The sequence below is a fragment of the Chelatococcus reniformis genome, from assembly GCF_014640075.1.
Lineage (GTDB): Bacteria > Pseudomonadota > Alphaproteobacteria > Rhizobiales > Beijerinckiaceae > Camelimonas > Camelimonas reniformis.
This window is the reverse complement of sequence record NZ_BMGG01000004.1, coordinates 538,492-595,291: the sequence shown is the minus strand read 5'-3', so window position 1 is coordinate 595,291 and position 56,800 is coordinate 538,492. Positions and strand designations below refer to the sequence as shown.

49 protein-coding genes (2 of these 49 running past the window's edge) are annotated in these 56,800 nt (G+C 69.8%); 11 read left to right on the top strand and 38 right to left on the bottom strand.

Going from position 1 to position 56,800, the window contains the following annotated elements; all coding sequences use genetic code 11:
* The 9 genes from lpxK to IEW34_RS30520 all read right to left on the bottom strand — a co-directional run.
* Positions 1-915, bottom strand: the 5' portion of a protein-coding gene (gene lpxK / locus IEW34_RS13705; RefSeq protein WP_188609728.1) for a tetraacyldisaccharide 4'-kinase. It extends 96 nt beyond the left edge of the window; the window shows 915 of its 1,011 coding nt (coding positions 1-915); the start codon lies at positions 913-915; its stop codon lies off the left edge, out of view.
* A 206-nt stretch (positions 916-1,121) separates the two neighbouring features.
* Positions 1,122-2,411, bottom strand: coding sequence for a 3-deoxy-D-manno-octulosonic acid transferase (locus tag IEW34_RS13700; RefSeq protein WP_188609727.1), 1,290 nt, complete (start codon positions 2,409-2,411; stop codon positions 1,122-1,124).
* Positions 2,408-3,160 (bottom strand): lysophospholipid acyltransferase family protein, encoded by a 753-nt coding sequence (locus IEW34_RS13695; protein ID WP_188609726.1) that lies wholly within the window; start codon positions 3,158-3,160, stop codon positions 2,408-2,410. The genes IEW34_RS13700 and IEW34_RS13695 overlap by 4 nt, the downstream gene beginning before the upstream one ends.
* Positions 3,161-3,554: 394 nt before the next feature.
* A complete protein-coding gene (gene msrQ / locus IEW34_RS13690) occupies positions 3,555-4,142 on the bottom strand; it encodes a protein-methionine-sulfoxide reductase heme-binding subunit MsrQ (protein WP_188609804.1) in 588 nt (195 codons plus the stop codon).
* Positions 4,143-4,204: 62 nt separating this feature from the next.
* Entirely contained in the window at positions 4,205-5,155 is a 951-nt protein-coding gene (msrP, locus tag IEW34_RS13685; RefSeq protein ID WP_244641966.1) for a protein-methionine-sulfoxide reductase catalytic subunit MsrP, read from the bottom strand.
* A gap of 186 nt (positions 5,156-5,341) precedes the next feature.
* Positions 5,342-5,581 carry a DUF4170 domain-containing protein gene (locus IEW34_RS13680; RefSeq protein WP_188609724.1) on the bottom strand — a complete coding sequence of 80 codons (240 nt, stop codon included), beginning with the start codon at positions 5,579-5,581 and terminating at the stop codon, positions 5,342-5,344.
* Positions 5,582-5,686: 105 nt separating this feature from the next.
* Positions 5,687-6,544, bottom strand: a complete 858-nt coding sequence (locus IEW34_RS13675) for an inositol monophosphatase family protein (RefSeq protein WP_244641965.1) — start codon at positions 6,542-6,544, stop codon at positions 5,687-5,689.
* A gap of 215 nt (positions 6,545-6,759) precedes the next feature.
* Positions 6,760-7,737 carry a 4-hydroxybenzoate octaprenyltransferase gene (gene ubiA, locus IEW34_RS30525; protein ID WP_373288247.1) on the bottom strand — a complete coding sequence of 326 codons (978 nt, stop codon included), beginning with the start codon at positions 7,735-7,737 and terminating at the stop codon, positions 6,760-6,762.
* Entirely contained in the window at positions 7,734-8,174 is a 441-nt protein-coding gene (locus IEW34_RS30520) for a hypothetical protein (protein WP_244641964.1), read from the bottom strand. The genes ubiA and IEW34_RS30520 overlap by 4 nt, the downstream gene beginning before the upstream one ends.
* 435 nt (positions 8,175-8,609) lie before the next feature.
* On the opposite strand from IEW34_RS30520, the gene IEW34_RS13665 reads away from it, so the two are divergent.
* The 3 genes from IEW34_RS13665 (at position 8,610) to IEW34_RS13655 (ending at position 11,258) form a co-directional block, all read left to right on the top strand.
* On the top strand, positions 8,610-9,371 hold the full coding sequence (locus tag IEW34_RS13665) for a 16S rRNA (uracil(1498)-N(3))-methyltransferase (RefSeq protein ID WP_188609802.1): 762 nt from the start codon (positions 8,610-8,612) through the stop codon (positions 9,369-9,371).
* A gap of 192 nt (positions 9,372-9,563) precedes the next feature.
* Positions 9,564-10,934 (top strand): glutamate--cysteine ligase, encoded by a 1,371-nt coding sequence (locus tag IEW34_RS13660; protein ID WP_188609722.1) that lies wholly within the window; start codon positions 9,564-9,566, stop codon positions 10,932-10,934.
* A 102-nt stretch (positions 10,935-11,036) separates the two neighbouring features.
* Positions 11,037-11,258 (top strand): hypothetical protein, encoded by a 222-nt coding sequence (locus tag IEW34_RS13655; RefSeq protein WP_188609721.1) that lies wholly within the window; start codon positions 11,037-11,039, stop codon positions 11,256-11,258.
* 64 nt (positions 11,259-11,322) lie between these two features.
* Here IEW34_RS13655 and IEW34_RS13650 read toward each other — a convergent pair whose 3' ends face one another.
* The 3 genes from IEW34_RS13650 to IEW34_RS13640 all read right to left on the bottom strand — a co-directional run bounded on the left by IEW34_RS13650 (position 11,323) and on the right by IEW34_RS13640 (position 13,384).
* Positions 11,323-11,793 carry a hypothetical protein gene (locus tag IEW34_RS13650; RefSeq protein ID WP_188609720.1) on the bottom strand — a complete coding sequence of 157 codons (471 nt, stop codon included), beginning with the start codon at positions 11,791-11,793 and terminating at the stop codon, positions 11,323-11,325.
* 49 nt (positions 11,794-11,842) lie between these two features.
* Positions 11,843-12,661, bottom strand: coding sequence for a tyrosine-protein phosphatase (locus IEW34_RS13645; protein ID WP_188609719.1), 819 nt, complete (start codon positions 12,659-12,661; stop codon positions 11,843-11,845).
* Between the two features lie 252 nt (positions 12,662-12,913).
* Positions 12,914-13,384 (bottom strand): hypothetical protein, encoded by a 471-nt coding sequence (locus IEW34_RS13640; RefSeq protein WP_244641963.1) that lies wholly within the window; start codon positions 13,382-13,384, stop codon positions 12,914-12,916.
* Between the two features lie 314 nt (positions 13,385-13,698).
* Here IEW34_RS13640 and IEW34_RS13635 point away from each other — a divergent pair, with 314 nt between their 5' ends.
* From IEW34_RS13635 to IEW34_RS13625, 3 genes are all read left to right on the top strand, one after another.
* Positions 13,699-14,970, top strand: coding sequence for a hemolysin family protein (locus IEW34_RS13635; RefSeq protein WP_188609718.1), 1,272 nt, complete (start codon positions 13,699-13,701; stop codon positions 14,968-14,970).
* A gap of 131 nt (positions 14,971-15,101) precedes the next feature.
* Positions 15,102-16,007, top strand: coding sequence for an alpha/beta fold hydrolase (locus tag IEW34_RS13630; protein WP_188609717.1), 906 nt, complete (start codon positions 15,102-15,104; stop codon positions 16,005-16,007).
* Position 16,008: 1 nt separating this feature from the next.
* A complete protein-coding gene (locus IEW34_RS13625; RefSeq protein ID WP_188609716.1) occupies positions 16,009-16,713 on the top strand; it encodes an HAD family hydrolase in 705 nt (234 codons plus the stop codon).
* Positions 16,714-16,748: 35 nt separating this feature from the next.
* Here the strand turns inward: IEW34_RS13625 and IEW34_RS13620 are convergent, their stop codons facing one another.
* A complete protein-coding gene (locus tag IEW34_RS13620) occupies positions 16,749-17,213 on the bottom strand; it encodes a nucleoside deaminase (protein ID WP_244641962.1) in 465 nt (154 codons plus the stop codon).
* A 68-nt stretch (positions 17,214-17,281) separates the two neighbouring features.
* On the opposite strand from IEW34_RS13620, the gene IEW34_RS13615 reads away from it, so the two are divergent.
* The gene (locus IEW34_RS13615) at positions 17,282-19,225 is read left to right on the top strand and encodes a pseudouridine synthase (RefSeq protein ID WP_188609715.1); all 1,944 of its coding nucleotides are present in this window, start codon (positions 17,282-17,284) and stop codon (positions 19,223-19,225) included.
* Complete coding sequence (rsmD, locus tag IEW34_RS13610; protein ID WP_188609714.1) at positions 19,222-19,785, top strand: 16S rRNA (guanine(966)-N(2))-methyltransferase RsmD; 564 nt, start codon at positions 19,222-19,224, stop codon at positions 19,783-19,785. The genes IEW34_RS13615 and rsmD overlap by 4 nt, the downstream gene beginning before the upstream one ends.
* A gap of 38 nt (positions 19,786-19,823) precedes the next feature.
* On the opposite strand, the gene IEW34_RS13605 is transcribed toward rsmD, so the two are convergent.
* The 11 genes from IEW34_RS13605 to IEW34_RS13555 all read right to left on the bottom strand — a co-directional run bounded on the left by IEW34_RS13605 (position 19,824) and on the right by IEW34_RS13555 (position 33,980).
* Positions 19,824-20,873: a hypothetical protein gene (locus tag IEW34_RS13605; protein WP_188609713.1), complete on the bottom strand. Its 1,050-nt coding sequence runs from the start codon at positions 20,871-20,873 to the stop codon at positions 19,824-19,826.
* A 378-nt stretch (positions 20,874-21,251) separates the two neighbouring features.
* A complete protein-coding gene (locus tag IEW34_RS13600; RefSeq protein WP_210324497.1) occupies positions 21,252-21,767 on the bottom strand; it encodes a GFA family protein in 516 nt (171 codons plus the stop codon).
* Positions 21,768-21,883: 116 nt separating this feature from the next.
* On the bottom strand, positions 21,884-23,734 hold the full coding sequence (gene mutL, locus IEW34_RS13595; protein WP_188609712.1) for a DNA mismatch repair endonuclease MutL: 1,851 nt from the start codon (positions 23,732-23,734) through the stop codon (positions 21,884-21,886).
* 247 nt (positions 23,735-23,981) lie between these two features.
* On the bottom strand, positions 23,982-25,271 hold the full coding sequence (locus tag IEW34_RS13590) for a M16 family metallopeptidase (RefSeq protein ID WP_188609711.1): 1,290 nt from the start codon (positions 25,269-25,271) through the stop codon (positions 23,982-23,984).
* A gap of 93 nt (positions 25,272-25,364) precedes the next feature.
* The gene (locus IEW34_RS13585) at positions 25,365-26,696 is read right to left on the bottom strand and encodes a M16 family metallopeptidase (protein WP_188609710.1); all 1,332 of its coding nucleotides are present in this window, start codon (positions 26,694-26,696) and stop codon (positions 25,365-25,367) included.
* Positions 26,697-26,836: 140 nt separating this feature from the next.
* On the bottom strand, positions 26,837-27,499 hold the full coding sequence (locus IEW34_RS13580; RefSeq protein WP_188609709.1) for a hypothetical protein: 663 nt from the start codon (positions 27,497-27,499) through the stop codon (positions 26,837-26,839).
* A gap of 148 nt (positions 27,500-27,647) precedes the next feature.
* On the bottom strand, positions 27,648-28,145 hold the full coding sequence (lspA, locus tag IEW34_RS13575; RefSeq protein ID WP_188609708.1) for a signal peptidase II: 498 nt from the start codon (positions 28,143-28,145) through the stop codon (positions 27,648-27,650).
* Positions 28,142-31,114: an isoleucine--tRNA ligase gene (gene ileS, locus IEW34_RS13570; protein ID WP_188609707.1), complete on the bottom strand. Its 2,973-nt coding sequence runs from the start codon at positions 31,112-31,114 to the stop codon at positions 28,142-28,144. Before ileS ends, lspA begins: the two co-directional genes overlap by 4 nt.
* A 292-nt stretch (positions 31,115-31,406) precedes the next feature.
* Positions 31,407-32,408: a bifunctional riboflavin kinase/FAD synthetase gene (locus IEW34_RS13565; RefSeq protein ID WP_244641961.1), complete on the bottom strand. Its 1,002-nt coding sequence runs from the start codon at positions 32,406-32,408 to the stop codon at positions 31,407-31,409.
* Between the two features lie 82 nt (positions 32,409-32,490).
* Positions 32,491-32,922 (bottom strand): MaoC family dehydratase, encoded by a 432-nt coding sequence (locus IEW34_RS13560; RefSeq protein ID WP_188609706.1) that lies wholly within the window; start codon positions 32,920-32,922, stop codon positions 32,491-32,493.
* Positions 32,923-33,062: 140 nt separating this feature from the next.
* Positions 33,063-33,980 carry a TIGR01459 family HAD-type hydrolase gene (locus IEW34_RS13555; RefSeq protein ID WP_188609705.1) on the bottom strand — a complete coding sequence of 306 codons (918 nt, stop codon included), beginning with the start codon at positions 33,978-33,980 and terminating at the stop codon, positions 33,063-33,065.
* 257 nt (positions 33,981-34,237) lie between these two features.
* Between IEW34_RS13555 and aptA the strand changes: the two genes are divergently transcribed.
* The 3 genes from aptA (at position 34,238) to IEW34_RS13540 (ending at position 37,431) form a co-directional block, all read left to right on the top strand.
* Positions 34,238-35,590 (top strand): omega-aminotransferase AptA, encoded by a 1,353-nt coding sequence (gene aptA / locus IEW34_RS13550; RefSeq protein WP_188609704.1) that lies wholly within the window; start codon positions 34,238-34,240, stop codon positions 35,588-35,590.
* 9 nt (positions 35,591-35,599) lie between these two features.
* Positions 35,600-36,019, top strand: a complete 420-nt coding sequence (locus tag IEW34_RS13545) for a secondary thiamine-phosphate synthase enzyme YjbQ (protein ID WP_188609703.1) — start codon at positions 35,600-35,602, stop codon at positions 36,017-36,019.
* Between the two features lie 206 nt (positions 36,020-36,225).
* Complete coding sequence (locus IEW34_RS13540) at positions 36,226-37,431, top strand: pyridoxal-phosphate-dependent aminotransferase family protein (RefSeq protein WP_188609702.1); 1,206 nt, start codon at positions 36,226-36,228, stop codon at positions 37,429-37,431.
* Between the two features lie 84 nt (positions 37,432-37,515).
* Here IEW34_RS13540 and ligA read toward each other — a convergent pair whose 3' ends face one another.
* From ligA to mraY, 14 genes are all read right to left on the bottom strand, one after another.
* Positions 37,516-39,639, bottom strand: coding sequence for an NAD-dependent DNA ligase LigA (ligA, locus tag IEW34_RS13535; protein ID WP_188609701.1), 2,124 nt, complete (start codon positions 39,637-39,639; stop codon positions 37,516-37,518).
* 164 nt (positions 39,640-39,803) lie between these two features.
* Complete coding sequence (recN, locus tag IEW34_RS13530; protein WP_188609700.1) at positions 39,804-41,474, bottom strand: DNA repair protein RecN; 1,671 nt, start codon at positions 41,472-41,474, stop codon at positions 39,804-39,806.
* A gap of 219 nt (positions 41,475-41,693) precedes the next feature.
* Positions 41,694-42,590 (bottom strand): outer membrane protein assembly factor BamD, encoded by an 897-nt coding sequence (locus IEW34_RS13525; protein ID WP_188609699.1) that lies wholly within the window; start codon positions 42,588-42,590, stop codon positions 41,694-41,696.
* Positions 42,591-43,001: 411 nt separating this feature from the next.
* A complete protein-coding gene (lpxC, locus tag IEW34_RS13520; RefSeq protein WP_188609698.1) occupies positions 43,002-43,949 on the bottom strand; it encodes a UDP-3-O-acyl-N-acetylglucosamine deacetylase in 948 nt (315 codons plus the stop codon).
* 301 nt (positions 43,950-44,250) lie between these two features.
* Positions 44,251-45,930, bottom strand: coding sequence for a cell division protein FtsZ (ftsZ, locus tag IEW34_RS13515; protein WP_188609697.1), 1,680 nt, complete (start codon positions 45,928-45,930; stop codon positions 44,251-44,253).
* 200 nt (positions 45,931-46,130) lie between these two features.
* Positions 46,131-47,471, bottom strand: coding sequence for a cell division protein FtsA (ftsA, locus tag IEW34_RS13510; RefSeq protein ID WP_188609696.1), 1,341 nt, complete (start codon positions 47,469-47,471; stop codon positions 46,131-46,133).
* On the bottom strand, positions 47,468-48,382 hold the full coding sequence (locus IEW34_RS13505) for a cell division protein FtsQ/DivIB (RefSeq protein ID WP_244641960.1): 915 nt from the start codon (positions 48,380-48,382) through the stop codon (positions 47,468-47,470). The genes ftsA and IEW34_RS13505 overlap by 4 nt, the downstream gene beginning before the upstream one ends.
* A gap of 35 nt (positions 48,383-48,417) precedes the next feature.
* Positions 48,418-49,341, bottom strand: coding sequence for a D-alanine--D-alanine ligase (locus IEW34_RS13500; RefSeq protein WP_188609694.1), 924 nt, complete (start codon positions 49,339-49,341; stop codon positions 48,418-48,420).
* A 159-nt stretch (positions 49,342-49,500) separates the two neighbouring features.
* Positions 49,501-50,418, bottom strand: coding sequence for a UDP-N-acetylmuramate dehydrogenase (gene murB, locus IEW34_RS13495; RefSeq protein WP_188609693.1), 918 nt, complete (start codon positions 50,416-50,418; stop codon positions 49,501-49,503).
* A 28-nt stretch (positions 50,419-50,446) separates the two neighbouring features.
* Complete coding sequence (gene murC, locus IEW34_RS13490) at positions 50,447-51,886, bottom strand: UDP-N-acetylmuramate--L-alanine ligase (protein WP_188609692.1); 1,440 nt, start codon at positions 51,884-51,886, stop codon at positions 50,447-50,449.
* 93 nt (positions 51,887-51,979) lie between these two features.
* Positions 51,980-53,077, bottom strand: coding sequence for an undecaprenyldiphospho-muramoylpentapeptide beta-N-acetylglucosaminyltransferase (gene murG / locus IEW34_RS13485; RefSeq protein WP_188609691.1), 1,098 nt, complete (start codon positions 53,075-53,077; stop codon positions 51,980-51,982).
* Between the two features lie 3 nt (positions 53,078-53,080).
* Positions 53,081-54,235 carry a putative lipid II flippase FtsW gene (ftsW, locus tag IEW34_RS13480; RefSeq protein ID WP_188609690.1) on the bottom strand — a complete coding sequence of 385 codons (1,155 nt, stop codon included), beginning with the start codon at positions 54,233-54,235 and terminating at the stop codon, positions 53,081-53,083.
* 62 nt (positions 54,236-54,297) lie between these two features.
* Entirely contained in the window at positions 54,298-55,686 is a 1,389-nt protein-coding gene (gene murD, locus IEW34_RS13475; protein WP_188609689.1) for a UDP-N-acetylmuramoyl-L-alanine--D-glutamate ligase, read from the bottom strand.
* Between the two features lie 26 nt (positions 55,687-55,712).
* Positions 55,713-56,800: the 3' portion of a phospho-N-acetylmuramoyl-pentapeptide-transferase gene (gene mraY, locus IEW34_RS13470; RefSeq protein WP_188609688.1), read on the bottom strand. 16 nt of this gene lie beyond the right edge of the window; the window shows 1,088 of its 1,104 coding nt (coding positions 17-1,104); the start codon falls outside the window, past its right edge; it ends in the stop codon at positions 55,713-55,715.

The following is a 56,800-nucleotide window of genomic DNA, read 5'->3' as shown; positions in this document are numbered from 1 at the left end:
CCGGGTGGCGGCCAAGTCCGAGACACCGGCGAGGCGCACGGCGTCCTTCTCTGTGGTGACGAGGACAAGGCCGCGTGCATCGGCGCGCTTGATCATGTCGGCCACCTCGCCGCGGCCGAAGGCATGATGATCGGGGAACGCCACGCGCTCCTCCACTAGCACACCGGATTGGGCCAGAGTCCTGAAGAATTTCTGAGGGCGGCCGATGCCGGCGAAGGCGAGCACCCGCGCGCCCTCGAGCGCGGCGAGCGCGGCGGCGTCCGGCCTCAGTCGCCCGCGGCAGACCGGCTTGCCGGCGGCGGCGGCCCGCTCGGCGAGGCGCTCGCCCGCCGCCCCCTCGCCGATGAGCACGACCGCGTCGACATGGGGAAGCTGCGCGCCGACCGAGGCCCGCAGCGGCCCGGCGGGCAACGGCAGGCCGTTGCCGACGCCGGTCTCGCCATCGACGACGGCGAGCGCGAGGGTCTTGGTCAGGCCGGGATTTTGAAGCCCGTCGTCGAGGACGACGATGCTTGCCCCAAGGCTCGCCGCCAAGCGCGCGCCGCGCACGCGGTCGCGGGCGACCACCGTGGGCGCGGCGCGCGCCAGCAGCAGCGGCTCGTCGCCCACCTCGACCGCGGTGTGCGTCTGCGGATCGACCAGCAGCGGCCCGGCCGCCGTCCCGCCGTAGCCGCGCGTCACGAACATGGGCCGCTCGCCTGCAGCGGCGAGCCGGCCGGCGATGGCGATCGCCGCCGGTGTCTTGCCCGCGCCGCCGGCCACGAAATTGCCGACACAGATCACCGGCACCCCGACCGTCTCACCGCGGCGCTCCATGCGCCGTGCGGTGACGAAGCCATAGACGGCGCCGGCCGGCGCCAACAGCTGGGCAAGCAGGCTCGGCCGCTCGTTCCACCAGAACGAGGGCGCCCGCACTAGGCCATGATCCTCAAGCGGGAACGTCGGCACCTGGATGGGATCAGGCCCACACCGATGCGCCGGAGCCCATTGCTGCTTGAACGAAAGATCATCGCGCTCCAATTCAAAGAATCATGAGCATTTCTGCGCCAGTATCCCTAGAGCGTTTTCGAGCGAAGTGGACGCCGGTTCGCGTGAAGAAAACGAAGATACACAGAAAGGCTCTAGAGCCGCTCGAGATCCATCTGCAGAATATAGGGCTCGATAGCGAGGAGGGTCCGCTCCAGGGCGCCGCCGTGCTGCTCGACGATGGCGGTCGCCGCGCGCGCCATGGCACGCACGCGGGCATGGTCCCTCAGCAGCGCGGCAACGGCGAGCGCGAGCGTTTCGCCATCGGATACCGGCAGGGCCCCGTCCGCCCGGTCCAGCGCCGCGTAGACGTCGGCGAAGTTGTGGACGTGGGGGCCATGCAGGATGGCGGTGCCGAGCTTGGCCGGCTCGATCGGGTTCTGACCGCCGTGGGGAACCAGAGATCCGCCCATCAGGACCACCGGCGCCAGACGGTAGTAGAGGCCGAGCTCGCCGATACTGTCGACGACGTAGACATCCGTATCCGGCCCCGGCGGCCGGCCGGAGGAGCGGCGCACCACCTTGAGGCCCTCCGCGGCGGCGACCGCGGCCACGTGTTCGCCGCGCTCGGGATGACGGGGCGCAAGGAAAGTCAGCAGCTTGGGGAAGCGCCCGGCCAGGCTACGGTGAACGGCGCACACCACCTCGTCCTCGGCACCATGGGTGCTCGCCGCCATCCACACCGGACGGCCGCTGATCAAGCCCGAGAGCATCGCCAGGGTGGCGGCATCGGCCGGGGGCGCGGGCGCGTCGAACTTCAGATTGCCGGCGACCGTGACGCGGGGCGCGCCGAGCCGGGCCACGCGCTCCGCATCGGCCTTGGTCTGGGTGAGGCAGATGTCGATCCGCTCCAGGATCGCCCGCGCCGTCAGCGGCATCTTCTGCCAGCGGCGGAACGAGCGCTCCGACATGCGACCATTGACCACGATCAGTGGAATGGACCGCTCCTCCAGCTCCATGATCATGTTCGGCCAGATCTCGGACTCGGCGATGAGCGCCAGGTTCGGCGTCCAATAGTCGAGGAAGCGCCGCACGTAGCGCGGCACGTCAAGCGGCACGAACTGATGAAAGGCGCCAGGCGGCAGGCGGGTGGCCAGCACCTTGGCGGAGGAGCGCGTCCCTGTGGTCACCAGCACGGTGAAGCCGCGCCGCGTCAAACGCTCGATGATCGGCAGGATCGAGATCGATTCGCCGACGCTGGCGCCGTGCAACCAGGCGATCCGGCCCTGCGGGCGCAGCACGCCGGCGTGCCCCCGCCGCTCCGGAATGCGCACCGGATCCTCCTTGCCGCGCCGCTTGCGGTACATGAGGATGCCCATGGCCAACGGCTCGAGCGCGGCCATGCCGGAGCGATAGAGACGGAGCGCGAAGGGCGGCTCGATCATGCCGAGCGCTCCAACACCACATCGCCCACCGTCCGCGCCTGCTGCTTGGCCCCTGGATCGGCGGCGCCGACCAGGGCATAGGCGCGGGCATGGACGGCATCGAGCCCGTCCTCCACGGCCTGGCGCAGGCGCTCCATGGCCGCCCCATCGGCATCCGCCGGCACATCGATCGGCTCGGCGATGACGATCGCACCGCGCCCGAACGGCAGGCCGATCGAGGCGTGATCCCAGCTGTTGAAATCGATGCGGCGGCTGGTCACCACCGCGACCGGCGCGATCGGCCGGCCGGACAGGCGCGCAAGCGTCACGATGCCCATGCCGCAGCGCCGCGACACTTTGGGCACGTCGGCGGTCATCACCACCATCTCGCCGCCGTCCAGCGCCTTCTTCATGTGAAGCAGCGCCCGCGCGCCCCCCTTTTCGCGCACCTGAGTGCGCCGCGAGCCCGAGCCGCGGATGGCGCGAACGCCCAAATGCCCGAGCGCGATGGCGTTGAACTCCCCATCCCCGGAGCGCGACACGAGGGCGGCCGCCGGGTCCTGCGGCCGCTTGCCGAAGCTGATCATGAAGTGCTGACCGTGCCACATGGCGGCGATGACCGGCATGCGAGGGCCCACACGGTCGTAGATGTCAGGGGGATCGAGCACGAACCTGTTGGTGGCCTGAACGAGGCGGAGATAGCGGGCCAGCAGAAAGCCCAGACTTTCCTGGACGGGGCGTGACCGACCGATGCGCTTGACGATGCTCATGGACAATTCGCCGGATCACCGGCACGAAGCGAGTCGAACATGTCCGGATTGTGACGGCGTCGCGCGCATCGCAGCCAGGCCTCGAACGGCACTGAAAGCGGCCTGCGCGGCCCGGAATGCGTGAGGCATCGAACGGCTCCCTGGACCACGGCGACCTTGGATGCGGCTGATCCAGGGCCGGGACCGTAATCTCTGGCAAGAGTGCGGCTGGCGGCGGCCAGGTCCGGACGGGGCGCGCGAACCTGCAGTCAAGCTGAAGTGCGATCGGCCTACGCGGTCCGACGCCACGGCCGCGCGCCGCCGAATGTCGGCACAGGAATCGCCGACCCTGTCCCAAAAAGCAAGCACCGGCAACCGGGGCGACCCGTCGGCCGTCCGCGAGCGGCCGATGCGCTCACGTCCGCGGCCCCCGGCGCGCCGCGGCGGCGGCTGGATAGGCCCGCGAGGCGAGCAGTGCGGCGCATGCGGCGGCGTAGATGAGCGGCTCGGCGGGCCAGGACTTGACCACCAGTACGAAGTGCAGGGCGGCCAGCGCGGCCGCCAGGTAGACGAAGCGATGCAGCCGCGCCCATGCGCGGCCGCCGAGACGGCGAATCATGCCGTTGGTCGACGTCGCCGCCAGCGGCAACAGCACGAGGAAGCTTGCAAAGCCGACGGTGATGTAGGGCCGCTTCAGCACATCGGCGGCGATCGCCCCGGCATCCAGCCCCTGGTCGAGGAGCAGATAGACGGCAAGGTGCAGGGCGGCATAGTAGAAGGCCAGCAGGCCGAGGGCCCGGCGATAGCGCAGCAGGTTGACCCCGGTCAGTTGCCGAAGCGGCGTAACGGCCAGGGCGGCCAGGAGGAAGCGCAGGGCCCACAGGCCGAGCAGGTGCTCGAGCTCCTTGATCGGTTCGGCGCCGAGGGCGTCGTTGAGGCCGAGCCCCAGCGCCCACGCAGCTGGAATCAGGCCCGCGACATAGACGGTCCAGCGGGGCACCATCGGCGCCCATGAGCGGGTGGAGCCGCCAGCCGGCGGCCGGGCGGCGGACACGGGTGCGGCCATCAGAAGTACGTCTTGAGATCCATGCCGGCGTAGAGGCCCGCCACCTGCTCGCCGTAGCCGTTGAACGGCAGGGTGGGCCGTCGCTTGGCGAACAAGCCGCCGTCGCCGATGCGCCGCTCCGTCGCCTGGCTCCAGCGCGGATGGTCGACCGCCGGGTTGACGTTGGAGTAGAAGCCGTACTCGCTCGGCGCCTGGCGGTTCCAGGAGGTCGGCGGCTCCTTGTCGACGAGGCTAATGCGCACGATCGACTTGATGCCCTTGAACCCATACTTCCATGGCACCACGAGGCGCAGAGGCGCGCCGTTCTGATTGGGGAGCGTCTCTCCATACATGCCGACCGCCAGGATGGTCAGCGGGTGCATGGCCTCGTCGACGCGCAGGCCCTCCACGTAAGGCCAATCCAGCACCGGCAGGAAGCCGCGCTGGCCGCGCATCTGCTCCGGTCGCATGAGCGTCTGGAAAGCCACGAACTTGGCCGCGCTCGACGGCTCGGCCCGCCTGATCACCTCGGCCAGCGGGAAGCCCAACCAGGGAATCACCATCGACCAGCCTTCGACGCAGCGATGGCGGTAGATCCGCTCCTCCAGCGCGAAGGGCTTGATGAGGTCGTCCAGCGCGTAGTCGGCCGGCTTGTCCACGAGGCCGTCGACCCTGACCGTCCATGGCTTGGTGACGAGCGCCCCCGCATAGGTGGCCGGATCGCCCTTGTCGGTCCCGAACTCATAGAAATTGTTGTAGCTCGTCGCGTCCTGCCGCGAGGTCTGCTTCTCGTCGGTCGAGAACCGGCTGGCCGCCGCCCGCAGCACGTCGGCCCAGGCAGCAGCCGGCAGCATCGCCGCAGCTGCCGCTCCGGCGATCAGGCTGCGGCGATCGAGGACGGCCGCTGCGGGCGTGATCTCCGACGAGGCGACGCGGTCCTCCCGTCGTGGATCTCTGCCGGTCATATGCATTGCAGGCCTCCTGGAGCGTGCGCTGGCGAATCGGAGGGGGCCGCGCTCGGCGCGCACCGTCGCCTCCAATTCCACAGCTCTCATTCGCCGCCGCACGGCAAATGGTTACATCGGGTGCAACCGTCGAGCTCCGACGACGGCCCGCCGCGATCACATCGTGCGGAGCGACATGGCCGATCGGCCACCTCAGCTGCCCGGCGCTTCCGGATCGATCAGCCGGTGCAGGTGGACAATGAAGTAGCGCATGTGGGCGTTGTCCACCGTCCCTTGCGCCTTGGCCTTCCAGGCCGCGAAGGCGGAGGCGTAGTTGGGGTACATGCCGACGATGTCGAGCTTGCTCAGATCACGGAACTCGGTGCCGTCGAGGTGCGTCAGTTCCCCGCCGAACACGAGATGCAGCAGTTGGGTCGGCTTTGTCGTCGTCATGTGAGCCCTCGATTTCCAAGCTTCGTCGTGCCAGCGGCGAGGCTGCCGGGAGCAAGAGCGATGCCGACTCTTTTCGACGGCTGCATGTCGGCGGCTGCCGACGCCTCAATTTTTACGGCCGGCGGCGCCGCGCCCCATCGCCGCGTTGAGCGTCGCGAGAGTCCCGGCGTGGAGCGCTGTGCCGCTGGCGACGAGCACCTCGTGCTCGGGCGCATGCAGGTTATAGATGGGCCGGCGGCCCTCGAGCGTGCTCAGCCGGCCGCCCGCCTCGTGGATGATCAGATCGGCGGCGGCGATATCCCAGTCCGAAGCGCTCGCGGAGACGAGGCCCGCGTCGACCTCTCCCTCACCGACGCGGGCGAGGCGCAGGGCGAGCGACGGTATGCGCGGCAGCCGCACCAGGGTGCCCGCCTCGCGCTCGACCATGTCGAGCAGTCCCTTTGGGCCGGCGACGCGCGCGCCGGCAAGCTGCTCCCGGGTGGAGGCGGCGATCGCCTGGCCGTTGAGCAGCGCGCCCTCCCCCTCCGACGCCTCGTAGAACAGATCGAGGGCGGGCGCATAGACGACGCCGACGACCGGCCGGCCGTCGGCGACGAGCGCGATGCAGATGGTCCAGCTGCGCTCGCCGGCGATGAAGGCGCGGGTGCCGTCGATCGGATCCACGACCCAGCACAGGCGCTCATCGAGCCGCGCCCGGTCGTCGGCGCTCTCCTCCGATAGCCATCCGGCCTGGGGCAGGCCTTGGCTGAGCACCTGCCGGAGGTACCGGTCCACCGCCAGGTCGGCATCGCTCACCGGCGAGCCGCCATGCTTGGTGCGCACGCGGGCGCTGGTCTCGGCGCCCGGGCGGAAATCCGCGAGTGCGATGGCGGCAGCCTCGCGCGCCGCACGATGCAGCAGGCCGCGGACGGTGTGGTTCAGGTCGAGGGTGTCGGATGCGAAGGCTGGAATCGAAGACCTCAAGGGATGGCCGCGTGACCGCGGAAGCTGTGGCGTGAGCGGCTGGCGGGCTTCCCGATCGGGGCCATCCGCTCGGGAAGGGTGTCTGCAGCCCTGTTCAAGCCCGCGTCATTGCGCGGGCGGCAGTCCCGCCGGCACGCGGCGGGCGTTCGTCGCGCGCCATGAGCCGGCTCTGTGTCCTCATCATGGACGAGGCCGATGCCCGGAGCCGACGCGCCTCACCCGGCGCGCACCAGCGCATCGAGGCACAGGCCCGCAAACAGGATGAGCCCGGCGTCGCGGTTGGACCGAAACAGCATGAGGGCGCGCCGCGGATCGCTCGTATCGATGTTGCGCACCTGCCAGGCGAGATGGGCGGCAAAGCCCGCCAGCCCGAGATAACCGACGACGCCGGCCCGGATCGACGGCAGCGCGGCCAGCAGCATCGCCACGGTCGCGGCAAACAGCAGGCCGACCGCCAGCCGCGTGTGCGCGCCGAACCAGCGGGCCGACGATTTAATGCCGACGACCTCGTCATCCTCCAGGTCCTGGATGGCATAGATGGTGTCGTAGGCGATGGTCCACGTCACCGCGGCCGCATAGATCAGCAGCGCCGGCCAAGCGAGATCGCCGAAGGCCGCTGCCCACCCCATCAGCCCGCCCCAGGCGAACGCGAGCCCGAGCACCAGCTGCGGCATCGAGGTGATGCGCTTCATGAAGGGATAGACGGCGACGATGGCGAGCGAGGCCAGGCCGAGAGCGACGGCGAAGCCGTTGAACTGCAGCAGTACTACGAGGCCGATCAGCGCGAGCAGGCCCAGGAACGCGGTCGCCTGCCGCACGCCGACCTGGCCCGAGGGCAGCGGCCGCCCCCGCGTACGCGCCACTTGGGCGTCGAGCTTGCGATCGACGATGTCGTTGTAGGTCGAGCCGGCACCGCGCATGGCCACGGCGCCGCCGAGGAACAGCGCCAGATGCCCGAGATCGGGCGTCGCCCGTCCGGCCGCGACGGCGGCGGCTGCCGCCGACCACCAGCAGGGCAGCAGCAGCAGCCACCACCCGATCGGCCGATCGATGCGCGCCAGCCTGAGATAGGGCCGCAGCTGTGGCGGCGCGAGCGTGTCCACCCAATGGCCTGCCGCAGCGTCGGGCAGAGCAGGCGACGCGGCGCCGGACGGGTTGAGGTCGGCGCCGGCGCCTGGCCTCTTGCCGCTCACAGAGCGCCCTGTGGAATCTTGATTTCGCCGGTGAGCCCGGGGCCACCGAGCGGACCGCTCGGGCCGCCGGCGCCACCACCCTGGGCAGCCTGCTGGCGCGCGCGCTTCTCCATGGTCTCCATCTGGGCGGCGACCTTGCAGGCCTGCCCCCGGATGGTCACGGCCTTCACGTTGTCTTGCTTGATGCCGCCGATGAACTGGTCCGGGATCTGGCACCAGGCTTTGTTCGATTCGAGCCACTTGATCATGGTGACGCCGTTGTTGGCGAGCTGGCCGAAGATGCCGCACGCCTTGCGGGCATCCAGCTTCTTGCCGCCCTTGCTCATGCCCTGGATGCGGCCGACAAGATTCTTGCGCTCTTCCAGATAGCCACGGATCTTCTCGCACCCCGGCGCGGCGGCCTGAGCATAAGCGGTCACCGGTGCGGCGGCCGCCATGGCCAGCACGACCCCGGCAGTTGCCCTGGCGACCCACGGGCGCCATGCGGAGGAAGTCATACGCGAACCTCGTCTGTCTCTCGCCGGCTCCCCGCGGCGCCTTCGCGCCGCGAGCCCGCCAGCGTTCACGTCATCTCTAAACAATGGCGGTGATGGCCGTCACCGCGGCTATAGCATAATTGTGGCAAACTCCCGCACGATCCGGATGTCGCCAGAAGGTCGCGGACGGGAGCCCACGCCGGCCGCGAGAGCATTTCCCCAATCGGATGGCATCATCCGATCGGTGGCTCCACGCGATCGGCACGGGCGATCCAGGCCGACCGCGTCGCATATCGCATTTCGCGGCATTTCAGCAGATATCGACCATTACCACCAGAGCCGAGGAGCGAGCCCGTGCCGAAGGATCAGCCCCGGGGCGACCGCGCCCCATCCGACATCCCTGCCCGCACGCCGCGGCTGTTCGTCGAACAGGGTTTCGATGCCGATCAACCGCTCCGCCTGGGGAAGGAGCAGTCGCACTATCTCGCGACCGTGCTGCGACTGGAGGTCGGCGCGCCGGTGCTCATCTTCAACGGCCGCGACGGGGAGTGGAAGGCGACGGTGACGGACACCGGGCGCAGCGGCGTGACCCTCGAGCTGGAGGCCCAGCTGCAACCCCAGCGCTTCGGCCCGGATCTGCACTACCTGTTTGCCCCGCTCAAGCATGCGCGACTCGACTATATGGTGCAGAAGGCGACCGAGATGGGCGCCAGCCGCCTGCTGCCGGTGTTTACCCGCCGCACCCAGGCCAGCCGCATCAATCTCGATCGCATGCGCGCCAACGCTGTCGAAGCCGCTGAGCAATGCGGTCTCGTCGCCGTGCCGGACATCGCCGGCGAGCAGAAGCTGCCGCAGGCGCTCACCCATCTGGAAGCGGGACGCACCCTCATCTTCTGCGACGAGGAAGCGCCGCAGGCCGATCCACTCGCCGCGCTCGCGGCCGCCCCGGCGGGGCCGCTGGCGCTGCTGATCGGGCCGGAAGGCGGTTTTGCCCCGGACGAGCGTCAGCTCATCGGGGCGCGCGCGAACGTCGTTCGGCTTTCCCTCGGCCCGCGCATTCTGCGGGCCGACACGGCCGCTGTCGCCGCCCTGGCGCTGGTCCAGGCCAAGCTGGGGGACTGGGGCGGCGGCGCCCGTCCCGCGGTCGCGGAGGGCTGAGGCGAAAGCGGACGCGGGGCTGCCCAGCGCGCCGCCTTCTTGTATGTACACGACGTAGCCTGATAGGCCGCGACAGCTCTTCCGCTTGCCCGATTGCGGGCCGACGGCAAGGCCCGTATGTACTCCTCCCCTGGCCCGGTTTCGCGGGCCGGTGCCACCGCCTGTGGCCGCAGGCGCTTCGGAAAGGTGAACATGGCGCGTGACGTTTCCGACTCGACGCCGATCGGCTCGCGCCAGGAGTTGATCGCCTGGATGGAAGGCGGCTGCCGGCCCAAGGCCGACTGGCGTCTCGGCACCGAGCACGAGAAGATTCCATTCTATACGGACGGCGCGGCTCCAGTGCCCTACGACGGACCGCGCGGTATCCGCGCGCTGCTCGAGGGCATGCGCCACCTGCTCGGCTGGCAGCCGATCGTGGAGGGCGATCACCCGATCGGCCTCTACGACGTGACGGGCGGCGGCGCGATCTCGCTGGAGCCGGGCGGCCAGTTCGAACTGTCGGGCGCCCCAGTCGAAACGTTGCACCAGACCGCCTGCGAGACCAACGCGCATCTGGCCCAGATCAAGCAGATCGCCGAGCCGCTCGGCATCCGCTTCCTGGCGCTCGGCATGAGCCCCCTGTGGAGCCGGGCGGAGACGCCGTTCATGCCCAAGCAGCGCTACGACATCATGCGCCGCTACATGCCGACGGTTGGCACGCTCGGCCTCGACATGATGTTCCGCACAGCGACGGTCCAGGTGAACCTGGACTTCGCTTCGGAGGCGGATATGGTCAAGAAGCTGCGCGTATCGCTGGCATTGCAGCCGATCGCCACCGCCCTGTTCGCCAACTCGCCGTTCACCGAGGGCAAGCCCAACGGCTTCCTGTCGATGCGCTCGGAGATCTGGCGCGACACCGACAGGGCGCGCACCGGCATGTTGCCCTTCGCTTTCGAGGAGGGCATGGGTTTCGAGCGCTACGTCGACTATGCCGTCGACGTCCCCATGTACTTCGTCAAGCGCGGCGACACCTACGTGGACGTCGCCGGCGCCTCCTTCCGCGACCTGCTGGACGGCAGGCTCGCGGCCCTGCCCGGCCAGACGGCCTCGCTGGCCGACTGGGCCAACCACCTCTCGACCATCTTTCCCGAAGTGCGCCTGAAGCGCTTCCTGGAGATGCGCGGGGCGGACGTGGGCCCGACGGCGATGATCGTGGCCCTGTCGGCCTTCTGGACCGGGCTGCTCTATGACGAAGCGGCCCTCGATGCTGCATGGGACCTGGCCAGGACCTGGTCGGCGGCGGAGCGCCAGCAGTTGCGCGACGACGTGCCTCGCCGCGGCCTACACGCAACGGTTGGCGGGCGCAGCGTTCTCGCCGTGGCCCGCGATGCGGTGGCGCTGGCGCGCGGTGGCCTCGCCGCGCGGGCCAGGCTCGACCCGTTCGGTCGCGACGAGACCGTTTATCTGGAGCCGCTCGAGGCGATCATCGCCGAGGGGCGTTCGGCGGCAGAGCGCTGGCTCGCCGCATATCACGGCACCTGGGGCGGATCCGTGCAGCCGGCCTTTCAGGAATGCGTGTTCTGATCGCACCGGCAATCGGATGGACAGCGTGCCGCGACGGGCCCATGCTCCGCAGCGGCGCAGCCGCAAACGAATAGGCAAGGCACTCCAAGGGGGACGAACGCCATGCTCGACAAACAGATCGAAGGCCGCTTCATCGAGGACCTCGGCGTCGTCGAGACGACCGAGACCGACAACGTCCTGCGCTGGGACGGCGAGCGGCTCTACGTCGAGCACGACATCTACCACAATGGCCAGCTCGTCCACCGCAAATACAAGCGCAACGTCAGCCGCGCCGTGGCCAAGCATGTCCTGTCGCTCGCCAGGGAGGTCGGCGGCAGCAATTGATGCTGATCTGAAAGTGATCATGCCCCGCGCCGGGCCGCGACGTGGATCGTCAACGCGCCTGCCGTCAGGGAATCTCGTAGCCGGATTGGGCGCACATGCGCTTGACCGTCGCCAGCGCCTCGTCGTCCGTCGCCAGCAGGGCCAGTTCGCCGGAGTCGATGTGGCCGTGCGAGGTCGTGACGGCTGACAGGAACGGCTGGAAGCCCAGATCGTTGCCAAAGCCATCCTTGGCGTTGAGGTAGCCGCAATAGCGCCCCTGCCCCTTCTCGAAGGTCTTGGTGCTGAGCGGCAGCCAGCGCCACTGGATGGTCGCGGGCTGGTTGAGCCCCGGCGACAGCGCCTTGACCAGGACCGCCTGCTCTTGCGGGGTCAGCTCACGCGTGGGCGTCGCCGAGACCGGCGTGTCGTCGGCGGCCTCGCCGAGCAGGAGCATCCCGCCGGCCGCGATCGCGGCCACCACGGCGATGGCTGCCCAGGCCTTCCAGGTCAGCCCCAGCTTATCATGCCTGTTCTTGCTGAAGACCTGCTCGATCATGGCGACAACGCACCTTCACGGCCCATCCCGGATCTCGTAGCCCGGCAGCTCAGTTGGTAAAACGCTGGACGAGCGCCCGCTGGTCGGCCTCGGATACACCGAGTTCGCGGAGATAGTTGTCGATCGAGCCGCACCGCTCGGTGGCGATCCGCAGCGCCGTATCCAGATAACGCGCCTCGACTCCCAGGAAGGCGCGGACCGCGGCCTCCGGGACCTCCCGACCGAGCCCCTCGGTCAGGGACTTGCGCACCGTCTCCATCCGGTCGGCGACGAGGCTCGTCGCATTGGTGAGGAGGTAGTCGGCGATGACATCGTCGCGGTGCACGCCGAGCGCCAGTTGGATCAAGGCCACCAGGAGCCCGGTGCGGTCCTTTCCGGCAGCGCAATGAATGAGGATGGCCCCGTCCAACGTCTTCAGCGCCGCGAAGCAGCGGGTAAACAGATCCGTATGGCGCTCTTCGAACAGGGCCGCGCGGTAGTAGCCCTGAAGATAGCTCTCGATGGTGGCGGGAGACACGTCGCCCTGCCGCAGGAAGGTGAGGTGCGGCGGCTCGGCCTCGTCGCCGAAATCATTCTCGATCACCTGTGCCAGCCAATCGGCCGGGCGGCGCGATGGCTGGCCGGCGCGCTCGGTGGGCCGACGCAGGTCGACGACGACTTCGAGGCCGAGCGCCGCAAGCCGCGTCAGGTCGGCGTCGGTCGCCAGCGCCTGGTTGGCAGCGCGGAACAGTCGGCGGGTGACCACCGAGCGGCCGCCATCGGTCGGATAGCCGCCGAAGTCGCGGAAATTGGAGATCGCGTCGAACGCGTGCAGCCGCGTCCAGCCGGCAGGCACGGCCTGTACCGAGCCCGTCTCGTTCTGAGCCATCACCTAACGCCTCCCCGCCTGTCGGAGCTGCATCTGCCCGACGCAAGCCCGTGGCCGGTCTATAGACGAAAGTCGGGCGCGCTCAAGCGATCGGTGCTCATGGCCGGCATGACGGATACGCCCGCCATCCTGCGAGGTGATACACGGGCGCCCGTGCCCGTGTCGGCATGGACTGCCCGGACTAGTCGAAAGACACGAGGGCACCGCTGTGGCGCCCTCGCTCGACCCGGCCCGCCGTGTTGTCGGGGCGCGTCAGCCCTTCAGGTGCTTGTTGCACTCGCTGTAGTAGCCGCCGCCCTTCTGGATCCACTTGAGGCCGCCGTTGCCGTTGCTCGTCTTGTTGGCCTGGTACTGATCGCTGCAGGTCTTGCGGCGCGCCACCCCCGGCTTCTCGCTCGAATACTTGGTCGAGATCGCCGACGGGAAGACGGCGCTGCCGGCAGCCGCCGGCGCGGCCGCAGGAGCAGCTGCGGCCGGAGCGGCCGCGGCGGGCGCGCCTCCGGCGGCAGCAGCGGGAGCCGCCGCCCCTTCCCCGCATTCCGCCTTTCGGAAATCGTTCCATTTCTGGGTGCCCAGCGTACCGGCCGTCTTGGCGGCGTTATACTTGGCGCTGCACTCCTGCATGGTGAGAGCGCTCGCGGGCGAGGCCGCGGCAAACATGGCACCGGCCAGCATGGCGCCCGCCAGCATGGTCGAGCCAACTCCGGCAATACGCATCTTCATTGGACATCCCCCACGTCTTGGAGCGGCCGGCACGCCCCGGAAACCAGGCCGCTCTAAGCGCCGGCCGGCGAAATCCACATTGCCATGGCGAAGGGCAATCGGCTGGTGCCGCGGCCCGTCACCGACGGTAAACTGCGGCTTCCCGCATGAACGAAAGATGAACATCGCTGTGAGCGAACTGTCAAGTCTCCGGGCATCGCCGCCGCAGCCGATGCCACCGTCAAGCCGCGGTTGATTTGCAACCGCCGAGCGGCCATGGTTCCCGCCTGCGAAGGGAGCGGCCGCCCGGTCGATGGGCCGGCCTGACATGATCCGTGTTCGAACTCATCATTGCGGCCGTTCTGATCGTCTTGAACGGGCTCTTCGCTGTATCCGAACTGGCCGTGGTCTCCGCCCGCAAGGGACGGCTCAAGGCGCTCGTCTTGCGCGGCAGGCCGGGCGCGGCCGCGGCCCTGGCGCTCGCCGAGGCGCCGGGACGCTTCCTGTCGACCGTACAGATCGGCATCACGCTGGTCGGCATCCTCGCCGGAACCTTTTCCGGCGCGGCCCTCGGTGAGCGGCTCGGCGCGTCGATCGCGGCGCAGGGCCTCGCCCAGCGCGTTGCCGAGCCGATCGGCTACGGGGTGGTGATCGGCGTCATCACGCTCTTGTCGGTCATCATCGGCGAGCTCGTGCCCAAGCATCTGGCACTGCGCAATCCGGAAAGCATCGCCTGCACCATGGCCCCGGCCATGCGCTCGCTCGCCGTCGCCGCCGGCCCGCTGGTCTGGTTTCTCGATTCCACCACGCAGGCGATCATGCGCATCCTTGGCTCCAGGGCAGCCTCCGCCGCGGCCGTGACCGAAGAGGAGATTCGCACGATCGTGGCGGAAGCGCGGACGGCCGGGGTCATCGAGCCGGCGGAACACCGCATGATCGGCGGCGTGCTGCGCTTGGGCGACCGCTCCGTGCGCGGGCTGATGACGCCGCGCACGGATGTCGATTGGCTCGACCTCGGCGACGACGAAGCGACCATGCGGGCGCGCGTGGAGGCAAGTCCGCACTCCCGCCTGCCGGTGATCGACAAGGATCCGGACGATGTCGTCGGCGTCGTCACCGTCCGTGATCTGTTGGCGGGGGTGCTCGCCGGCCGACCGCTCGACGTCCGGGCCCATCTGCACCCAGCCCCGGTGGTCCCCGATACGCTCGATGCGCTCGGGGTGCTGGAAGCGCTTCAGCACGCCGCGGTGCCGATGGCGCTGGTCCACGACGAGTACGGCCACTTCGAGGGTATCGTCACACCGGCCGACGCGCTGGCGGCGATTGTCGGCGCCTTCCGCTCGGACGAACCCGAGGAGGACAGCGCAATCCAGCGCGAGGACGGCTCATGGCTGCTCGCCGGTTCTCTACCGGCCGACGAAATGGCCGACATCGTCGGCGTCGGGCTGCCCGAGGAGCGAGACTACGACACCGTCGCCGGCCTGGTCATCGCCGCCATGCAGCGGCTGCCGGCGACGGGCGACAGCGTCGAGGCGCTGGGTTGGCGCTTCGAGGTGGTCGACATGGACGGCCGCCGCGTCGACAAGGTGTTGGCGATCCGCCTCTAGCTCAGGCCGCGTTCGCGTGAATCCACCCGCTTGCCGCGCTAGATTCATGGGTGGGGCATGTCCGTGCCGCGCGATGAGCATGCGGCTGCACGGACATTCACGGCCGGCGGGCCCAGGACGGGAGATCGACCATGGCTGACCTTGCAGATCTGTTTCCGGGCTTCCAGTCCCATTGGATCGACGCCGCCGGGGGACGCATCTTCGCCCGTTCCGGCGGCTCCGGGCCGCCGCTCGTCCTCGTCCACGGCTATCCACAATCGCACGTCATGTGGCATCGCCTGGCGCCGAAGCTCGCCGAACACTTCCAGGTGGTCGCCCTCGACCTGCGGGGCTACGGCTGGTCCGACGTGCCGCGAGCCGACAAGGCGCACACGGTCTACAGCAAGCGCGAGATGGCCAAGGACGTGATCGCCGTCATGGAGGCGCTCGGCCATGTGCATTTCGCCTACATGGGACACGACCGCGGCGCGCGGGTCGGCTACCGGCTGGCCCTCGACCATCCCGGCCGCCTGGCCAAGCTCGTCCTGCTCGACATCGTGCCGACCCTGGCGATGTGGGACAGCATGGATTCCAAGCGCGCGATGCGGGCTTATCACTGGCTGTTCCTGGCCCAGCCGGAGCCCCTGCCCGAGCGCCTGATCGGACCCAGCGCGTGCTTCTACCTCGAGCATACGCTGGCGGGTTGGACGGCGAGCCGCACGCTCGAGGCGTTCGACCCCGCGGCGCTGGCCCACTATGCGGCGTTCTTCGACGATCCCAGCCGCATCCACGCGTGCTGCGAGGACTATCGCGCCGGCGCGAGCACGGATCTGGGCTGCGACCAGGCCGACCGCGACGCCGGCAAGACCCTCGGCTGCCCGACCCATGTGGTCTGGGGTGAGACGGGGATCGCCGCCACCGGGGCCGGCCCGCTCGACGCCTGGCGCGCCACCTTCGCGCCGAACGCCTCGGGCCATCCGGTCAAGGCCGGCCATTTTGTGGCGGAGGAGAACCCGCAGGGCACGCTCGACGCCGTGCTGCCGTTCCTGACGACGTGACGTGGGCACCGTCCCGCGGGAACAGGCATCGAGCGCGCTGATCTTCGACTTCGATGGCGTCGTGGCCGACAGCGAGACCTTGGCGAATGCGGTGCTGGCCGAGTTCGTCAGCGCCCTCGGCCCACCGACGACATTGGACGATGCCCTCTCCCGCTACTGCGGCCGGCGCTCCGTCGACGTGATGGCGGCGATCGAAACGGACGTGGGAAAGCCCCTCCCGCCCGACTTCGCGGAGCGCCTCAAGCTTGCCACCCTGGACCGGTTTCGCGACGACTTGCAGGAAGTGCGGGGCGCCAGTGCCTTCATCCGCAAGTTCGGCGGTGTCCCTCGCTGCATCGCCTCATCGAGCTCGGCGGACCGCCTGGCGCTGTGTCTATCGCTTCTGGGCCTCGAGGCGGAATTCGCCGGCACTGTCTTCAGCGCCGACCAGGTGGCGCGCGGTAAGCCGTATCCGGACATCTTCCTGTTGGCGGCGCGCCGGCTCGGCGTCGATCCGCGCGCGTGCCTCGTCATCGAGGACAGCGCCGGCGGCATCAGGGCTGCGACAGCCGCCGGCATGACGGCGATCGGGCTGTGTGCCGCCTCCCACATTCGCGACGGCCACGCGGCGAGACTTCAGGAAGCGGGTGCGGTGCACATGGCATCGTCCTGGGCGGAGGTGGAGGTGATCGCGGCACGGTTGCTCGGACCGATGCACAGCTGCTGAGCCAGGGAATGCCGCCGGCCGCCGGGGGCCCGGCATCACCGCTTCTCGCGAAAAAATGTCTTCAGCAGGCCGGCGGCCTCCCGTTCGGCGAAGCCGCCATAGACCTCGGGCGCGTGATGGCAACTCGGCGACGAGAAGAAGCGCACGCCGTGCGCCACCGCGCCGCCCTTGGGGTCCTCGGCCCCGAAATAGAGCCGGCGAATGCGGGCGAAGGAGATTGCCGCCGCACACATGGCACAAGGCTCGAGCGTCACATAGAGGTCGCAGCCGATCAGCCGCTCGCTGCCGAGCCGGTGTGCAGCTGCCCTGATCGCCAAGAGCTCCGCATGCGCGGTCGGATCCGAGAGCTCGCGCGGGCGATTGCCGGCGCGGGCGATGATCTCGCCGTGCCGCACCACGACGGCCCCCACCGGCACCTCGCCGCGCGCGGCCGCGGCCTGCGCTTCGGCGAGCGCCACCTGCATCGGGCGGGGCTCCGCCGGCCGGCCGTCGTCACTCATCGTCCCTCGTCCGCATCGGATGCGTTCCTTGCCTCGCTTAGCCCTCCGACCTCTGCTATCAGGCGGGGATGAGCGACAGAACGGACAAAGATCGTCCGGCTCGCAAGGGCCCCCCTTCGAAAAACCGCGACGACCGCCGCGGACCGCCGCGGCGACCGCAGGGCGCCGCGGAGGGCAGCGGGCGGCTGCCGGCGGGCAAGAAGCCGCAACGGCGACCGAAGTCCGAGCAGCCGCAGCGGGACGACGGCCGCGAGCGCATTGCCAAGGTCATCGCGCGTGCCGGAGTCGCCTCGCGGCGCGACGCGGAGGACATGATCGCCGCTGCCCGTGTGACCCTCAACGGCGGCACGGTGCAATCCCCGGCCATCAATGTCGGACCCGGCGACCGCATCACCATCGATGGGCAAGCCCTGCCGGCGCGCGAGCGCACGCGCCTCTGGCTCTACCACAAGCCGGCAGGCCTGGTGACCACCAAGCACGATCCGGAGGGACGACCCACGGTCTTCAGCCGCCTGCCGCCGGATCTGCCGCGCGTCATCTCCATCGGCCGGCTCGACATCAACACCGAGGGCTTGCTGCTGCTCACCAACGACGGTGGCCTGGCCCGCGTTCTTGCCCATCCCGACACCGGCTGGCTCAGGCGCTACCGGGTGCGCGCCTTCGGCTCGGTCGGCGCGGACGCTCTGGAGCGGCTCTCCCAAGGCATCACCGTCGATGGCATGCACTACGGCCCGATTCAGGCCAGCATCCAGCGCCAGCAGGGCGACAACATCTGGCTGATGATCGGCCTGCGCGAGGGCAAGAACCGCGAGGTCAAGCGGGTGCTGGAGCACCTGGGGTTGCAGGTGAATCGTCTGATCCGGCTTTCCTTCGGCCCCTTCCAGCTCGGCGATATGGCGGACGGCGCAGTCGAGGAGATCAGCACCCGGGTGCTACGCGACCAGCTCGGCGAAGAGTTGGCCCAGCGCGCCGGCGTCGACTTCGCCTCGCCGCTCCAGGAGCGGGAGCCGGCTGCCGCACCGCAGCGCCCTGCCCAGCGCGCGTCTCCGCGCCCTAGATCAGCCGGCGCGGATGCGCCAGCCGAGGGCCGCCGCGAGGATGGCCGGGGCCGCCCGCGCGGCGAACGCGCGGCAGGGTCGCGGGAGCGCGATGGCTTCGGGCCGGGCCGGCCCCGCCGCGCGGACGAGCCCGGCGCCGCGCGCGGCGCACCGCAGCAGGCGTCCACCGCCCCGTCGCGGCGGCATCCGCTCGAGCCCAAGAACAGTATCTGGCGCGACGACGAAGCCGAGCTTGCCCGCGGCAGCGGCACGCGAAAGCCGCGGCGGGGGGAGGATCCCAAGGCCGCCCGCACTGAAAGCGCGACCCGCGGGCACGTGCGCGCCGGCCGCGTGGCGCGGCCCGACGGACGCACCGTGCTGGTGGAGCGCGTTGTCGCCGCCGAGCCGGCAAAAAAGACGCAGGACAAGCGGGAGCGCCAGCCGCGGAACGCCCATCGGGCCGGCGCGCTGCCCGATCGGGTGACGCGGAGGCCAGCTCCGGAGCGGAGCGGCGAGTCCCCCCGAGGACGATCGGGTGGACGCGACGGCGGCCGGCGATCCGAAGGCTTCCGGGAGCAGTACCGGGATGGATCACGGGGAGCCGAGGATCGGCCGACCGCCGGCGGGCGCGAGCGTCGCGACGAGCCGGCGCGGCAAGACAAGCGCCCGGCCGCGGGGCGCAGTGAGCGCGGCGGCCGGCCAAAGCCCGGATGGAGCGCCGATCGGCCGCAGCCCTCCGGCGCGCCGGGCCGCGGTCCGACGCGACCCGGAGCTCGCTCCCCCGGTTCATTCCGGGAGGGTGAGCCGCGACCAGGCGCCTCGCGTTCCGGGCCGCCCCGCGGCGCCGGCGGCCCGCGCTCGGGCCCCCGCCGCGACGGCCCGCCCGGTCGGCACCGGGACGGCCCGCGCAGCCCGCGCACCGCCCCTGGCCGCGGGCCGAAGCCCGGACCACGCTCGGGCCCGCGCCGCCCGTGAGGATCGTTGCCGGCGCGTTCAAGGGCCGTTCGCTCGCGGCGCCGAAGTCGCTCGCCATCCGGCCGACCTCCGACCGCCTGCGCGAGACGATCTTCAATGTGCTGGCCCACGGCTACGACGACGCGGTGGACGGTGCGCGGGTGCTCGACCTCTTCGCCGGCACCGGCGCCATGGGGCTGGAGGCGCTGTCGCGCGGCGCCGCCTTCGCCCTCTTCGTCGATCAGTCGGCCGAGGCCCGCGGCCTGATCCGTGCCAATGTGGATGCGCTCGGCCTCGGCGGCGTCACCCGGCTGTTCCGCCGCGATGCGGTGCGGCTCGGCGCCGCCGCGCCGTTGCCACCGTTCTCGCTGGTGTTCTGCGACCCACCCTACGGCAAGGGCCTGGCCGAGCAGGCCTTCGCCAGCGCGCTCGCCGGCGGTTGGCTCCGCCCCGACGCCCTCCTCGTCGTCGAGGAGGCCGAGGGTGCCGGCTTCAGCTGGCCCGACGGCTTCACCGAGTTGGAGCGGCGCGACTACGGCGAGACCACCGTGGCATTCGGGCGAGTGGGCGCGCCTGGGTGAGACGAGGGCCTCCCCGCCGGGGCGGCAAAGCGATAACCTCAGCCCAGCAGTTCGCTCGGCTTCGACTTGCCGCTGTCCTTGAGCTTCCAGATCATGTTCTCCAGGATGGTGACATTGTCGTGCTTCTCGTACGACAGCGCGGCGTAGGCCCGCCTGTCGCTCTTGGATTGGATCAGGAGCTCTTCGTCCGTCGAAGCCACATGCACTTGGTCCCAGCCCAAACGCTCGGTCCGCTCGCCGAACCATTGGCGCCTGAGCACTTCCACGCCGTCATCGCTCACGTTGAGGCCGGGCAGGGCCAGCACGTGTCCACGCCGGAGGCGGAGTAGCATGCGCGTGTAGAGCCGGATGCCGACGGTGCGCCATAAACGGTCGACCATGCTGGCATACACCACCCGGTCGCCGCCCTGGATGACGTGGCACTGCTGGTCGTCGCCGACCGAAATCGTCCACACCCTGCCGATCGGCATGCCGCCGAGCCGGTTGCTCCGCGAGCCCCAGCTCAACCGGGTGATGCGCTCCAGCGGCAGATGATGGTGCGGCCAGCGGAGCCCCGCACGGGAGATGTCCACGCGCCCCGGGAAGGGACTGCCGAGATCGGCACCGTAGGGCAGCAGGCGATCGGCCTCCTGCTCCCGCTGTCGCGCGGCCTCGCGGACGTGGTCGAGGCCGGCCCGGTCACGACCCAGCTCGAGCATCAAGCCCTCGGCATCGGCAAACTCGGTCGCCAGCAGGTCGTTCAGCCGTGCCGGCAGGTCGATCCACCAGAAGTCGTGGTGAAGAGCCAGCGCGAGGCGTCGCACCGTCTCGCCCCCAGCCCGGCGCTGCTCCTGCGCGGCCGGTCCGACGTCGGCGTGCGCTACACCCTCCATCGCAGTGGTATTGAGAGCGCGCAATGCCTGCTCGATCCGGCGGATGAGCTTGCCGGCGGCAGCTTCGCCGTGCTCGGCCGCACGCAAGGCCTCGTCGCAGAGGCCGGCGATGCGCTCGCATTGCCGCGCCAGTTCGTCAGCCGGCCGGCCGCGTGTCGGCGCGGCGGCAAACAGCGAAGCGCTCCGATGCCGGGGCAAATCCGATTGGGTGCCCATGCCTCCACATCCACGACGCGCGCAAGAGCATGCGTACGTGCATGAAACGCATTGCCGAGCGCGACCGATCAGAAGACTTGAACATGTCCATTCGATCGGATGGATTCCAGCTGTTCGAATGGACATCCCCCATCTACCGTAACTCAATAAGAGCGGTCCAAAAGCCGCGTTGCGCGGAGTGAGAGCTACCGATTTCGATTAGCCCAAGGCAAATGCCCGAAAGTATTGGCGTTCAAACCGTGCAGGCTGAGTAAGCCACCTGGAACTTGCTCCGCCTCCAATTGAGACACGCATGGCGCGATGCCGTGACCGGAGCCACGCAGGCCAACGCGGGCTTCGCCATCACGCGGGCTCCGCCGGGCCGCCCACCAGCGGGCGTCAGTCGGCCACCCCCGTCACCCTCGGGCTGCGGAGCCCCATCCCCAGCCGCGTCATGAGCATTTTGAGCATGAACCTGCCTGAATGACCGCGAACGCGGGGCAAACCATCCTCGGGCAGGACCACACCGACGGGCACGTCGCCGGTCATCACGCGGATCGACGGCGATGGCGCATGCTCGACACGGCCGCGATAGACCGTCAGCCAGAACCCCTTGGTGAAATCGAGAAACATCGGCGCCCCGCAGCACGAAGCGACCATGCGCCGTGTCGGTGAACCCAGCGTCAGCCGATGCGGCTCCAATCGCTCGCATCCCGCCACGCAGCGCACCCGATCTTTCCGCCACAACACGGCGGACGTCCCGCCACTGGCATCCACGATCGGCTCCAGGTCGGTTCGCGCGTCAAACTCCTGCCCGGCGATCCGGCAGCTCGAGCAATGGCAGACTGCGCACAGCATGGGCGCGCCTTCGGCTTCGAGCCGCACCGTACCGCACGCGCAGGTGATCGCGGTCATCGGCTGCCACTCCTCCATTGTTCGTGATGGTCTGGCTGTACTATGAGCGACGATGTGCCCACGAAATACGACTTAGAGCGTGTCCTGGCGGCGGCGCAGCTCGAGCGCTTCGCGCTTTAGCGCCGGCCGAATAGCCGTTCGATGTCGGAGAGCTTGAGCTCCACGTAGGTCGGACGACCGTGGTTGCACTGGCCGGATAGCGGCGTCGCCTCCATCGCGCGGAGCAAGGCGTTCATCTCCTCCGGCTTCAAGCGGCGGCCGGCGCGCACCGAGCCGTGGCAGGCCATGGTTGCCAGCACATGCTCGAGGCGCTCATCCAACGCACTGGATTGGCCCCATTCGGCCAAGGTGTCGGCCACGTCGCGCACCAGGCGCCGCACATCCCCCTGGGCGATGAGCGCCGGCACCTCGCGCACGCACACCGCCCCCGGGCCGAAGCTCTCGACAACGAGCCCGAGCGGCTCCAGGTCGTCGGCGGCGGCCACCACGCGGTCGGCCTCGAGTGGATCGAGGTCGACCACCTCGGGCACCAGCAGCAGCTGACGAGCAATACCGCGCCCGGCCCGCTCCGCCTTCAGCCGCTCGTACACCAGCCGCTCATGCGCCGCGTGCTGATCGACGATGACGATACCGTCCGCGGTCTGCGCCAGGATGTAGGTCTCGTGCACCTGGGCCCGCGCCGCCCCGAGCGGCCGCTCCGCGCCCAGCCCATCGCCGTCCGCCGCCGACGCCGGCCAGCCGGCCCGCGCGTCGGCCGAGGGCTCGGCCAGGCCCGGCAGAGCCCCCTGGGGTGCATAGGCGGCCGGCGGCGGTTCGCCGAAGCCGCGCGGAGCCTGCCAATCGGCCGGTGGCGCCGCGGCCGAGGTGGGACGGTAGGAGACGTTAGCGGGCCGCACCGCAGCCGGAGCGGAATGGCTGCGGAGGCCGCGGATCGCGTCGAGCGTGCGCAGGCCGCCCACCGTGGAGGCGCGGTGGCCGGCGCGGACGATGGCCTCCTTCAACGCACCGACGACGAGGCCGCGCACCAGCCCCGGATCGCGGAAGCGCACCTCGGTCTTGGCCGGATGCACGTTGACGTCGACGAAGCGGGGGTCGCAAGCGATAACGAGAACCAGGGCCGGGTGGCGGCCTGCCGGCAGCACATCGGCATAAGCCCCCCGCACGGCGCCGAGCAAAAGCTTGTCGCGCACCGGCCGGCCGTTGACGATCATGTGGACGTGGGCCGCACTGCCGCGGTGGTAGGTCGGCAGGCCTGCGTGGCCGAGAAGACCGATGCCTTCGCGCGCCGCCTCAATGGCGATGGCATTGGGTGCGAAATCGGGGCCGAGCAGGCGCGCCAAACGTGCCAGCAGCGCATCGCCGCCGCGCTCGGGCGGCAGCGTCAGCGCCGTCAGATGCTCGCCGGCAAGGGTGAAGCCGACGGCCGGATGGGCCATGGCGAGGCGCTTCACCACGTCGGCCACGGCCTGCGCCTCGGCCCGGTCGGTCTTGAGGAACTTGAGCCGCGCCGGCGTCGCCTGGAACAGGCCGGTCACCTCGACTTGCGTGCCGCGCACAGCGGCCACCGGCTTGACCGGCCCCCTGCTGCCGGCGTCGACGACGAGGCGCCAGCCGTTCGCCGCGGACGCCGTCCGCGTCGTCAGCGCCAGTCGCGCCACGGCGGCGATCGAGGGCAGCGCCTCGCCGCGGAACCCGAGCGTGGCGATAGCGGTGAGATCCCCGTCCGGCAGCTTGGAGGTGGCGTGGCGCTCGACCGCCAGAGCCAGGTCATCGTCGTCCATGCCGACGCCGTCGTCGCTCACGCGGATCAGCCGGCGCCCGCCCGCGTCGATCACCACCTCGATGGCGCCGGCGCCGGCATCGAGTGCGTTCTCCACCAGTTCCTTGACCGCCGCGGCCGGCCGCTCGACCACCTCGCCGGCGGCGATGCGGTCGACCAGCACGGGATCGAGGCGGCGGACGGCCATGGCTGCTCCGGTGCGTCGGCTAGAGCGCTCCTCAGCGATTGGGTGGAATCACCTGATCGCTGAGAAGCGCTCCAGATTCAAAAGACTATGAGCATTTCTCTGCCATTGGATGGCCCTCATCCAATGGAAAAATGCTCTAGGCTCCGGGCGCGGGCACGCCGACTCGCCCGGTCATATTAGCAGCGTTCGCGCTCGCCCAAGGGGCTACGCAACCTTTGCCCGGCGAACGCCGGACCGGGTCGTGCGATCACACGCCCACGGGGCGGCCGGCGACGACGACGATGAGCTCGTTCGGTGCCAGGAAGCGGGTTCCGGCCCGGCGCACGTCCTCGGCGGTGATCGCCTCGATGAGGTCGTTGCGCCGGTCGATGTAATCCATCCCGAGCCCCTCGACGGCGATCTGCAGCAACTGGCCGGCGATCTTGGTCGAGGTGTCGAAGTGGAGCGCGTAGGAGCCGATGAGATACTGCTTGGCGAGCCTGAGCTCCTCGGCATCCGGCCCGTCGGCGGCGAGCTTGCCGATCTCGGCGGCGATCACCTCGAGCGATTCGGCCACGCGCTCGTTCTTGGTCGCCGTGCCGCCAAGGAAAAGCGCCGAATGGCGCATCGGCACCAGCGAGCTCGAGACGCCGTAGGCGAGGCCCCGCTTCTCGCGCACCTCGCGGAACAGCCGTGCCGAGAACACGCCGCCGCCCAGGATGTGGTTCATGACGTAGCCCGGCAGATAGTCCGCATCGAGCCGCTTGAGGCCGCGGCCGCCGAAGCGCACCACCGATTGCGGCACGTCCACGTCGATCACCTGGCGCCCGCCCGGGCTTGCCGCCGTCACGTCGGCGACCGGCGTGAGCCGCGCCGCCGCCGGCAGGGGGCCGAACACGTCGTCGAGCACTTGCGCGAGCGTGTCGGCGCTGATGGCGCCGACGGCGGCGACGCGCAGATTGTCCCGCGCCAGCGCCTGCGCACCGTAGGCGGCGAGATCGTCGCGGGTGATGGCGCCGACGCTCTCGATCGTGCCGCGTGTCGGCCGGCCGTAGGGGTGGCCCGGGAAGGCATTGGCGAAAAAGGCGCGCCCGGCGAGGCTGTCGGGATTGTAGAGCTCGTGGCGCAGCCCGGCCTCCACCTGCCCGCGCACGCGCGCCACGGCATCCGCGTCCAGCCTGGCCTCGTTCACGGCCAGACGCAGCAGATCGATCGCGGCTGGCAGGTGCGTGGTGAGCGCCTTCAGGGAGCCGCGCAGCGTGTCGCGATCGGCATAGAAGCGCAGTTCGATCGCCCGGTCGGCGAGCAGGTTCTGGAACGCATCGGAATCATGCGGGCCTGCCCCTTCGTCCAACAGGCCGGAGAGCAGATTGGCGACGCCGGGCCTGCCGGCGGGATCCTGCGATGCTCCGCCCAGGAAGGCGAACTCGAGCGCCACCAGCGGCACCGCGTGCTCCTCCACCAGCCAGGCCTCCAGCCCGCCCGGCGACGTCACACGGGTGACGGTGGGCGATGCGGCGGCGCGGGTCGCGGTGTCGGTCGTGGTGGGGGAAGCCATGGGCGTACTCGGAGGAATGGGGCGGCCCGCAAGGCCTCGCCCATGGGAGAGAGGTGCGGCTGCCGCCGCTGCTAGCGGACGAGCGAACGGCGCTCAGGCCCGCTCCGGCTCGAGGTAGCCGGTCACGGCCCGGCGGGCGTCGAGGACGGTGCGAGCGGCCGCGATGACGGCATCCGGTGTCACCGCCTCGATGCGGCTCGGCCATTCGCTCACGTCCTCCAGGCTCTCGCCGATCGCCAATGCGGAGCCGTAGACCCGCGCCAGCGTCGCCTGGCTGTCCTGGGCGTAGACCATCTCGGCGACGAGCCGGGTCTTGGCCCGCTGGAAATCGGCCTCGTCGACGCCCTTGGCAATGAAATCGGCAACGGTGTCGTCGATCATGGTCTCCAGATCGCCGAGGGGCATGCCGGGGCGCGGCGCGGCGGTCACGCCGAACCGTGTCGCATCCACCGCGTTGCCCATGTACCAGGCGCCGGCGGAGACCGCCGCCTTCTTGTCCATGACCAGGTCGCGGTAGAGCACCGAGGTCGGGCCGCCGCCGAAGATCTCTGCCAGCACGTCGAGGGCGAAGGCTTCGCCCGAGCGCGCGGTGATCACCGACGGCGCGAGATAGAGGCGCCGCAGCAGCGGCTGCTCGACCTTGCCGTCGCGCACGGTCACGCGGCGCGAGGCGTGGGGCTCCGGCTCCCGCGGGCGAAAGCGCTGCGGACGCTCGCCGCGGGCCGGGATGCGCCCATAGGTCTCGGCCGCTTGCTCCAGCACCTCGGCCTCGGCCACATCGCCCGCCACCACGAGGATGGCGTTCTCGGGCGTATAGAAGCGGCGGTAATAGGCAAGCGCGTCGGCGCGGGTGAGGCCCTCGATCTCGTGCATCCAGCCGATGATCGGGTTGCCGTAGGGGTGGTGGGTGAACAGGGCCGCGGCCATGGCCTCGCCGAGTTGCTCGTCGGGATCGGAGTCGGTGCGCATGCGCCGCTCCTCGATCACCACGTCGCGCTCGGGGGCCACCACCGCCTCGTCGAAGGCGAGGCCGTTCATGCGATCGGCCTCGAAGCTCATCATCGTGCCCAGATGCTCCTTCGCCACCCGCTGGAAATAGGCGGTGTAGTCGAAGGAGGTGAAGGCGTTCTCCTGGCCGCCCACCGAAGCGACCACGTCGGAGAAGTGTCCCTCCGGGTGCGCCTCGGTGCCCTTGAACATCAGATGCTCGAGGAAGTGGGCGATACCGGACTTGCCTAGCGGATCGTCGGCCGAGCCGTTGCGGTACCACACCATGTGGGTCGCCACCGGCACGCGGCGGTCCGGGATGACCACCACGTCGAGCCCGTTGTCGAGGGTCGACGCGTAGACCTCCGGCCCCCTGGCGTCGCGCGACGGCACTGCGCGCTCATCCGTGCGCAGGCCGTTGGTCGGGGCTTGGATCATAAGGGCTCACCTTGCTTCACGATGGCGCGCGACGGGCGCCGCACAGCGCCAGACATGGGGTGCCTGCCCGCATGCATGCAAGCGCACGAGGCTCGGCCTCCGACGTCAGGCCGACCAAGCCTCGCGCGCGGCAATTGAGATCAGTCGTCGTTGCTTCTGCCGAGCCAGTCGCGCTCGGGTCGGTTGTCGCGGTTGACGACGCCGACCGGCTCGCTCTTGGTGGAGGCGAGAGGCGCGTTGCCCGCCGGCATGCGGTAGCCCGAGGGCGGCTGCAGCAGCGTGCCCCGCTCGGGCTCCTGACCGTAGGCGAGCTTGCTCGGATCGGTCGTCTCGGTGCCCTTCTTTAGCTCGTCCGGATCGACCCAGGTCGACAGCCGGCCATCGCCATAGACCTCGCGCGGGCCCGGCTGATCTCCCTTGGCGGTGCGCTTGGGCGTCCGATTGAGTTCGTCGGGCTTCATCACAGCGCCCTGGGAGGGGCGGTTGTCGCTCGGAAACGGCACCGGCTGCTGGCGCTCGGCGACGGCGCGCTTGCGCTTGACGACATCGGTATCGTTGGGCCACGCCGCCTCGCGGGCGCCGGGGCCGGCGGATGGCTGCGGCAGGTCGAGCTTGGGCGGCACCGCCAGCGGTGCCCGCTCCCGATAGTTGATCGACGCAGCCGCCTTCTCGTCGTCGATGATGCCGAGGTTGGTAAGCATGTTCTTCATGAACATGCCCTCCTCCGCCTGCACCGGGCCTGTCATGGTGCAAGCCAGGGCGATGAGCGTGAGCGGCGCCCACGTGATCGATGCGCGTGCCATTCCGTCTCCTGTCCCAGTGCGTCAGCCGCAGCTCACCCGATGTCGCCGGACACGCGTGCCCGCAGCGCCAATGGATCAAGCCAACCCTCGAGCGGTCCGCACCAACCGGCCGCGGAGGCGCCGACGCGACGACATTTATGAGGCGGCTTCAGCGACTCTTCCGCTGGCGCGCCCCGGAGCCCCTTTCCCCAAGGAGCGAGTCATACAGAAGTGTCGCCACTCCGGCAACGATGGCGGCGTCGGCGACATTGAACACGTACCAGCTGAATGATCCCACATGGAAGTGAACAAAGTCGAAAACCGCGCCATAGGCGATGCGGTCGACGGCGTTGCCGACCGCGCCGCCGGCGATCAGTCCCAGCGCCGCGGCCAGGAAGCGCGACTGCGCCCGCCAGATCCCGACGCCGAGCAGGGCCGCCGCGCCCAGCGAGCCGGCGATCAGCACCATCCGCCACGCATCGCCCGAGATCTGGAACAGCCCGTAGGAGATGCCGCGATTCCAGACCGCGACGAGTTCGACGAACGGGGCCAGCACGATCGGCTCCCGGTTGGGCAGGTCTGCCCGGAACAGCAGCCAGAGCTTGCTCGCCTGATCGAGTACGAATGTCACGAGCGCGCAGAGCGCGCCCACCTTCGCCGGCGTCATGCGTGCGCGGCCTTCCGCCACTCGCGCATGGCCTTGGCATCGCGCGGCGTGAGATCGGGAAACTCGGGATCGCTGCCCACCTCCGGCGAGATCTTCCAGGAGCGGGCGCACTTGCGCCCTTCGGCCTTGGCAACCACCACGGCCACCCCGGCGACGTCGTCGAGACGGAAGGCCTCCGCCGGCCCCTCGCCGGGCACCACGGTGATCGCCGAGGTGATGCAGATCTCGGCGAAGTCGAGGCCGGCGAGCGCCTGCTGCACCGCCGGATCGGCGACGTGGACGATGGGCGCCGCCTCCAGGCTCGAACCGATGCTCTTGTTGGCGCGCTCGATCTCCAGGGCACCGGTGACGACGCGGCGCGCCCGGCGCACCAGCCCCCACTTCTCGGCCAGCGCCTCGTCGCGCCACGTGGCCGGCAGAATGGGGAAGCGCTCCAGGTGCACGGACACCGCCGCCGGGAAGCGCGACAGCCAGGCCTCCTCCGCGGTGAACGACAGGATCGGGGCCAGCCAGGTGGTGACGCAGCGGAAGATCTGATCGATCACCGTGAGCGCGCCGCGCCGCGCGGTGCTGGAGATCGGGTCGCAATAGAGCGTGTCCTTGCGGACGTCGAAGTAGAAGGCCGAGAGGTCGCCGGTCAGGAACGGTACCAGCGTCGTCACCACCTTCTTGTAGTCGAAGCCGGCGTAGGCCTCGCGCACCACCTGGTCGAGCTCGGCCAGCCGATGCAGCATCAGCCGCTCGAGTTCGGCCATGCGCTCCACCGCCACGATGTCGTGGCCGGAGAAATGGTGCAGCGAGCCCAGCATCCAGCGCAGGCTGTTGCGGACCTTGCGGTACTGGTCGGTGACGCTTTTCAGCACCTCCGGACCGATGCGCTGGTCGTCCCAATAGTCGACCGAGGCGGACCACAGCCGCAGGATATCGGCGCCCGACTGGCGGATCACGTCCTGGGGCGCCACCGTGTTGCCGAGCGACTTCGACATCTTGCGGCCCTGCTCGTCGAGCGTGAAGCCGTGGGTGACGACCACGTCGTAGGGCGCGCGACCGCGCGTGCCGCAGCTTTCCAGCAACGAGGAGTGGAAGAAGCCCCGGTGCTGGTCGGTGCCTTCCAGGTAGATGACCTGATCGTGCAGCTTGCCGGCCACAAGCGGGGCTATGGGGCTGCCGGGGGAGCGCCGCTTCACCTTGAGGTCGTCGCGCTGCTCCAGCGTGAAGGCGTGGGACGAGCCGGAGTCGAACCACACGTCGAGCACGTCGTCGACCTTCTCGTACCGCGCCGGATCGAAGTCCGGCGCGAGGAAGCGCTCGCCGCTGGGGTCGGCGAACCAGGCGTCGGCGCCCTCCGCCTCGAAGGCATCGGCGATGCGGCCGTTGACCCGCTCGTCGACCAGGGTCTCGCCGGTCTCCTTGTCCACGAATACGGTGATCGGCACGCCCCAGGCGCGCTGGCGCGAGATCACCCAGTCGGGCCGGTTCTCGACCATGCCGCCGATGCGATGCTCGGCCGCAGCTGGCACCCAGCGCGTCTCGCGGATCGCCGTCATGGCGCGTGCGCGCAAGGTGTCGCCCGGCGCCGCGAGGTCCTTGTCCATGGGGATGAACCACTGCGGCGTGTTGCGGAAGATCAGGGGCGCCTTCGAGCGCCAGGAGTGCGGATAGCTGTGGCGCAGCCTGCCGCGGGCCACCAGCATGCCGGCCTCGGCCAGCGCCGCGATGACGCGGGCGTTGGCATCGCCCTCCTTGCCCTGGTCGTCGAAGACGCGGGCGCCGGCGAACAGCGGCACGTGGTCGAAGTAGAGGCCGTCGGGACGCACCGTATGGGGCACCTCCGGCGTCCCGGCCGCGGTGAAGGTCGCCCGGTTCCTGACGAAGGTCATGTAGTCGTCAGCGCCGTGGCCGGGGGCAGTGTGGACGAAGCCTGTGCCGGTGTCCGCGGTGACGTAGTCGGCCGGCAGCAACGGCACCCCGAAGTCGTAGCCGCGGCCGGCCAGCGGATGGCGCGCCGCGAGGCCGGCCAGCATGTCAGGGGTCACGTCGGCGATGCGCGCGAAGCTCTCGACCTTGGCCGCCCGGAAGACGCCTTCGGCCAGCCCGTCGGCCAGCAGATAGCGTTCGCCCACCTTGGCCCAGTTGCCTTCCGGCGCGGCCGTCACCTCGTAGACGCCGTAGGGGATCTCGGTGGAATAGGCGATGGCGCGGTTGGCCGGGATCGTCCACGGGGTCGTCGTCCAGATCACGACGGAAGCCTGTGCCAACCGCTCGTCGACCGCTCCGCCTCCGGCGAGCGGGAACTTGACGAAGATCGTGGTCGAGACGTGCTCCTGGTACTCCACCTCGGCCTCGGCGAGCGCCGTGCGCTCGACGATCGACCACATCACGGGCTTGGAGCCGCGGTAGAGCTGGCCGCTGCCGGCGAACTTCATCAGCTCGCGGGCGATCTGGGCCTCGGCCGCAAACGACATGGTGAGGTAGGGATGAGCCCAGTCACCGATGACGCCCAGCCGCTTGAACTCCTCGCGCTGGATCTCGACCCATCGCTCGGCGAAGGCACGGCACTCCTGGCGGAACTCGAGGATCGGAACCTGATCCTTGTCGAGGCCCTTGGCGCGGTACTCCTCCTCGATCTTCCACTCGATCGGCAGGCCGTGACAGTCCCAGCCCGGCACGTAGTTGCTGTCGTAGCCGAGCATCTGCTGCGAGCGCGTGACGAGATCCTTGAGGATCTTGTTGAGCGCGTGGCCGATGTGAATGTGGCCGTTGGCGTAGGGCGGCCCGTCATGCAGGATGAAGCGCGGGTCGTGCCTGGCCGCCTGGCGCAGGCGCTCGTAGAGGCCGATCTCGTACCAGCGGGCGAGGATCTCGGGCTCGCGCTCGGGCAGTCCAGCGCGCATGGGAAACGCGGTCTGCGGCAGGAACAAGGTCTTTGAATAATCGTGCGCTTGGGGCGCCACGCTCGTATCGGTCATCGCTGCGGCTCATGAAGGCCCGAAGATGGGCGGCGCGGCGTCCGCCCGAAGAGCGCCCGCCGGCTCGAAGCGCCTGCCGTCGCATGGTACGGCGGCGCAATCAAGTGAAGCGGCGGCGCTCGCCGCCGTGGCGAATCCGAAATTCGGCGCCGGCTCGCGCCAATGCCGGGGGACGGACCTCGACTTCGGGGGACGCAAAGACGGCTCGACGACGTCGGTGGCCCTCAAACCGGCCGGCGGGCCCCGGCTCCCCGATGGCGAGAGCCCGGCGGGCCCCGCCGAACCCTGCGCGCTACCCCAGCAGGGAGCGCGGCGGCGGGTTCTCGGCAAGGATGCGGCGCGCTTCGGCGCTGTCCAGATCCATCTGCGCGACCAGCGCCTCGACGCTGTCGAAGCGCTCCTCCGGCCGCAGATAGGCGACGAACTCCACATCGAGTTGCTGACCGTAGATCTCGCTGCTGAAATCGAACAGGTGGACCTCCAGCAACGGTGCCCCATTGTCGAAGGTGGGGCGGTGGCCGAAGCTCGCCACGCCGTGGACCACCCGGCTGTCCACGGCGGCGCGCACGGCATAGATGCCGTGCCGCAGCCGGCAGCCCTCGTCCAGGCGCAGGTTGGCCGTCGGGTAGTTGAGAGTCCGTCCGAGCTTCTGGCCGTGGCTCACGTCGCCGCGCACGAACCAGCGGTAGCCCAGCAGCGTGTTGGCGCGATGCAGGTCGCCGGCCTCGAGCGCCTGGCGCACCATGCTCGACGACACCGGCTCGCCGCCGTCGTTCACCGGCTCGACGACCACGACCGGCATGCCGCTGCTGGCGCCGCGGCGCAGCAGGAACGACGGCGACCCCTCCCGCCCCCGGCCGAAATGGAAGTCGTGGCCGATGATCAGACCGGATACGCCGAACCGCGCGACCAGGATGTCGTCGAAGAAGGCGTCGGCGCTCATGGCAGCCAACTGGGCGTCAAAGGGCAGCACGATCATCCCGTCGAGGCCGAGGCGCGCCAGCAGGGTCGCCTCCACCGACTCCGGCGTCAGGCGGAACACGGGCTCCCTGGGCCGGAAGAAGGTGCGGGGGTGCGGATCGAAGGTCAGCACCGCGGCCGGACGGCCGAGTTCGTCGGCAAGGCGTCGCGCCCCGGCGACGACCGCCCGGTGGCCGGCGTGGAGCCCGTCGAAGTTGCCGATCGCGACAACCGGGTGCTTCAGATCGTCGCCCGCGGGCTCGCGGCCGCGCACGATGAAGAACGGGCGTCTCGGCTGCATGCGCGGAAAGTCGGGAAATTCGGAGTCGGGCATCATTCGGTCGCAGGCCGCCGCAGGCGCGGCGCGCGGACCCTGACAACAACAGGCGCCTCCGGTCAAGCCGAGGCCCCTGCCCTCAGCCGCGCGACGGCAGCGCCACCCAGGCCTCGCCCTCCATCACCGCGCGCCCGTCCGCCACGCACTCGCAAAAGAGCCGCGCCCGGCGCCGGCTCTCGATCAGCTCGGCCACCTCGGCCGACGCCGTCACCACGTCGCCGATCCGCACCGGCGCCAGGAACTGCAAGGTCTGCGACAGATAGATGGCGCCTGGCCCGGGCAGACGCGTGCCGATCAGGGCCGAGACGAGGCCCGCCGTGAACATGCCGTGCGCAATGCGCTGGCCGAAGCGAGTCTGCGCCGCGTACACCTCATCGAGATGGATTGGATTGTGGTCGCCCGTGACCGCCGCGAAGTCCGTGATGTCGGTCTCCATGACCGTGCGCATGAGGATCTCGCGCATGCCGATGCGCAAATCCTCGAAGTTGTAGGTTCTCAACACGGGCTTCATGCATCCTCCGATCAGCCGAATGCTCGCCAATGCGGATTGGCGCGTCGCAGCGATGATCGCTGCGTTGCAGCATGTAGCGGCTACGGGAAGACGCGGCTATTGAACTTTGGTTCCAGTTGCAACCATTGCGAACCGCGGCCTCACCAGCGCAAGTGCGGGATGACCGCCGCCGGCGCCACCGGTTGCCGAGCGGCCCAGGCCGTGACGGCTGCAAGCGTGAGGCGGCCGGGCACTCCGACCTCGTGCGCGTGGATGCCGCGCGCCACGAACAGGCAGTCGAACCCCATGGCGGCCGAGCCGGCGACATCGGTGTGGATGGAATCGCCGATGGCCAGAATGCGGTCGGGCCGGATCGGCTTGCCGCGGAGTTCGACGGCCATGGCAACCGCGGTCTCGTAGATCGGCGCGTGCGGTTTGCCGGCATAGAGCGTCTCGCCGCCCAGCGTCGCGTAGAGCGCCGCGAGCGCGCCGGCGCAGGGAATCAGCCGGTCGCCGCGTTCGACGACGAGGTCGGGGTTGGCGCAAATGAACGGCACCTTTCGCCCGGCAAGGCCGGTCAGCATCGGCCGATATGTCTCCGCCGTCTCGGTCTCATCGTCGAAGAGGCCGGTGCAGACGACGTAGGTCGCCTCCTCTACCGGTACGAAGCGCGCCGCGAGCCCATCGAAGATCGGCCGGTCGCGCGGCGGGCCGATCATGAACACGGGCTCGCCCGCCCGGGCGGCGATGGCACCACGGGTGATGTCGCCCGAGGTGACGATGGCGTCGAAGCTGTCGCGCCGCACGCCCAGGTGCTCCAGCTGCTGCAGCACCGAGGTGAATGGGCGCGGCGCGTTGGAGACGAGGACGACGGTGCCGCCCCCGGCCCGGAAACGGGCCAGCGCGGCGCAGGAATCGGCAAATGATTCGATGCCGTTGTGGATGACGCCCCAAATGTCGCAGATCAGCACATCCCGATCGGCGGCGAGTTGCGACAGCCCGTGCACGAGCGTGACGGGACGGGCGGACGACGGGACGCCGTCCCCGGCGTGACCCGGTGCGGCAGAATCGGCGCTCATGGGCAGGCCCCTTCCCTCAAACATCTCAAGCGGCCGGTTCGTCGCGGGACCGGCCTCAGATTCGACAACGACCAGTGCTCATTTCACGATCAGCATGCAAGTCGCGCGACGGTGCGGCTGCTACGCCGGCGCTTGGCCGCTGGTTCCGCAGTCTTTATCCCGGACGATGCCGGCGGAGGCGGGATCGGCTAAGATCGATGGCGCTCGTCCCTCGACCTCGCCACCCTCCTCCCCCGTCCCATCCGCGCGGAGCCGCCATGACCTTCCAGCCGACGATCCACCCCCTCGACGCAAGCCTCGCGCCAAACGACCTGGCTGCGTTCTGGATGCCGTTCTCGGCCAACCGCTCCTTCAAGCAGCGGCCGCGGCTGGTGGTGGGCGCGGAGGGGATGCACTACCTCACCGGGGAGGGCCGCCGCGTCATCGATGGGGCGGCCGGCCTGTGGTGCTGCAACGCCGGCCACTGCCGCGAACCGATCGTCAAGGCGATCCAGGGCCAGGCGGCGCGCCTCGACTATGCGCCCTCCTTCCAGTTCTCCCATCCGGAAGCATTCACTCTGGCCGCGCGGCTCGCCGCGCTCGCCCCCGGCGATCTCGATCACGTCTTCTTCGCCAACTCGGGCTCCGAGGCGGTCGACACCGCTCTGAAGATCGCGCTGGCCTATTGGCAGGCCAGGGGCCGCGGCAGCAAGACCCGTCTCATCGGCCGCGAGCGCGGCTATCATGGCGTCGGCTTCGGCGGCATCTCCGTGGGCGGCATCGTCACCAACCGCAAGGCCTTCGGCACGCTGCTCACCGGTGTCGACCACCTGCCCCACACCTACGACCGCGACAGGCAGGCTTTCAGCCGCGGCGAGCCGGACTGGGGCGCGCATCTCGCCGACGAGTTGGAGCGGATCGTTGCCCTGCACGATGCCTCCACCATCGCCGCCGTCATCGTCGAGCCGGTCGCCGGCTCGACCGGCGTGCTGCCGCCGCCCAAGGGCTACCTGCAAAGGCTGCGGGCGATCTGCGACAAGCACGACATCCTGCTCATCTTCGACGAGGTCATCACCGGGTTCGGCCGCCTCGGCACCGCCTTCGCCGCCGAGCGCTATGGGGTCGTGCCCGACCTCATGACCTTCGCCAAGGGCGTCACGTCGGGCACCGCCCCCATGGGCGGCGTCATTGCCCGCGCCCCGATCCACGATGCCTTCATGCAGGGGCCGGAGCACACGATCGAGCTGTTTCACGGCTACACCTATTCGGCCCACCCGCTGGCCTGCGCCGCCGGCCTCGCCACCCTGGACGTCTACCGCGACGAAGGCCTGTTCGGGCGCGCGGCCGAGCTGGAGGCGGCCTTCGCCGACGCGGTGCACGGGCTCAAGGGGCTGTCCAACGTGCTCGACATCCGGACCGTCGGTCTCGCCGCCGGTGTCGACCTGGCGCCGAAGGCCGAAGGCCCCGGCCGCCGCGGCTACGATGCCATGGTCGCCGCCTTCCACGACCACGACATGATGCTGCGCGTCGCCGGCGACACCCTGGCGCTGTCGCCGCCCCTGATCGTCACCGAGGGCCAGATCGGCGAACTCGTCGAGAAGCTGGGGAAGACGATCCAGGCGGTCGCCTGAGCGGCGGCCGTGCTGCATCACCTGCACAGGCTCCAGGTCGCGACCGGCGGCCAGGGGCTCTACGACATCACCCGGGAGGTGGTGCGCTGGGTGGCCGAGCGGCCGGTGCAAACCGGCCTGCTCACGGTATTTTGCCGGCACACTTCGGCGTCCCTGCTCATTCAGGAGAATGCCGATCCGGACGTACAGACCGATCTCCTGGCGTTCTTCCGGCATATCGTGCCGGAGGGCCGCGGCCTCTACGTGCACGACGCAGAGGGCCCGGACGACATGCCCGCCCACATACGCACCGCCCTGACGCAGACCAGCCTGTCGATTCCCGTCGAGGGCAGCCGGCCCCTGCTCGGCACCTGGCAGGGCATTTACGTCTTCGAGCACCGCGCCGCGCCCCACAGGCGGGAGATCGTGCTGCACCTGGCGGGCGAGTAGGATCGACCGTTTGCGGATGGATGGTCAGGTCAAGCCCGACCATCCATCCGCTTGAGGGTCGAACCCGTCGCCAGCGACCAAACGCTCACGATGTCCATGCGGCGCCACTGGATTGTTGATCGGACCGCGACCGCCCTTGCGAGCCGCCGCCGATGGCAGGACGATCGCGACCACGACACTCGTCGGTCGGCCGAAGGAGACACCGAGTGACCCTCGCGAACGGACGCCGATACCTCGCCATTCCCGGTCCCTCGGTCGTCCCCGACCGGGTTCTCGCCGCCATGCACCGCGCGGCGCCGAACATCTATCATGGCGAGTTGATCGATATGATGCCGGCGCTGTTCGACGATCTGCGCCGGGTGGCGCACGGCACGGCCAACGTCGCGATCTACATCGCCAACGGTCACGGCGGCTGGGAGGCGGTGATCGCCAATCTGTTCGCGCGAGGCGACAAGGCCCTCGTCGCCTCGACCGGACGCTTCGGATCGGCGTGGGCCGAGGCCGCCGGTCAGATGGGCGTCGCGGTCGACGTGCTCGACTTCGGCAAGCGAAGCGCCATCGACCCGGCGCGGCTGGCGGAGACCCTCGCGGCGGATCGCGCGCACGTCATCCGCGCCGTGCTGATGACCCACGTCGATACCGCCTCGTCCGCGCGCAGCGACATCAAGGCGGTGCGCGCGGCGATCGACGCCGCCGGGCACCCGGCGCTGCTGGCGGTGGACGCGATCGCCTCACTCGGCTGCGACCGGCTGCTGTTCGACGCCTGGGGCATCGACGTCGTCGTGTCCGCCAGCCAGAAGGGCCTGATGACGCCTCCGGGCCTCAGCATCGTGTGGTTCAGCGACAAGGCGCGGCTGGCGTCGGAACGCTCGGATCTCGTCACGCCCTACTGGGACTGGAACCTGCGCAGCTCCAGCCCCGAGTTCTACCGGAAGTTCGCGGGCACGGCGCCGACCCATCACCTCTACGGCCTGCGCCAGGCCTTGGACATGATCTTCGAAGAAGGCCTCGAGCAGGTGTGGGCGCGCCATCGCACGTTGGCGCGGTCGGTGTGGGCGGCGTTCGACGCCTGGGGCCGCGACGGCGACATCGAGCTCAACATCGTCGGGACGGCGGGTCGATCGCACGCCGTCACGGCGGCGCGGATCGGCGGCGGCGGGGCGACACGCTTGCGCGCCTGGCTGGAGCACAATGCCGGTGTGACCCTGGGGATCGGGCTCGGCATGGCCGAGCCGTCCGATCCCACCTACGACGATTTCCTGCGCGTTGCCCACATGGGCCACGTCAATGCGCACATGACGCTCGGCGCGCTGGCGGCGATGGAAGCGGGTTTGCAGGCCCTGGCGATCCCGCACGGCACGGGAGCCTTGGATGCCGCCGCATCGGTCATCGCCGCCCACGGCGGCGATTGACGCGTGGCAGCGTCCGGGTCCCCCCCCACCGTGCTGGAGCGCTTCCCTTGCGATGGGTTCCACCCAGTCGCAAAGCGCTTTTGGCTACCCCTGCCGGACCAGCGCCAGCCAGGCTTCCTCGTCGATCACCTCGACGCCGGCCTCGCGCGCCTTGGCGAGCTTGGATCCCGCGCCGGGGCCGGCGACGACGAGATCGGTCTTCTTGGACACCGATCCCGCCACCTTGGCACCCAGGCGCTCGGCCATAGCCTTGGCCTCGTCCCGGCTCATGCGCTCCAGCGTCCCGGTGAAGACCACGGTCTTGCCGGCCACCGGGCTGTCGGCGGCGGTCACCTCCATCGGCTCCGGGGTCACCTGGAGGAGCAGCGCATCGAGCAGCTCGCGATTATGCGGCTCGCCGAAGAACTGGATCACCGCGTCCGCCACCGCCGGGCCGATGCCGTCGATGGCATCGATCTCGGCCCGGGCCTCGATGTCGGCCGCAGCTGCTTCGGCTGCGGCGCGCAGCACCTCGAAGCTGCCGAAGTGGCGGGCGAGCAGCTTGGCATTCCCCTCGCCCACGTGACGGATGCCCAGAGCGAAGATGAAGCGGTTGAGCGGCACGCGCCGGCGCGCCTCGATCGCCGCGAACAGATTGCCGGCGCTGGTCTCGCCGTAGCCTTCGCGATCCTTCAGCTTCGTCAGCGAGGCGCGGTCGCGCGCCGCGAGCATGAAGATGTCCTGCGGCCGGCGCACCAGCCCATCGGCGTAGAAGGCCTCGATCTGCTTGTCGCCGAGCCCGTCGATGTCGAGCGCGTTGCGCGAGACGAAATGCTTCAGCCGTTCCTTGGCCTGGGCCGGGCAGATCAGCCCGCCGGTGCAGCGGCGCACCGCGTCCTCGCGGCCGGTGCGCGGGTTGAGCTCGCGCACGGCGTGGCTCTCGCAGACAGGGCACACCGTCGGGAAGGCGAATGGCGCCGCCTCGGCCGGCCGCTTTTCCGACAGCACGCGCACCACCTGCGGGATGACGTCGCCGGCACGCTGGATCTCCACCGTATCGCCGACGCGCACGTCCTTACGGAGGATCTCGTCCTCGTTGTGCAGGGTGGCGTTGGCGACGACGACGCCGCCGACCGTCACCGGCTCCAGCTTGGCGACGGGCGTCAGCGCCCCGGTGCGGCCCACTTGGATCTCGATGGCGCGCACGATGGTGGTGGCGCGCTCGGCCGGAAACTTGTGCGCCAGCGCCCAGCGTGGCGAGCGCGCCACGAAGCCGAGGCGCTGCTGGAGCGCGAGGTCGTCGACCTTGTAGACGACCCCGTCGATGTCGTAGCCGAGCGTCGCCCGCTCGGCCTCGATCGCGTGGTAGTGGGCGATCAGTTCCGCGGCATTCTCGCAGCGCACGGTCAGCGGGTTGGTCGGCAGGCCCCAGCGGGCGAAGGCGGCGATGACGCCGGATTGCGTGTCGGCCGGTAGGGCCGAGCGCTCGCCCCAGGTGTAGGCGAAGAAGGCCAGCGGTCGCCTTGCGGTGACGGCGGGGTCGAGCTGCCGCAGCGAGCCCGCGGCGGCGTTGCGCGGGTTGGCGAACACCGGCTTGCCGGCCTCCGCCTGGCGCGCATTCATGGCGGCGAAGTCGGCATGGCGCATATAGACTTCGCCGCGCACCTCGATGAGCTCGGGCACGTCGGCGCCGACCAAGCGCTTGGGGATGTCGGCGACGGTGCGGGCATTGGCGGTGACGTCCTCGCCCTCCTCGCCGTCGCCGCGAGTCGCGGCGGTGATCAGCGCGCCCTTTTCGTAGCGCAGGCTGACCGACAGCCCGTCGATCTTCGGCTCCGCCGTGATGGCGATCGGCGCATCAGCGGCGAGCCCCAGGAAACGACGAATCCGCGCGACGAACTCCTCGACCTCCCCGTCGGTGAACGCGTTGCCGAGCGACAACATCGGCACCCGGTGGCGCACCTTGGCAAACTTTTCGGACGGTGCGACCCCCACCCTCTCCGACAGGCTGTCGGCTGTCCGCAGCTCGGGGAAGCGGGCCTCGATGGCCTCGTACCGGCGCCGCAGCCCATCGTACTCGGCGTCGGCGATCTCCGGCGCATCGTCGCGGTAATAGCGCGCGTCGTGGTGGGCGATCTGCTCGCCCAACGCGCGATGCTCCTCCTCGGCTTCCACCAGGGTGAGATCGTCGACGACTTGGGATTGGGGGGGCTGGGCGGTCTTGGGCATCGCAGCATATCGCAAGGGGTGCTTCACATCTCTATAGCGCGAGCCCCCCGGGATGATGAGCGGCGTCGGCCTGGAGCGTGGCTTGGATCAGGTCGACTCATCCGATCGGGCGAAAGTACCAGGTCTCCGAACTCTCCCCGGCCGGTTGGTTCCGCCGGCCAGCGTCACGCTCCCGCCTCCAGGAGGCGGGCGGCGGCGGCGCGGGCCTCCTCGGTGATGGTGGCGCCGGCCAGCATGCGCGCGATCTCCTCCCGCCGCGTGTCGCTCGCCAAGGCGACGACGCGGGTGGCGATGCGGTCCGAGGCGGCCACCTGCTCCTTGGCGATGAGGAAGTGGCTGGCCGCACGCGCGGCGACCTGCGGGGCGTGGGTGACGGAAACCACCTGCACCCGCCCGGCGAGCCGCGCCAGGCGCTGGCCGATGGCGTCGGCCACGGCGCCGCCGACGCCCGTGTCGATCTCGTCGAACACCAGGGTCGGCGCCGAGCCGCGGTCGGCCAGGACCACCTTGAGCGCCAGCATGAAGCGCGATAGCTCGCCGCCCGAGGCGACCTTCATCAGCGGGCCCGGCTTGGTGCCGGGATTGGTCTGCACGACGAAGAACACGTGGTCGAACCCGTCGGAGCCCCGCGCCGTCTCGTCGACCTCTATCCGGGTGATGAAGCGGGCGCGCTCCAGCTTCAGAGGCGGCAACTCGGCCGCGACGGCTGCATCGAGCGCGCCGGCCGCCTTACGCCGCCCGGCGGACAGCTTGCGGGCCGCAGCGCGAAAGGCGGCTTCGGCCGCCGTCACTTCGGCCGCCAGCGCGCCGAGGTGTTTTTCGCCCGCGTCGAGGCTCGCCAGGTCGCCGGCGAAGCGGGCGCGGAGGGCCTCCAGGTCGTCGGCCGGCACGTTGTACTTGCGCGCCGCGGCGCGCAGCGCGAACAGGCGCTCTTCCGTCTGCTCGAGCTCCTTGGGATCGAACTCGGCCTCGGCCAACGCCTGCTCGAGTGTCGAGCGTGCCTCGTCGAGAGCGACGAGCGCCGCATCGAGCGCCTTGATGCTCGGCATCACCAGCGCCGGCGCCTGCTCGCTGCGCCGCTCCAGGCGGCGCAGCGCCGAGGAGACCGCGGGGGTAGGCGCTGAGGAGCCGGACAGCACCTCGTAGGCCTCGTTGAGCTCGGCCACAACCTTCTCGGCCTGGATCATCGTCTGCCGCGCGAGCGCCAGCGCACCTTCCTCGCCCACGGTCGGCGCGAGCGTGGCCAGTTCATGCTCGGCATGGCGCAGGTAGTCGGCCTCCTGCCGCGCCGCTTCGATCCGCGCCAGCTGCGCGGCTTGCGCCGCCTCGGCCTGCTTGAGCCGGCGCGACGCCTCTGCCGTGGCGCGGACCTCCACGGCCAGGCCGCCATAGGCATCGAGGATGGCGCGGTGCGAAGCCGGGTCCACTAGCGCGCGGTCGTCATGCTGACCGTGGATCTCGACCAGCGCCCCGCCGACCGCGCGAAGCACCTGCACGCTCACCGGCTGGTCATTGACGAAGGCGCGGGTGCGGCCGTCGGCGAACTGCACCCGGCGCAGGATCAACTCGCCATCGGCCGCCAGGTCGTTGGCCGCCGCGACTGCGAACGCCGGGTGATCGGCCGCCAGATCGAATACGGCGGTGATCTGGCCCTGGGCTTCCCCATGGCGCACCAGCGAGCCGTCGCCGCGCCCGCCAAGGGCAAGCGAGAAAGCGTCGAGCAGGATCGATTTGCCGGCGCCGGTCTCGCCCGTCAGGACGCTCAGGCCTCGGTCGAAGACGAGATCCAGCCGATCGATCAGAACGATGTCGCGGATCGACAGCTGCGCGAGCATCTACGGCGCATCCCAGCCGGATCGACCGCGCACGACGGCATCGCCGTACGCCAGACCACTCCTGTTATTCGCGCCCTCGCCGCGCCTTCGCCGGTCAACGTGGCGAACCATGATCGAGAGCCTGTCGGGACGGAATGGGGGCCGCTTTCGCCGCGCACGCATGCCTGGACTATAGAGCCGACCCGCGACGCTGTCAGCGCCGCTCCGGTTCGGGGACGGTTAATTCGAACCCGAAACGAGGCCTACGACGCTCCTGAACGAACGGCTGATCCAGGAGCCGCGATCCTCGCGGGGGCTGGCGCCACCCTTGGCGAGCAGGGCGTGGGCATCCTTGTACCACGGGCTGTCGGGGAAGTTATGGCCGAGCACGGCGGCCGCCGTCTGCGCCTCGTTGACGATGCCGAGGGCCATGTAGGCCTCGGTCAGGCGCTCCAGCGCCTCCTCGACGTGGCGAGTCGTCTGGTAGCGGCTGACGACGACACGAAAGCGGTTGATGGCCGCGGTGTAGTTGCGGCGATTGAGGTAGTAGCGGCCGACCTCCATCTCCTTGCCGGCCAGCTGGTCCTGGATGACCTGCAGCTTCCACTTGGCGTCCTTCACGTACTCCGAGGTGGGGTAGCGTTGCACCAGCTCCTGCAACGCCACGCCTGCCTTCTCCGCCTGCTCCTGGTCGCGCGAGACGTCGGGCGCCATGCTGTAATACGACATAGCCATCAGATACTGGGCGTAGGCTGCATCCTTGTCGCCGGGATGCAGCGTCAGATAGCGCTTCGACGCCTGGATCGCATCGTCGTATGAGCCCGACTCGTAGTTCGTGTAGGCGGTCATCAGCAGCGCCTTCTTCGCATAGGGCGAATAGGGGTGCTGCTTCTCCAGGTCAGAGAACTTCTTGGACGCGCCCGTGAAGTTGCTGTCCGACATGCGCGCCAAGCCGTCATTGTAGAGATTCGCTGCCGGAACCTCCTCCACGACCTCGGGCTTGTACTTCTCGTCGGCGAAGGGGTTGAGCTTGTCGAACGTCTCGCTGCACGCGCTGAGGGACAAGGCGGACACGGCGACCAGCGCAGCGCGGACGGTCGCGTTCGAGACGGTCCCGGAAGAAAACACAAAACGCATGCCGCGACGTTCCCTTCAGACGGCCCACGCCCTCGGGCGCAGGCGCTGGCTCTAGCAGTGCGGACGACCGCCCGCACACAAATCCCGACGCCGCCGTCCCACTCCGGAACGGACCGGCAGATGATGCCTCACGAAAGTGAGGCGTTCTTTAACGCAGCCCGGCAGCGGCCGCCAGGGCCGCAACCGATGTGGGGAACGATAACCCAATCGGAACCGGCCGCGGTCGGAGCGCAGCCGTCCAACCTTTCACGATACAAATGGACGTTTAAATGGCAGCGCCTCAGCTTAGCCCCGGCCAGAATCACGCATGTTGCGTTGCAGCATACATTTCATCGACAGTTGTTGCCGTTATGCAACAAACCTCATCGAAAGCGTGAAATAGCAGCGACGGCGCTCCGGTGTGGCGGCGGCTCAGCGCACCGTCGGCGAGAAGGCCGGCACGGCGATGCCGGCACCGAGCTCTGCATGGCCCGCCTCGCGGCGCGGAAGCGTCTCAACGAGCGCGTAGTTCGCCCGATCGGCAAAAAGGGCTTCGAGCATCATGAAGTTGAGGCGGTGGCCGCCGCAATAGGAACGATACTCGCCGAGCAGCGGCGCACCAGCGAGCGCCAGATCCCCCACGGCATCCAGTACCTTGTGGCGAACGAACTCGTCGGGCCAGCGCGTACCCTCGGGGTTGATGATGCGATCCTCGCCGATGGCTACCGTGTTATCGAGCGACGAGCCCAGGGCGAAGCCAGCCTTCCAGAGTGCCTCGACGTCACGCATGAAGCCGAAGGTCCGCGCCCGGGCGATCTCGCGCTTATAGGCGGCCGGGCTCAGGTCGAAGATCTTGCGCTGGCGGCCGATGAGCGGAGTATCGAAGTCGATCTCCACGTCCAGCCGAAAACCGCGGTCGAATGGCTTCAACTCCGCGAAGGACTTGCCCATGTCGACGCGAACGGTCTGAAGGACCTTGATGAGCTTGCGAGGAACCGCCAGCTGCGCCACCCCGGCCTGCTCGATGGCGTCGACGAACTCGGCCGCGCTGCCGTCCAGGATCGGCACCTCCGGCCCGTCGATCTCGACGCAGACGTTGTCGATGCCGAGCCCCGCGAGGGCCGACATCAGATGCTCGATGGTGGCGACGCAGCCCGAGTCGGCCTCGCCAATCACGGTGCACAGCGCTGTTGCCGACACGGACAGGTGCCGCGCCTCGATCAGACGATCATGCCCGTTGCTGAGGTTGGTTCGGAGGAAACTGATGCCAGTCGACGCGTCCGCCGGATGGAGGATCATCTTGACCGGCTTGCCGGAGTGAACCCCGGTGCCGGACAGAACGACGGATGAACGTAAGGTTGTTTGCCGATTGGCTTTCATGTCGCTGTCCCGGCAGGCGTGACTAAGCACGACGCGTCGCCGCTGGAGTCGAGGCCTGTCCGTTTGCTGACTGTCCCTTTGAGATCGGGCCCCGTTGACCGGCGCTCCGTCTCGGCTTGTGGCACGGACCATAGTCTCTGCCCCATCGGCGGCCAAATCACGGTTTCTTACGTTCTGTAACGAAGAATCTCCGCTTGTCGCAGTGCGGGAAGCTCTTGATTTGCGACGCTTTTCATGAATGCGGGCGCTCCGGGGGACAAGCCCCGGAGCGCCCGGCAAAAAAGACCGATTTCAGCCCGAATCAGTTCGCTTGACGCCGCAGGAACGCGGGGATCTCGAGTTGGTCGTCTTCCAGGTTGCGGGTCTGACCCGGTGCCCGGAGCTGACCTTCTGCGGCCGGGGCGCGATTCGGCGGCTGCACCGTGCGCTTGCCATATTCCGCGTGGACCGCGGACGGCGTACCCGCCCGCTGCGCCGGCCGGCCGGCCGGGGCAGCCGGAGCCGGCGCCGGGGCGTCCTCACGCCGGCCGAGACCCACGGAAGCGATTCGCTGGAGCAGCGACATGCGCCGCCCATCCGTGTCGACCTCGGGCTCGGCGCGGCTGGCGCGGATCTGGTTCTGCGCCGGCATCGGCAGGTCTTCCACGCGCGGCATCCGGGCCGGGCGCACGACGCGCTCGGGCTGCGGCGGGATGAAGTGCGCCGGCACGTCGGGTGCGGCGGGCGGCTCCGGCGCGTGCTCGACGGCCAACGGCAGCTTCGGCGCGACCGGCTCGATGGTCACGTCGTGGTGCATCACCGCCGCGGCGGGCTCGGCGCGCGGCGCCGAAGCCACGGCCGCCGGGGCATAAGCCGCAGGCGAGGCATGCTGCGGCGCGCCGCTCACCGAGTCACTCGACGGGCGGAAGGTCGGCACCGTCTGCGTCGCGCGCATGCGCGCCTCGTTGCGCAGACGCTCCGCCACCTCGGCGATGCGCTTCTCGGTGGCCGCGATCTCCGAATCCGGCATGATCGCGGCCGGCTCGATGCCGGTCGCCACCACCGAGACGCGGATGATGCCGTCCAGCGCCTGGTCGAATGTCGCGCCCAGGATGATGTTGGCGTCCGGATCGACCTCCTCGCGGATGCGGGTGGCCGCCTCGTCGACCTCGTAGAGGGTGAGGTCGTTGCCGCCGGTGATCGAGATCAGCAGGCCACGCGCGCCCTTCATCGACACGTCGTCGAGCAGCGGGTTGGCGATCGCGGCCTCGGCCGCGTTGCTGGCGCGCTTCTCGCCGGAGGCCTCGCCCGTGCCCATCATCGCCTTGCCCATGCCGCGCATGATCGAGCGCACGTCGGCAAAGTCGAGGTTGATGAGGCCCTCCTTCACCATCAGGTCGGTGATGCAGGCGACGCCCGAGTAGAGCACCTGGTCGGCCATGGCGAAGGCGTCGGCGAACGTGGTCTTTTCGTTGGCGACGCGGAACAGGTTCTGGTTGGGAATGACGATGAGCGTGTCGACGGCCTGCTGCAGCTCGATGATGCCGGCCTCCGCCATGCGGGTGCGCCGGGCGCCCTCGAACTGGAACGGCTTGGTCACCACGCCGACGGTCAGGATGCCGAGGTCGCGCGCCGCCCGTGCGATGACGGGCGCCGCGCCGGTGCCGGTGCCGCCGCCCATACCGGCGGTGATGAACACCATGTGGGCGCCCGAGAGCTGATCGCGAATCTCGTCGATCACCTCCTCGGCCGCGGCGCGTCCCACGTCGGGCTGGGAGCCGGCACCCAGGCCCTCGGTGACGGCGATGCCCATCTGGATGATGCGCTGGGACTTGGCCGAGGCCAACGCTTGCGCGTCGGTGTTGGCGCAGACGAACTCAACCCCCTGCAGGCCCGCTTCTATCATGTTGTTGACGGCGTTTCCGCCGGCGCCGCCCACACCGAAGACGGTGATATGCGGCCTGAGTTCCCGAATGTCCGGTGCTTGCAGCTTGATCGCCATTGTCTGTGCCTCTCTCCAGAACGGCGCCGGCTGCGCGCCCCCTTGAGTCGTTGAGGTCCTTCGGCCGCCGCACCGAAGAATCCGATCCGAATCAGCGTCCGACGCCAGCATGATAACCGCTCTTGCGGTTCACAAGCCGTTACGGGCGCGTATCTTTCTCGCGCAGCGCGTCGCCGGCGGATGCCGGCGCCACCTGCTCCCTAGAAACTCTCTTTGATCCACCGCCCGACGCGGGCGAGGTAGCCGTCCGTGCCGGTGCCAAGATAGCTGGCGCCTGCGCGTGGCTCGAAATGCTCGATGTGCGCGACCTGCGGATAGACCAGCATGCCGACGGCGGCCGAGAAGGCCGGCCCCTTGGCTGCCTCGGGCAGACCTTTGATGCCGAGCGGCCGGCCGCTGCGGACGATGGCGCCGCCCTTGTGCTCCGACAGGATGCGGCGCGCCACCTCGGTCACGCCGGTGAGCTGGCTGGCGCCGCCGGTCAGCACCACCCGCCGGCCGGCCTCGGCGCCGAAGCCGGCGTTGCGCAGCCGGTCTCGCACCAGCTCGAGGATCTCCTCGACGCGCGGCTGAATGATCCGGATCAGGTGCGATTTGGGCACGTGGTTGGGAATGTCTCGCTCTTCCTCGTCGACGAGCGGCACCGAGATCAGTTCGCGCTCGTCCGACGCGGTCATGATCGTCGAGCCGTAGAGGGTCTTCAGCCGCTCCGCCGCGGCGATGCGTGTCGACAGTCCGCGGGCAATATCCATGGTGACGTGGTGGCCGCCCACCGCCAGCGCGTCCACGTGGACGATGTGGCCGCCGAGGAACACCCCGACCGACGTGGTCGAGCCGCCGAGGTCGATGAGGCAGACGCCCATGTCGGCCTCGTCGTCGACCAGCGCGGACAGGCCCGCGGCATAGGGCGTGGCGACGATCGCCTCGACGTCCAGGTGGCAGCGCTCGACGGCGAGCATCAGGTTCTTGGCCACCGCCGCCTCGGCCGTGACCACGTGCATGTCGACGCCGAGCGTGTCGCCCATCAGGCCTTCCGGATCGACCACACCCGTCTGGCCATCGAGCGAGAAGCCCGTGGGCAGCGCGTGCAGCACGGCCCGGCCGGGGCGCAGGCTATGCTCGCTCGCCGCCGCCAGCACGCGCTCGACGTCGCTGTTGCCAACCGAGCCGCTGCGCACGGCGACGCTCGCTGCGTAGCTCTGCGAGCCGAGCCGCCCGCCCGTCAGATTGACGATGACCGACTGCACCTCGACCTTGGCCATGCGCTCGGCGGCGTCGACCGCCTGCCGGATGGCCTGCTCGGCGGCCTCCAGATCGACGATGGCGCCGCCCTTCAGGCCGGTGGAGCGGGTGTGGCCGATGCCGATCACGCGGGCGAGATGGGTGCGGCCGGGCAGGCTCTCGGTCTCTGCCACCGGCTTCAGCTGGGCGATGAGGCAGACGACCTTCGACGTGCCGACATCGAGCACGGAGAGGGTCGCGCTGCGCCGGGCGGAGAGCGGCTTCAGGCGCGGCGTGAGGCTGTGGTGGAGAAGGCTCATATGACGTCCGCCCCTTTCGCCGGCTTGGCCTTCTTCTTCAGTGCCTCGGCGCGGGCCGCCGCCGCCTCGACGGTCTGGCGCACGACGATGCGGTCGGGCTGGCGCATGTCGACCGAAAGGATGTCCCGGTCGGATAGGCGGCTGTCGCGCTCCAGCACCGCGAAGCGGGTCAGCGCTTCGGCGGCGCCGCGCTCGGGCAGTTTGACGTCGAGGCCGTTGTCGAGCTTCAGCGTCCAGCGGCGGCCGGCTTCCAGGGTGCCGGCCCGGATGCGGCCTCGCAGGGCGCCGGCCCGCTCGATGAGCGCCATGTATTCGGCCGAGCGTGCGTTGGCGCCGTCGCCGACGACAAACGGCAGCCGCGCAAAGCGCATGTCGACGACGCGATCGATGACCGTGCCGTCGGCGGCGACAACGAACAGCTCGCCGTGCTTCTGCCAGAGGGCGGCCGGCTGGCGCTCCTTCACCGTGATCGCCAGCTCGCTGGGATAGAGCTTGCGAACAGAGGCCTCCTTGACCAGCGGCAGGGCCTCGAGCTTCCGGCGCACCTCGGAGGCGTCGAGGAAGGCGAGCGAGGTCTTGTAGGTGATGCCCGCGGCTTCCAGAATCTCACGCTGGTCAAGTTCCGCGACTCCTTTGATCTCGACGCGCGAAATGCCGAGGCCGAGCAGGCGGGCGAAGGCATGCTGAGGCTCGCCGTACTCGGTCCGGAACGCCTCCGCGTGGCCGCCCATGGCGAATCCCACTGCCGCCACGGCCACGAAGAAGCCGAGGGCCAGCCCGTGACCGAGACCGCGGGGGATGCGGTGCTCGATGGGCGTGCTGACCGAACCGCGCCAGCCGAAGAAGCCCCGGCGCGAGCGGTTGCGCGCGGCCAGCGACACGGTGACGTTGGCGCGGCCGTACCCCTGCACGGCGTCCGCCAGCTGAGGCCCGGCCAACGCAACGCTTACCGATCGCAGGAGGCGTCCTCCACCATCCATCGCACCAACTCACCGAACGAGAATCCAGCGTAAGCCGCTATCTCGGGCACCAACGAGGTCTCGGTCATGCCGGGCTGCGTGTTGACTTCCAGACAGACGAGCTCGCCCGATCCATCGGGCTGGTCGTCCCAGCGGAAGTCGGCGCGGCTTACGCCACGGCAGCCGAGAGCTTGGTGTGCCGTCAACGCCAACTGTTGAATGCGACGGTAAATATTTGGTTTAATTTCTGCCGGAAGGACGTGGATCGACCCCCCTTTCGCATACTTCGCGTCATAGTCGTAGAAGGCGCCGGTTGCAGGCTGTATGTCGATGATGTCGAGGACGCGGTCGCCCATCACGGCGCAGGTGAGCTCGCGGCCGGCGACGTAGGCCTCCACCAGCACGGTGTCGCCGTGCGGCCAGTCCGGCCGCGACAGTTCCTGGGGGGGATGCGAACGCCCGTCCTTGACGATGATGACGCCGACCGACGAGCCCTCGTTGACGGGCTTCACCACGTAGGGCGGCGCCATCACGTGGGCCGTCGCCGCCTGTTGGCGGGTGGTGGTGATCCCCCGTGCCACCGGCACGCCGGCTGCCGCCATGACGACCTTGGCACGGTCCTTCTGCATGGCCAGGGCCGAGGCCAGCACGCCTGAATGGGTGTAGGGGATCCGCAGGATCTCGAGGATCCCCTGGACGGTGCCGTCCTCGCCGACACGGCCGTGGAGCGCATTGAAGGCGACGTCCGGACGCAGCGCTGCGAGCGTCGCGCCGATATCGCGGTCGACGTCGATCGGGGTGACCCGATAGCCCTCGCCCTCGAGCGCCCGGCTGCAGGCGGCGCCGGTCCGCAGGGACACCTCCCGCTCGGCCGACCAACCGCCCATCAAGACCGCCACGTGCTTCGTCATGTCCTTGCCCTTCCGCGTGCGCTGCCGCCGGCGCAGGCCTGTCCGATCGGATGTGAGCGCGCCCGATTCGCCGGCGTGGCTCCGCTGATTCGCCGAGGTGGGTGATCCGCCGAGCCTGCCGGGAGCCGGCCTGCGGCGGCACGGCGGGGCAGTCGCGTCTCAGCGTGCGCGGCCCACCCGCTTGATCTCCCAGTCGAGGTCGACGCCGCTGGTGTCGCGGACGCGCCGGCGCACCTCTTCGCCGAGGCCCTCGATATCGGCAGCGGTGGCGCCGCCATGATTGATCAGGAAGTTGCAGTGCAGCTCCGACACCTGGGCGCCGCCGCGGCGCAGGCCCCGGCAACCCGCCTCGTCGACCAGTTGCCAGGCCTTGGCACCGGGCGGGTTCTTGAAGGTCGAGCCGCCGGTACGCGTGCTGACCGGCTGCGTCGCCGCGCGCGTCTCGGTGATGAGCCCCATCTCGGCGGCGATCTCGGCCGGATCGCCGGGCTGGCCCGCGAACAGGGCGGCCGTGAACACCGTGCCGGGATCAACGCTGCTGTGGCGGTAGGTGAAGCCCATGTCGGCATTGCTGAAGATGGCGCGGGTGCCGGCGCGGCTGACGCCTTCGGCCTCCACCAGCACGTCCTTGGTTTCGCCGCCGTAGGCTCCGCCGTTCATGCGCAGCGCGCCGCCCACGGCCCCGGGGATGCCCCGCATGAAGGCGAGACCGGCGATGCCGGCCTTGGCGGCGGCCGAAGCGACCTTGACGTCGGGCGCCGCGGCTCCCGCACGGATGCGGCTGCCCGCCAGGACCTCCACGCCGGCGAACGCGCGCCCCAGCTTGATCACCACCCCCTCGACACCGCCGTCGCGCACCAGGAGGTTGGAGCCGAGCCCGATCACCAGCACCGGCACGGCGGCCGGCAGGTGGGCCAGGAAGAGAGCCAGGTCGTCGGCATCGGCCGGCGTGAACAGCACGTCGGCCGGGCCGCCGGTGCGGAACCAGGACAGTGGCGCCAGCGACGCCGACCGCTCCAGCGTGCCGCGCAGGCCGGCGACGGCCGAGGCCTCCGCGACAACGTCCGCCGGCGTCATGGCTCGCTCCCGCCCGAACGCATCCGCCTTACCCTTTTCGCCCGTCGTGCCGCGCTGTTTGCCCCGCCGTCAGGGCGCCCAGCTCCTCGGGCAGCGCCTGGGCCCATTGCGTGATGGTTCCGGCCCCCAGGCAGACCACGTAGTCGCCCGGCTTGGCGCGGCTGCCGACGATCCCGGCCAGCTCTTCGGGTCCGTCGAGCGGGATCACGTGCCGGTGGCCCCGGGCCTTGAGGCCGGCGATGAGCGAATCGCGGTCGGCACCCTCGATCGGCTGCTCGCCGGCCGCGTAGACCGGCGCGACGACGACCACGTCGGCATCGTTGAAGCAGGTGCAGAAATCGTTGAACAGGGCCGCCAGGCGCGAGTAGCGGTGCGGCTGCACGACGGCGATCACCTGTCCGTCGGTCGAGGCGCGCGCCGCCTTGAGCACGGCCGCGATCTCCACCGGGTGGTGGCCGTAATCGTCGAACACGGCGACGCCATTCCACACGCCGGTGCGGGTGAAGCGACGCTTCACGCCGCTGAAGCCGGCGAGCGCGCGGCGAATCTCGTCGGGCGGAACGCCGAGCTGGTGGGCGACGGCGGTCGCAGCCGTGGCGTTGAGCGCATTGTGCAGGCCGGGCATCGGCATGACGACGTCCTCGATGGCCGTCTCGGTACCGCTCTTGCGGTCGCGCAGCAGCAACGTGAAGCGGCTCCTGCCGCCGACGAGATCCACGTCGACGAGGCGCACGTCCGCCTGCGGGTTCTCGCCGTAGGTGATGACGCGGCGGTCGAGCGTGTGGCCGACCAGGTCCTGCACCGCCGGATGATCGATGCACATCACCGCGAAGCCGTAGAACGGCAGGTTCTCAACGAACGAGCGGAAGGCGTCCTTGACCGCATCGTAGGTCTTGAAGTGGTCGAGGTGCTCGGGATCAATGTTGGTGATGATGGCGACGTCGGCCGGCAGCTTGAGGAAAGTGCCGTCGGATTCGTCGGCCTCCACCACCATCCAGTCGCCGGCGCCGAGGCGGGCGTTGGTGCCGTAGGCGTTGATGATGCCGCCGTTGATGACCGTGGGATCGAAGCCGCCGGCATCGAGCAACGTCGCGACCAGCGACGTGGTCGTCGTCTTGCCGTGCGTGCCGGCGATGGCCACGCAGGTCTTGAGGCGCATGAGCTCGGCCAGCATCTCGGCGCGCCGCACCACGGGGATGCGCTTTTCCCGTGCGGCGACGAGTTCGGGATTGTCCTTGCGGATCGCCGTGGAGACGACGATCACCTCCGCCTCCCCCAGGTTCTCCGCCCGATGGCCGACGAAGGTGCGCATGCCCTTCTGCGCCAGGCGCTTGACGTTGGCGTTGTCGGCCGCGTCGGACCCCTGGACCTTGTAGCCCTGGTTGTGCAGCACCTCGGCGATGCCGGACATGCCGATGCCGCCGATGCCGATGAAATGGATGGGACCGAGCTCGCGCGGCAATTTCATGAAGGACGTCTCCGGCTCAGGCGCGCCGCACTCGCGCCGTGGGCGATCGCGGGCACCTGCCGCGTCTCGGGGTCAAGCTCCACCGGGCCGTCTCTACCGGGCCATGTCGACGACGAGCGCGGCGAGACGTTCGGCGGCATCGGGGATCCCTGCGCTCTTGGCCGCTTCGGCGGCGCGGGTCAAGCCGGCAGGGTCGGCCAGGCGGGCGGCGATGTCGGCGGCCAGGCGCTCCGGCGTGAACTCCGGCTGGGGGATGACGGTCGCTGCGCCAATGGCGGCGAGCGTCGCCGCATTGGCCGCCTGGTCCTGGTCGAGCGAACCCGGCAGTGGGACCAGGATCGAGGCCCGGCCGATAACGCCGAGCTCGGCCACGGTCGAGGCGCCGGAGCGGGCCACCACCAGATGGCCGGCGGCAATACGGGCCGGCAGATCCGTGAAGAAGGCCTCCACCACGGCGCCGATGCCGAGGTCGCGGTAGGTGGCGCGCACCTGCTCCAGGTCCTCCGGACGCGCCTGCTGCGTCACCGCCAGCCGGCCGCGCTGCTCGGCCGGCAGCAAAGCCAGGGCGGACGGCACGATCTCGCTCATGACCCGAGCGCCCTGGCTGCCGCCGAAGACGACGAGCCGCAGCGGCGCGGCGCCGCCGAGCGGCGGCAACGGCTCGGTTGCGGCGGCGATCACGGGCGGCCGCACCGGATTGCCCACGTGGCGGGCTTTGGCCCGAAGATCGTCGGTCAAGCCGCCGACGGCGGCGAAGCCGGTGGCGATCGCCGTCACGCGGCCGGCCAGGAAGCGGTTGGCTCTGCCGAGCACGGCGTTCTGCTCGTGGATGATGGTGGGCGCGCCGACCATGGTGGCGGCCAGCAGCGGCGGCACGCTCGGATAGCCGCCGAAGCCGACGACCAGCGCCGGCCGGATCCGCCGCATCAAGCCGCGCGCCGTCCAGATGCCGCGCCCGAGCGTCAGCGCCGCCTTGGCCATCACCGGCAGCGACTTGCGCGACGGTGTCGCCGAGGAAATCTCGTAGATCGCCTCGGCTGGAAAGGCCGCGACATGGCCGGAAACGCGCGTGTCGGTCGCCAGCGCGACGCGGACGCCGCGCGCCGCCAGCGCCTCGGCCAGGGCCTGGGCCGGAAACAGATGGCCGCCGGTGCCACCGGCCGCCAGCACGACGAGACCGCCGCTGCGCATGGGCTAAAGTCCTGTACGGGCGCGGCGCGCCGGATTGATGCGGTCGAGGATCTCGGCCCGCGGCCGCTTGCGGGTGACCGCGACGAGGAAGCCCATGCCCAGGGCGAGGGAGATCAGGGAGGAGCCGCCATAGCTGATGAACGGCAAGGTCATGCCCTTGGCCGGCATCAGGTGGACGTTCACCGCCATGTTGATACACGCCTGGACGCCGAACAGCATCACCAGGCCGACCGCGGCAAAGCGGCAGAACGGCTCCTCGTTGCGGCGTGCCAGCAGCAGCCCCCGCACGACGATCAGCATGAACAGCAGCACCAGGGCGATGCAGACGACGATGCCGAACTCCTCGGCCGTCACGGCGAAGATGAAGTCGGTATGGGCGTCCGGCAGGATGCGCTTGACCGTGCCCTCGCCGGGGCCCTTGCCGAGCCAGCCTCCCTGGGCAAAGGATTCCAGCGCCGTGTCGACCTGGAAGGTGTCGCCCGACGTCTTGTCCATGAAGCGCTCGAGGCGGGCGCGCACGTGGGGAACGAACTGATAGGCGACGCCGATGCCGAGGGCGCCGACGCCGCCCAGCCCCACCACCCAGAACCAGTGCAGGCCGGCGACGAAGAACAGCCCGGCCCAGACCATGGTGACCAGCATGGTCTGGCCGAAATCCGGTTGCAGGATGAGCGGGATGATCGTTGCCGGCAGGATCAGCACGGCGAGCAGCGTGCCGGGCACGTCGCTGCGCCGCGATCCTTCCGAGAACGCCCACGCGGCCAGGATGACGAAGGCCGGCTTCATGAACTCGGACGGCTGGATCGAGATGCCGCCGAACGACAGCCAGCGGTGCGCCCCCTTTACCTCCGGCCCGAAATGGAGCGTGGCGACGATGAGCGCCATGAACACGACGTAGAGCCCCAGCGACATTCGCCGGACGTGACGAGGGCTCAGGAACGAGGCCGCGATCATGACGGCGGCCGCGGGGACCAGGAAGACGACCTGCCGGTTGACGAAGTGGAAGGTCGACAGGCCGAGCCGCTCGGCCACGGGCGGGCCGCCCGCCATCAGCAGCACGATGCCGGCGACCATGACGGCCGCCACTGTGGCGAGCAGGGCGCGGTCGACCGTCCACCACCACTGACCGACGAAGGTGCGTTCCGCGCGCGAGGCCATCTCATCTCCGCAAAGCTTGTCCCCGCCCTAAGGGCGTGGACCGGCCGCGACAGCCGGCCGCGTCAGCGTGCGCCGGCGCCGTGCTGCGCCAGCCACGCGGCCACCAGCTTGCGGAAATGCTCGCCGCGCGCCTCGAAGTTCGGGTACTGGTCGAACGACGCGCAGGCAGGCGACAGCAGCACGACGGCTTCTGCAGCGGTGGAGGCCAGCGCATCGTCGGCCGCCGCCGCGACCGCCCGATCGAGCGTGCCGCAGCGGACGTAGGGGACCCGTCCCTCGAGCGTCGCGGCGAACGCCTCCGTGGCGTCGCCGATGAGATAGGCTTTGTCTATCTTGGCAAAGAATCCGTTAAGGGAGGCGATGCCACCTTCCTTTTGTTTGCCGCCGAGGATCCAGAAGATCCCGTCCTGGAAGGCGGAGAGCGCCTTGTCGGTCGAGTCGGCATTGGTCGCCTTGGAATCGTTGACGAAGGCGACGTGGCGGAAGCTGCCGAGCGGTTCCATGCGGTGCGCCAGACCGGGAAAGGTGGCGAGGCCGCGGGCGATGACGTCGTGGGCGACGCCGAGCGCCGCCACCGCCGCCGCGGCGGCCAGCGCGTTCTGCGCGTTGTGGCGGCCCCGCAGCGACGCGACGCCGGCCAGGTCGGCGAAAACCTTCCCGTCGTGCCGCAGGTGCGCGCCGTCCGCGCCGTACCGGGCGGCGTCGCTGCTGTCGGAGCGGACGGTGATCGCTGCCCTGCCTTCGCCAGCGAGCCGCGCGGCGATGGCCCGCGTCCAGTCGTCCTCGACGGCGATGACGGCCTGGTCGGCGCCGTCGACCAGGCGCGCCTTGACCGCGGCGTAGTGGTCCATGGTGCCGTGGCGGTCCAGATGATCCGGCGTGACGTTGAGCAGCACGCCCACCGACGGATCGAGCGACGGTGCGAGGTCGATCTGATAAGAGGAGCATTCCACGACGTGGACGCGTTCGGGAGCCGGCGGCTCGAGCGACAGGATGGCGGTGCCGATGTTGCCGCCGAGCTCGACGGTGCAGCCCGCCTCGCGCAGCAGGTGGGCAATGAGCGCCGTCGTGGTGGACTTGCCGTTGGTGCCGGTGATCGCCACGAACGGCGATTTGGGCGCCCGGGCTCGGCGCTCGCGGCAGAACAGCTCGATGTCGCCGATCACCGGGATCCCCGCCGCGGCGGCACGCTCCACGGTCCAATGCGGCGCCGGATGCGTCAGGGGCACTCCCGGGGCCAGCACCAGCGCTGTGAAGGTGGACCAGTCGGCCTCGTTGAGGTCGGCGAGGGCGAGCCCCCGCGCCCGGGCTCGCTCGCAGGAGGCGGCGGCATCGTCGAAGGCGGTCACATCGGCGCCGCCGGCGGCCAGCGCCTCGGCGGTGGCGAGGCCGGAGCCGCCGAGTCCGAAGAGGGCGACGCGGCGGCCGGCGAAGGTCGAGACGGGGATCATGCGCGCGCCCAAGCTCCTGTGGATGCTCAACGCAGCTTCAGTGTCGACAATCCGATCAGCGCCAGCACCACCGAAACGATCCAGAAGCGGATCACCACCTGCGGCTCGGTCCAGCCGAGCTGCTCGAAGTGGTGATGGATCGGCGCCATCTTGAAGACTCGCTTGCCGGTGAGCTTGAAGGAGGCGACCTGGATGATGACCGATACCGCCTCCAGCACGAACAGGCCGCCGATGATGGCAAGCACGATCTCGTGCTTGGCGGCCACCGCCATGGTACCGAGCAGGCCGCCGAGGGCCAGCGAGCCGGTGTCGCCCATGAAGATCTGGGCCGGCGGCGCGTTGAACCAGAGAAAGCCGATGCCGGCACCGATGACGGCGCCGCAGATCACGGCAAGCTCACCGGACCCCGGCACGAAATTGATCTGGAGGTAATTGGCGAACACCGCGTTTCCGGCCAGGTAGACGATCACCCCGAAGGCGGCGGAGGCGATCATCACCGGCACGATCGCCAGGCCGTCGAGGCCGTCGGTCAAGTTCACCGCATTGCCCGCCGCCACGACGACGAAGGCGCCGAAGACGACGAAGAACCAGCCCATGTCGATGAGGAAGCCCTTGATGAAGGGCACGGCGAGCGAGGTGGCCATGCCCGCGTTGGCGCCCGCGGCACCGCGGCTCACGGTGATGATGGCGAAGCAGGCGGCCGCGGCGATCATTGCCTCGACGCCGAGGCGCGCCTTCCCGGAGAACCCCGCGTGGGACTGCTTGGTCACCTTGAGGTAGTCGTCATAGAAGCCGATGGCGCCGAAGCCGATGGTCACCAGCATGACGATCCAGACATAGGGGTTCGCCAGGTTGGCCCAGATCAGGGTGGAGACGATGATACCCGAGAGGATCATCAGCCCGCCCATGGTGGGCGTGCCCTTCTTGGTGAGGACGTGCGACTTCGGCCCATCCTCCCGGATGGGCTGGCCCTTGCCCTGGCGGATCCGCAGCATCGAGATGATGCCCGGGCCGAACATGAAGACGAAGAACAGCGCCGTCGCGGTCGCGCCGCCGGTCCGGAACGTGATGTACCGGAAGACGTTGAGCGCGCTGAACGTCGTCGAGAGGTCGG

What these genes read in the sequence shown, in the direction of transcription:
- murC (WP_188609692.1), bottom strand. Translation starts at nt 51,886, where the DNA reads ATGAAATTGCCGCGCGAGCTCGGTCCCATCCATTTCATCGGCATCGGC.
- IEW34_RS13565 (WP_244641961.1), bottom strand. Translation starts at nt 32,408, where the DNA reads ATGCCCGACTCCGAATTTCCCGACTTTCCGCGCATGCAGCCGAGACGC.
- aptA (WP_188609704.1), top strand. Translation starts at nt 34,238, where the DNA reads ATGACCTTCCAGCCGACGATCCACCCCCTCGACGCAAGCCTCGCGCCA.
- IEW34_RS13525 (WP_188609699.1), bottom strand. Translation starts at nt 42,590, where the DNA reads ATGCGTTTTGTGTTTTCTTCCGGGACCGTCTCGAACGCGACCGTCCGC.
- IEW34_RS13695 (WP_188609726.1), bottom strand. Translation starts at nt 3,160, where the DNA reads ATGAGCATCGTCAAGCGCATCGGTCGGTCACGCCCCGTCCAGGAAAGT.
- recN (WP_188609700.1), bottom strand. Translation starts at nt 41,474, where the DNA reads ATGCTCGCGCAGCTGTCGATCCGCGACATCGTTCTGATCGATCGGCTG.
- IEW34_RS13680 (WP_188609724.1), bottom strand. Translation starts at nt 5,581, where the DNA reads ATGACGACGACAAAGCCGACCCAACTGCTGCATCTCGTGTTCGGCGGG.
- IEW34_RS13500 (WP_188609694.1), bottom strand. Translation starts at nt 49,341, where the DNA reads ATGACGAAGCACGTGGCGGTCTTGATGGGCGGTTGGTCGGCCGAGCGG.
- lspA (WP_188609708.1), bottom strand. Translation starts at nt 28,145, where the DNA reads ATGACGCCGGCGAAGGTGGGCGCGCTCTGCGCGCTCGTGACATTCGTA.
- IEW34_RS13600 (WP_210324497.1), bottom strand. Translation starts at nt 21,767, where the DNA reads ATGACCGCGATCACCTGCGCGTGCGGTACGGTGCGGCTCGAAGCCGAA.
- ileS (WP_188609707.1), bottom strand. Translation starts at nt 31,114, where the DNA reads ATGACCGATACGAGCGTGGCGCCCCAAGCGCACGATTATTCAAAGACC.
- IEW34_RS13590 (WP_188609711.1), bottom strand. Translation starts at nt 25,271, where the DNA reads ATGGCTTCCCCCACCACGACCGACACCGCGACCCGCGCCGCCGCATCG.
- IEW34_RS13630 (WP_188609717.1), top strand. Translation starts at nt 15,102, where the DNA reads ATGGCTGACCTTGCAGATCTGTTTCCGGGCTTCCAGTCCCATTGGATC.
- ftsW (WP_188609690.1), bottom strand. Translation starts at nt 54,235, where the DNA reads ATGGCCTCGCGCGCGGAACGCACCTTCGTCGGTCAGTGGTGGTGGACG.
- IEW34_RS13555 (WP_188609705.1), bottom strand. Translation starts at nt 33,980, where the DNA reads ATGAGCGCCGATTCTGCCGCACCGGGTCACGCCGGGGACGGCGTCCCG.
- IEW34_RS13585 (WP_188609710.1), bottom strand. Translation starts at nt 26,696, where the DNA reads ATGATCCAAGCCCCGACCAACGGCCTGCGCACGGATGAGCGCGCAGTG.
- lpxC (WP_188609698.1), bottom strand. Translation starts at nt 43,949, where the DNA reads ATGAAAGCCAATCGGCAAACAACCTTACGTTCATCCGTCGTTCTGTCC.
- murG (WP_188609691.1), bottom strand. Translation starts at nt 53,077, where the DNA reads ATGCGCAGCGGCGGTCTCGTCGTGCTGGCGGCCGGTGGCACCGGCGGC.
- mutL (WP_188609712.1), bottom strand. Translation starts at nt 23,734, where the DNA reads ATGGCCGTCCGCCGCCTCGATCCCGTGCTGGTCGACCGCATCGCCGCC.
- IEW34_RS13650 (WP_188609720.1), bottom strand. Translation starts at nt 11,793, where the DNA reads ATGATCGAGCAGGTCTTCAGCAAGAACAGGCATGATAAGCTGGGGCTG.
- IEW34_RS13655 (WP_188609721.1), top strand. Translation starts at nt 11,037, where the DNA reads ATGCTCGACAAACAGATCGAAGGCCGCTTCATCGAGGACCTCGGCGTC.
- murD (WP_188609689.1), bottom strand. Translation starts at nt 55,686, where the DNA reads ATGATCCCCGTCTCGACCTTCGCCGGCCGCCGCGTCGCCCTCTTCGGA.
- IEW34_RS13640 (WP_244641963.1), bottom strand. Translation starts at nt 13,384, where the DNA reads ATGAAGATGCGTATTGCCGGAGTTGGCTCGACCATGCTGGCGGGCGCC.
- msrQ (WP_188609804.1), bottom strand. Translation starts at nt 4,142, where the DNA reads ATGGTGCCCCGCTGGACCGTCTATGTCGCGGGCCTGATTCCAGCTGCG.
- IEW34_RS13620 (WP_244641962.1), bottom strand. Translation starts at nt 17,213, where the DNA reads ATGAGTGACGACGGCCGGCCGGCGGAGCCCCGCCCGATGCAGGTGGCG.
- IEW34_RS30520 (WP_244641964.1), bottom strand. Translation starts at nt 8,174, where the DNA reads ATGGCGGCCGCCGCACCGGTGACCGCTTATGCTCAGGCCGCCGCGCCG.
- IEW34_RS13580 (WP_188609709.1), bottom strand. Translation starts at nt 27,499, where the DNA reads ATGGCACGCGCATCGATCACGTGGGCGCCGCTCACGCTCATCGCCCTG.
- ftsA (WP_188609696.1), bottom strand. Translation starts at nt 47,471, where the DNA reads ATGAGCCTTCTCCACCACAGCCTCACGCCGCGCCTGAAGCCGCTCTCC.
- IEW34_RS13700 (WP_188609727.1), bottom strand. Translation starts at nt 2,411, where the DNA reads ATGATCGAGCCGCCCTTCGCGCTCCGTCTCTATCGCTCCGGCATGGCC.
- ligA (WP_188609701.1), bottom strand. Translation starts at nt 39,639, where the DNA reads ATGCCCAAGACCGCCCAGCCCCCCCAATCCCAAGTCGTCGACGATCTC.
- ftsZ (WP_188609697.1), bottom strand. Translation starts at nt 45,930, where the DNA reads ATGGCGATCAAGCTGCAAGCACCGGACATTCGGGAACTCAGGCCGCAT.
- murB (WP_188609693.1), bottom strand. Translation starts at nt 50,418, where the DNA reads ATGACGCCGGCGGACGTTGTCGCGGAGGCCTCGGCCGTCGCCGGCCTG.
- IEW34_RS13560 (WP_188609706.1), bottom strand. Translation starts at nt 32,922, where the DNA reads ATGAAGCCCGTGTTGAGAACCTACAACTTCGAGGATTTGCGCATCGGC.
- IEW34_RS13605 (WP_188609713.1), bottom strand. Translation starts at nt 20,873, where the DNA reads ATGGGCACCCAATCGGATTTGCCCCGGCATCGGAGCGCTTCGCTGTTT.
- IEW34_RS13660 (WP_188609722.1), top strand. Translation starts at nt 9,564, where the DNA reads ATGGCGCGTGACGTTTCCGACTCGACGCCGATCGGCTCGCGCCAGGAG.
- IEW34_RS13615 (WP_188609715.1), top strand. Translation starts at nt 17,282, where the DNA reads ATGAGCGACAGAACGGACAAAGATCGTCCGGCTCGCAAGGGCCCCCCT.
- IEW34_RS13645 (WP_188609719.1), bottom strand. Translation starts at nt 12,661, where the DNA reads ATGGCTCAGAACGAGACGGGCTCGGTACAGGCCGTGCCTGCCGGCTGG.
- msrP (WP_244641966.1), bottom strand. Translation starts at nt 5,155, where the DNA reads ATGCATATGACCGGCAGAGATCCACGACGGGAGGACCGCGTCGCCTCG.